General features: G+C 40.1%; 48 protein-coding genes (2 of these 48 only partly in view). 14 read left to right on the top strand and 34 right to left on the bottom strand.

All coding sequences use genetic code 11. The features are described 5' to 3' along the window. Together IEE83_RS11270 and IEE83_RS11265 are read left to right on the top strand one after the other, a co-directional pair. On the top strand, nt 1-266 hold the 3' portion of the coding sequence (locus IEE83_RS11270) for a cysteine desulfurase family protein (protein ID WP_228101771.1). 892 nt of this gene lie to the left of the window's left edge; the window shows 266 of its 1,158 coding nt (coding positions 893-1,158); its start codon lies beyond the left edge, outside the window; the stop codon is at nt 264-266. A 14-nt stretch (nt 267-280) separates the two neighbouring features. Further along, the gene (locus tag IEE83_RS11265) at nt 281-1,510 is read left to right on the top strand and encodes an XdhC family protein (protein WP_194120676.1); all 1,230 of its coding nucleotides are present in this window, start codon (nt 281-283) and stop codon (nt 1,508-1,510) included. 22 nt (nt 1,511-1,532) lie between these two features. Here the strand turns inward: IEE83_RS11265 and IEE83_RS11260 are convergent, their stop codons facing one another. The 11 genes from IEE83_RS11260 to IEE83_RS11210 all read right to left on the bottom strand — a co-directional run bounded on the left by IEE83_RS11260 (nt 1,533) and on the right by IEE83_RS11210 (nt 13,831). Next, the gene (locus IEE83_RS11260; protein ID WP_194120675.1) at nt 1,533-2,135 is read right to left on the bottom strand and encodes a nucleotidyltransferase family protein; all 603 of its coding nucleotides are present in this window, start codon (nt 2,133-2,135) and stop codon (nt 1,533-1,535) included. Nucleotides 2,136-2,309: 174 nt separating this feature from the next. Continuing rightward, nucleotides 2,310-4,454, bottom strand: a complete 2,145-nt coding sequence (locus tag IEE83_RS11255) for a xanthine dehydrogenase family protein molybdopterin-binding subunit (protein ID WP_194120674.1) — start codon at nt 4,452-4,454, stop codon at nt 2,310-2,312. A gap of 2 nt (nt 4,455-4,456) precedes the next feature. After that, the gene (locus tag IEE83_RS11250; protein WP_194120673.1) at nt 4,457-4,918 is read right to left on the bottom strand and encodes a (2Fe-2S)-binding protein; all 462 of its coding nucleotides are present in this window, start codon (nt 4,916-4,918) and stop codon (nt 4,457-4,459) included. A gap of 162 nt (nt 4,919-5,080) precedes the next feature. Further along, nucleotides 5,081-6,241: a DUF3095 family protein gene (locus tag IEE83_RS11245; RefSeq protein ID WP_194120672.1), complete on the bottom strand. Its 1,161-nt coding sequence runs from the start codon at nt 6,239-6,241 to the stop codon at nt 5,081-5,083. Nucleotides 6,242-6,339: 98 nt separating this feature from the next. Further along, nucleotides 6,340-7,347, bottom strand: coding sequence for an aldo/keto reductase (locus IEE83_RS11240; protein ID WP_194120671.1), 1,008 nt, complete (start codon nt 7,345-7,347; stop codon nt 6,340-6,342). A gap of 90 nt (nt 7,348-7,437) precedes the next feature. Continuing rightward, entirely contained in the window at nt 7,438-8,316 is an 879-nt protein-coding gene (locus tag IEE83_RS11235; protein ID WP_194120670.1) for a helix-turn-helix domain-containing protein, read from the bottom strand. Nucleotides 8,317-8,427: 111 nt separating this feature from the next. Next, nucleotides 8,428-9,162, bottom strand: a complete 735-nt coding sequence (locus IEE83_RS11230; RefSeq protein ID WP_194120669.1) for a TlpA family protein disulfide reductase — start codon at nt 9,160-9,162, stop codon at nt 8,428-8,430. A 210-nt stretch (nt 9,163-9,372) separates the two neighbouring features. Beyond that, on the bottom strand, nt 9,373-10,125 hold the full coding sequence (locus IEE83_RS11225; protein WP_228101770.1) for an SDR family oxidoreductase: 753 nt from the start codon (nt 10,123-10,125) through the stop codon (nt 9,373-9,375). Nucleotides 10,126-10,192: 67 nt separating this feature from the next. Further along, nucleotides 10,193-10,759 (bottom strand): TetR/AcrR family transcriptional regulator, encoded by a 567-nt coding sequence (locus tag IEE83_RS11220; protein WP_194120668.1) that lies wholly within the window; start codon nt 10,757-10,759, stop codon nt 10,193-10,195. A 208-nt stretch (nt 10,760-10,967) separates the two neighbouring features. Next, nucleotides 10,968-11,999 carry an aldo/keto reductase gene (locus tag IEE83_RS11215; RefSeq protein ID WP_194120667.1) on the bottom strand — a complete coding sequence of 344 codons (1,032 nt, stop codon included), beginning with the start codon at nt 11,997-11,999 and terminating at the stop codon, nt 10,968-10,970. A gap of 284 nt (nt 12,000-12,283) precedes the next feature. Beyond that, entirely contained in the window at nt 12,284-13,831 is a 1,548-nt protein-coding gene (locus tag IEE83_RS11210; protein ID WP_194120666.1) for a SulP family inorganic anion transporter, read from the bottom strand. 220 nt (nt 13,832-14,051) lie between these two features. Here IEE83_RS11210 and IEE83_RS11205 point away from each other — a divergent pair, with 220 nt between their 5' ends. Then, nucleotides 14,052-16,469, top strand: a complete 2,418-nt coding sequence (locus IEE83_RS11205; RefSeq protein ID WP_194120665.1) for an ABC transporter permease — start codon at nt 14,052-14,054, stop codon at nt 16,467-16,469. Nucleotides 16,470-16,530: 61 nt separating this feature from the next. Here the strand turns inward: IEE83_RS11205 and IEE83_RS11200 are convergent, their stop codons facing one another. Both IEE83_RS11200 and IEE83_RS11195 read right to left on the bottom strand, forming a co-directional pair. Beyond that, on the bottom strand, nt 16,531-16,860 hold the full coding sequence (locus tag IEE83_RS11200) for a GNAT family N-acetyltransferase (RefSeq protein WP_194120664.1): 330 nt from the start codon (nt 16,858-16,860) through the stop codon (nt 16,531-16,533). Nucleotides 16,861-16,923: 63 nt separating this feature from the next. Beyond that, nucleotides 16,924-17,199 (bottom strand): hypothetical protein, encoded by a 276-nt coding sequence (locus tag IEE83_RS11195; protein ID WP_194120663.1) that lies wholly within the window; start codon nt 17,197-17,199, stop codon nt 16,924-16,926. Nucleotides 17,200-17,269: 70 nt separating this feature from the next. Here IEE83_RS11195 and IEE83_RS11190 point away from each other — a divergent pair, with 70 nt between their 5' ends. After that, nucleotides 17,270-19,627, top strand: coding sequence for a mechanosensitive ion channel family protein (locus tag IEE83_RS11190; RefSeq protein ID WP_194120662.1), 2,358 nt, complete (start codon nt 17,270-17,272; stop codon nt 19,625-19,627). Nucleotides 19,628-19,647: 20 nt separating this feature from the next. On the opposite strand, the gene IEE83_RS11185 is transcribed toward IEE83_RS11190, so the two are convergent. Both IEE83_RS11185 and ytxJ read right to left on the bottom strand, forming a co-directional pair. Next, a complete protein-coding gene (locus IEE83_RS11185; RefSeq protein WP_194120661.1) occupies nt 19,648-20,211 on the bottom strand; it encodes a DUF4468 domain-containing protein in 564 nt (187 codons plus the stop codon). A 38-nt stretch (nt 20,212-20,249) separates the two neighbouring features. Continuing rightward, nucleotides 20,250-20,600 carry a bacillithiol system redox-active protein YtxJ gene (gene ytxJ, locus IEE83_RS11180; protein WP_194120660.1) on the bottom strand — a complete coding sequence of 117 codons (351 nt, stop codon included), beginning with the start codon at nt 20,598-20,600 and terminating at the stop codon, nt 20,250-20,252. Between the two features lie 284 nt (nt 20,601-20,884). Between ytxJ and IEE83_RS11175 the strand changes: the two genes are divergently transcribed. Further along, entirely contained in the window at nt 20,885-21,490 is a 606-nt protein-coding gene (locus tag IEE83_RS11175) for a gluconate 2-dehydrogenase subunit 3 family protein (RefSeq protein WP_310588493.1), read from the top strand. 14 nt (nt 21,491-21,504) lie between these two features. Further along, entirely contained in the window at nt 21,505-23,220 is a 1,716-nt protein-coding gene (locus tag IEE83_RS11170) for a GMC oxidoreductase (RefSeq protein WP_194120659.1), read from the top strand. 82 nt (nt 23,221-23,302) lie between these two features. On the opposite strand, the gene IEE83_RS11165 is transcribed toward IEE83_RS11170, so the two are convergent. From IEE83_RS11165 to IEE83_RS11155, 3 genes are read right to left on the bottom strand one after another with little or no spacing between them, the layout of a single operon-like run. Further along, nucleotides 23,303-24,202, bottom strand: coding sequence for a winged helix-turn-helix domain-containing protein (locus IEE83_RS11165; protein ID WP_228101769.1), 900 nt, complete (start codon nt 24,200-24,202; stop codon nt 23,303-23,305). Between the two features lie 40 nt (nt 24,203-24,242). Beyond that, nucleotides 24,243-24,701 carry a hypothetical protein gene (locus tag IEE83_RS11160; protein WP_194120658.1) on the bottom strand — a complete coding sequence of 153 codons (459 nt, stop codon included), beginning with the start codon at nt 24,699-24,701 and terminating at the stop codon, nt 24,243-24,245. Between the two features lie 17 nt (nt 24,702-24,718). Then, a complete protein-coding gene (locus IEE83_RS11155) occupies nt 24,719-25,126 on the bottom strand; it encodes a hypothetical protein (protein WP_194120657.1) in 408 nt (135 codons plus the stop codon). A gap of 209 nt (nt 25,127-25,335) precedes the next feature. Here IEE83_RS11155 and IEE83_RS11150 point away from each other — a divergent pair, with 209 nt between their 5' ends. After that, nucleotides 25,336-25,821 carry a TlpA family protein disulfide reductase gene (locus IEE83_RS11150; protein ID WP_194120656.1) on the top strand — a complete coding sequence of 162 codons (486 nt, stop codon included), beginning with the start codon at nt 25,336-25,338 and terminating at the stop codon, nt 25,819-25,821. Nucleotides 25,822-25,967: 146 nt separating this feature from the next. On the opposite strand, the gene IEE83_RS11145 is transcribed toward IEE83_RS11150, so the two are convergent. The 12 genes from IEE83_RS11145 to IEE83_RS11090 form a co-directional block, all read right to left on the bottom strand. Further along, nucleotides 25,968-26,351 carry a DUF3037 domain-containing protein gene (locus IEE83_RS11145; protein WP_137343283.1) on the bottom strand — a complete coding sequence of 128 codons (384 nt, stop codon included), beginning with the start codon at nt 26,349-26,351 and terminating at the stop codon, nt 25,968-25,970. Next, nucleotides 26,329-27,126 carry a HipA family kinase gene (locus IEE83_RS11140; protein ID WP_194120655.1) on the bottom strand — a complete coding sequence of 266 codons (798 nt, stop codon included), beginning with the start codon at nt 27,124-27,126 and terminating at the stop codon, nt 26,329-26,331. The genes IEE83_RS11145 and IEE83_RS11140 overlap by 23 nt, the downstream gene beginning before the upstream one ends. Nucleotides 27,127-28,197: 1,071 nt before the next feature. After that, entirely contained in the window at nt 28,198-29,871 is a 1,674-nt protein-coding gene (locus IEE83_RS11135; protein ID WP_194120654.1) for a hypothetical protein, read from the bottom strand. A gap of 29 nt (nt 29,872-29,900) precedes the next feature. Further along, complete coding sequence (locus IEE83_RS11130; RefSeq protein WP_194120653.1) at nt 29,901-32,117, bottom strand: DUF4175 family protein; 2,217 nt, start codon at nt 32,115-32,117, stop codon at nt 29,901-29,903. Further along, the gene (locus tag IEE83_RS11125) at nt 32,110-33,330 is read right to left on the bottom strand and encodes a BatA domain-containing protein (protein ID WP_194120652.1); all 1,221 of its coding nucleotides are present in this window, start codon (nt 33,328-33,330) and stop codon (nt 32,110-32,112) included. Before IEE83_RS11125 ends, IEE83_RS11130 begins: the two co-directional genes overlap by 8 nt. Further along, on the bottom strand, nt 33,330-34,238 hold the full coding sequence (locus IEE83_RS11120) for a DUF58 domain-containing protein (protein ID WP_228101768.1): 909 nt from the start codon (nt 34,236-34,238) through the stop codon (nt 33,330-33,332). The genes IEE83_RS11125 and IEE83_RS11120 overlap by 1 nt, the downstream gene beginning before the upstream one ends. Before the next feature lie 101 nt (nt 34,239-34,339). Then, a complete protein-coding gene (locus tag IEE83_RS11115; protein ID WP_194120651.1) occupies nt 34,340-35,323 on the bottom strand; it encodes an AAA family ATPase in 984 nt (327 codons plus the stop codon). A 3-nt stretch (nt 35,324-35,326) separates the two neighbouring features. Then, complete coding sequence (locus IEE83_RS11110) at nt 35,327-35,944, bottom strand: DUF4159 domain-containing protein (RefSeq protein ID WP_159473209.1); 618 nt, start codon at nt 35,942-35,944, stop codon at nt 35,327-35,329. A 52-nt stretch (nt 35,945-35,996) separates the two neighbouring features. Continuing rightward, entirely contained in the window at nt 35,997-37,334 is a 1,338-nt protein-coding gene (locus IEE83_RS11105; protein WP_194120650.1) for a TldD/PmbA family protein, read from the bottom strand. Nucleotides 37,335-37,343: 9 nt separating this feature from the next. Continuing rightward, the gene (locus tag IEE83_RS11100; RefSeq protein WP_194120649.1) at nt 37,344-38,984 is read right to left on the bottom strand and encodes a TldD/PmbA family protein; all 1,641 of its coding nucleotides are present in this window, start codon (nt 38,982-38,984) and stop codon (nt 37,344-37,346) included. Between the two features lie 65 nt (nt 38,985-39,049). Beyond that, nucleotides 39,050-40,402, bottom strand: coding sequence for a TldD/PmbA family protein (locus tag IEE83_RS11095; RefSeq protein ID WP_194120648.1), 1,353 nt, complete (start codon nt 40,400-40,402; stop codon nt 39,050-39,052). 142 nt (nt 40,403-40,544) lie between these two features. Next, nucleotides 40,545-42,188 carry a TldD/PmbA family protein gene (locus IEE83_RS11090; protein WP_194120647.1) on the bottom strand — a complete coding sequence of 548 codons (1,644 nt, stop codon included), beginning with the start codon at nt 42,186-42,188 and terminating at the stop codon, nt 40,545-40,547. Between the two features lie 414 nt (nt 42,189-42,602). On the opposite strand from IEE83_RS11090, the gene IEE83_RS11085 reads away from it, so the two are divergent. From IEE83_RS11085 to IEE83_RS11075, 3 genes are all read left to right on the top strand, one after another. After that, complete coding sequence (locus IEE83_RS11085; protein ID WP_194120646.1) at nt 42,603-43,445, top strand: ATP-grasp domain-containing protein; 843 nt, start codon at nt 42,603-42,605, stop codon at nt 43,443-43,445. Between the two features lie 180 nt (nt 43,446-43,625). After that, nucleotides 43,626-44,300 carry a phosphatase PAP2-related protein gene (locus IEE83_RS11080; protein WP_194120645.1) on the top strand — a complete coding sequence of 225 codons (675 nt, stop codon included), beginning with the start codon at nt 43,626-43,628 and terminating at the stop codon, nt 44,298-44,300. Nucleotides 44,301-44,596: 296 nt separating this feature from the next. Further along, nucleotides 44,597-45,337, top strand: coding sequence for an Ig-like domain-containing protein (locus IEE83_RS11075; RefSeq protein WP_194120644.1), 741 nt, complete (start codon nt 44,597-44,599; stop codon nt 45,335-45,337). 38 nt (nt 45,338-45,375) lie between these two features. On the opposite strand, the gene IEE83_RS11070 is transcribed toward IEE83_RS11075, so the two are convergent. The 4 genes from IEE83_RS11070 to IEE83_RS11055 all read right to left on the bottom strand — a co-directional run bounded on the left by IEE83_RS11070 (nt 45,376) and on the right by IEE83_RS11055 (nt 52,187). Then, nucleotides 45,376-46,494, bottom strand: a complete 1,119-nt coding sequence (locus IEE83_RS11070) for an MBL fold metallo-hydrolase (protein WP_194120643.1) — start codon at nt 46,492-46,494, stop codon at nt 45,376-45,378. 271 nt (nt 46,495-46,765) lie between these two features. Beyond that, on the bottom strand, nt 46,766-49,036 hold the full coding sequence (locus IEE83_RS11065) for an aconitate hydratase (RefSeq protein ID WP_194120642.1): 2,271 nt from the start codon (nt 49,034-49,036) through the stop codon (nt 46,766-46,768). A 68-nt stretch (nt 49,037-49,104) separates the two neighbouring features. Beyond that, nucleotides 49,105-51,876 carry a bifunctional aconitate hydratase 2/2-methylisocitrate dehydratase gene (locus IEE83_RS11060; protein WP_194120641.1) on the bottom strand — a complete coding sequence of 924 codons (2,772 nt, stop codon included), beginning with the start codon at nt 51,874-51,876 and terminating at the stop codon, nt 49,105-49,107. A gap of 104 nt (nt 51,877-51,980) precedes the next feature. Further along, complete coding sequence (locus tag IEE83_RS11055) at nt 51,981-52,187, bottom strand: hypothetical protein (protein WP_194120640.1); 207 nt, start codon at nt 52,185-52,187, stop codon at nt 51,981-51,983. Nucleotides 52,188-52,507: 320 nt separating this feature from the next. Between IEE83_RS11055 and topA the strand changes: the two genes are divergently transcribed. From topA to IEE83_RS11035, 4 genes are all read left to right on the top strand, one after another. Further along, entirely contained in the window at nt 52,508-54,928 is a 2,421-nt protein-coding gene (gene topA / locus IEE83_RS11050; RefSeq protein ID WP_194120639.1) for a type I DNA topoisomerase, read from the top strand. A 67-nt stretch (nt 54,929-54,995) separates the two neighbouring features. Then, entirely contained in the window at nt 54,996-55,685 is a 690-nt protein-coding gene (locus IEE83_RS11045) for an SIR2 family NAD-dependent protein deacylase (RefSeq protein WP_194120638.1), read from the top strand. A 79-nt stretch (nt 55,686-55,764) separates the two neighbouring features. After that, nucleotides 55,765-56,646, top strand: coding sequence for a bifunctional 5,10-methylenetetrahydrofolate dehydrogenase/5,10-methenyltetrahydrofolate cyclohydrolase (locus IEE83_RS11040; protein WP_194120637.1), 882 nt, complete (start codon nt 55,765-55,767; stop codon nt 56,644-56,646). 497 nt (nt 56,647-57,143) lie between these two features. Further along, nucleotides 57,144-57,671: the 5' portion of a helix-turn-helix transcriptional regulator gene (locus IEE83_RS11035; protein WP_194120636.1), read on the top strand. Its footprint extends 528 nt past the window's final position; the window shows 528 of its 1,056 coding nt (coding positions 1-528); its start codon is at nt 57,144-57,146; the stop codon falls past the right edge of the window.

The raw sequence follows: 57,671 nt of genomic DNA, 5'->3' as shown, positions 1-57,671 counted from the left end.
ACATCAGTAATATTTCTTTTGCAAATGTAAACGGTGAAGCGTTGCTGTTGGATATATGTCGTGAAATTGCAATTTCCAGAGGTTCAGCATGTTCATCGGTCACTTCAAAACCCAGTCATGTTTTGAAAGCACTTGGATTAAGTGATGAAATTGCTTTAAGTTCTTTCCGGATAAGTCTTGGAAGATTTACGGCACTTTCTCAAATTGAATTTGCAATCCATAACATAACCAGGATTGTAGAGGATCATCGCAGTATCGTTGGTTGATATTTTTATAACAAATGAAAGAGATTACAGACATTATAGAAGCTTATCATCGGACATTGACAGCAGGCAAGCGCATGGCGCTGGCGACAGTGGTGCATGTGGAAGGTTCTTCTTACAGAAGACCCGGAGCAAGAATGCTGGTTACCGAAGATGGACAACTCACAGGTGCTATCAGCGGAGGGTGTCTGGAAGGAGACGCCCTACGAAAAGCGCTTCTGGCAATTTCACAGCAAACCAATAAACTGGTAACTTATGATACCATGGACGATGACGACGATGCAAAATTCGGCGTTCAGCTTGGTTGCAATGGCATTGTAAATATATTGTTTGAACCGATCAATGTTGAAAATGAAAATCATCCGATTGCGTTGCTTGAACAGGCTACGAAACAAAGAATAAACGCTGTACTTGTTACAATTTTTTCGATGAACAACCGGGCAAATCAGCCGGGAACAGGTTTGCTTTTAGTTGACAACGAAGCACATTTAATAGTAGAAAACCGGTTTGGAAAGTATGTAGATACCGTAATTCAGGACAGTCTTACTGCGCTACGTTCCGAACAATCTTTATTCAATACTTACTCTTTTGAAGGAAACAAGCTGACGGCTTTTATTGAATTTGTAAAACCTCCCGTTTCACTTGTGATCGTAGGTGCAGGAAATGATGCGATTCCGCTGGTTGGTATGGCTTCACTTTTAGGCTGGACCATTACGGTTGTAGATGGACGGGCAAATCAGGCAACTGCTCAAAGATTTCCGTTAGCCCAAAAAGTGCTGGTTGCAAAATCGAGTGAGGTAATCTCCCAAATTAATTGTGATGCACAGACCGTTTTTGTGCTCATGACACACAATTACAATTACGATCTTGGTGTGCTTCGTGAATATTTAAATAGTAAAAGTTCTGTTTACATAGGAAGCCTGGGACCCAAAAAGAAATTGGAAAGAATGCTGACCGATTTGAAAAATGACGGTTTTGAAATTACCAAAGAACAGATTTCAAGTATCTACGGTCCCGTAGGGCTGGATATTGGCGCTGAAACTTCTGAGGAAATAGCACTATCGGTTTTGGCTGAAATAAAGGCAGTTTTGAATAAAACACCAGGCACTTTTTTACGGGATAAAAAAGATGTAATTCATAGTCGTTCCATGCAGCACGAACCTGTTTTGGAAAAACGAATAGTGGAAAAGGTTCTTACCATATCAGAAGAAGATTTTTCAGGTTCCTGCGGTATAGGCCCTATGTGATTTAGTTATCGTTTATTTAACTTTAAAGCAAATCCTTCTGCATTAACAACTTTTTGTAATCATCTGCGGTATCCATATCTACATTACCAAGAGGAAAATCAACGGTTGACATACGATCTTTATTTTTAATAATGATCTTTCTCGCACCAACGTCACCGGTTAATTCCATTAACTCCGGAAAAATGCTTTTATCAAAAAGTACGGGTGTTCCGGCTACTTCTGAATAACTGCTTGCCACAATACTTTTGGTCGAAAGTTCTTTTTCTTTTATCAATTTCATAAGAAGGTCGTTTGTCACAAATGGCTGATCACAAACCATAAAAATAACTTCATTAACATCTGGCATTTGTTCCGTAACATAAGCTAATCCATGACGGATAGAAGATGCCATTCCTTCTTCCCATTCGGGATTGTAAACAATTGCAGCAACCTTATCTCTTATTTCGGATTCGACACGTTTCCTTTCCGCTCCCGTAACCACAACTACATTTTCTACTACTTTTTTTGCAGTCTCAATAGAATAACCCAACAGACTTTTTCCTTTAAAAGGAAGCAGTTGTTTCGGCTGACCCAACCGGGCAGATTTTCCGGCAGCCAGAATGACGATAGCGATAGTAGTTTTCATGGGAAATGGTTTAAATTTTCCCGCCAAATTTGCATGCAGACGGTTATCAGATAACTACAAATATTACGCCAGTCTGTTTTTGAACAAGGTTTTAATCAAATAAATATTAAGTAAAAAAGCAGTTCAGTCAAACACAAAATTGTATCTGACTGAACTGCTGAATCTTCTGATTTTTTAGGAAATATTCTTAAATGCTTCCTCTTCCATGAACGGTTGATTGCGCAGTCGTTTTTTGGTTGCCTTGTAAAAAGCATTGGCTGCTGCGGCACCTGCTGGCGGTAATGCCGGTTCACCTAATCCTGTTGGTGAAATGCCATTATCAACAAAATGAACCTCCACTTCCGGAATTTCATTCATACGGATCAGCCGGAAAGCGTTGAAATTATTTTGATCCGGCGCGCCATCTTTAAAAGTAAGATTTCCATACATGGCGTGTCCAATCCCATCTACGATTCCACCTCTAACCTGTTGAAGAGAACCGCTTTTATTGATCACAATACCGCAATCCACGGCTGCAACCATGTTTTTCAAAACCGGTTTTCCTTTCTCAACAACAACTTCCCCGACTTGCGCTACATAAGAACGGTGTGAAAAATATACACTAAAACCCTGATGAACACCTTTTTTCTTACCCCAGCTACTTTTTTCTGCGGCCAGTTTTATTACAGCAATCATCCGGTCGATATCATATTTTATTTCTCCGGCAGGTGCTTTCTTAGCCTTTTCCAGTAATTCCAATCGGAACTGAATCGGATCTTTTCCGGCGGCCTCAGCCACTTCATCCAGAAACGATTGTTCTGCATAAGCAAGGAAGTTAGTAATAGGTGCGCGCCACGGACCGGTTGTGATCGGTGATTTATGATCTACCGAATCGATTAATAGATTATCCACCGCTCCGGAAGGAAAATTATCTTCACGTGTCGGATTACCCGCGTTCATACCTACACCCCGCAATTTGTAACCAATTAATTGCCCGGTTTTGTCCAAAGCCGCTTCAAAACGATAACGAACTGCCGGACGGTAAGTTCCGCCCGTCATATCATCCTCTCTGGTCCAAACCACTTTAACCGGCGCTTTCATTAATTTTGAAACATGAGTCGCTTCAATGGCATAATCTGCCGAAAGCCTTCTGCCAAAACCACCACCTTGTCTGGTAATTTCTACCGTCACTTTTTCTGGTGGAAACCCAGTGATTTTTGCCGCTTCTGTACGTGCACGATCTGGCGTTTGCGTTGGCCCTACCAGCTCTACCCCATCTTCCCGGACATGCGCAAAAAAGTTCATAGGTTCCAGAGGACTATGCGGCAAAAAAGGACATTGATATTCTGCCGTTACTATTTTAGCAGCATTTTTAAAGGCAGTATCAACGTCACCGTTTTTCCTTCTTACTGTCGCTTCTCCGCCATCCAGTAATTGTTTAAAAATACGGTTATGATCTGCCGAACTTTCCAAATCGAATTCTTTTTCATACTCGATTTTCAACAGTTCACGTGCCTTTTTAACCTGCCAGGTAGATTTTCCGACAACGGCTACGCTGTTTTCAAAAGTAACTACATCGACAATCCCCGGCATTTTTTTAGCCTCCGCGGAATCAACAGATTTCAATTTTAGTCCAAAAGCTTTCGGACGCTGAATCAAGGCAAACAACATGCCTTCCCGATAAAAATCGAGCCCAAAAAGAGGCTTGCCTGTTATAATATTCTGATTGTCAACATTACGGACACTTTGCCCGATCAGTGTGAACGACTTTTCATCTTTTAGTTTAATCTCTTTAGGAATTGTCATTTTTGAAGCATCCTCAGCCAGCTCGCCATACGTTGCTGATTTTCCGGATGCCTTATGAAAAACTTTTCCTTTTTCGGTAGTAATTTCAGAGGAAGACACATTCCATCGTTTCGCCGCCGCCTCGACCAAAAGATATCTTGCCGTTGCACCTGCTTTCCGTAAACGCTCCCATGAATGAGGCACCGCTCCACTCCCGCCCGTGACCTGTCGTTCATATTTGCTGGTATCCAGATTCGCCTGAACTGTCTTCACCTGTTTCCAGTCAGCGTCCAGTTCTTCTGCCACAATCATCGGAAAAGCCGTTTTTATGCCTTGCCCAATTTCCGGATTTGGAGAAAAAATCGTAATAATATTATCAGTTCCAATGGTCAGAAAGCTATTAAAATTTATAGCCCCTGCCGCCGCAGAATCAGGGTTTACGACCTTGGGTAAAGCCGATGCACCCGACCAGCTAAAACCTAGAAATAATCCGCCACCAGCCGTTGCCGCAATTTTCAGGAAATTACGTCTTGAAGTTTGTTCTAATGTCTGCATGACTATTTTGTTTTGGATGCTGCCGATTTTACTGCTTCACGAATCCGGTGGTATGTTCCGCAGCGACAAATGTTGCCGCTCATTGTCTCCACAATCTGTGCATCCGTTGGTTTCGGATTTTTCTTCAAAAACGCAGCCGCCGTCATAATCTGGCCTGCCTGGCAATACCCGCATTGAGGTACGTCAATTTCTTCCCAGGCTTTTTGAACCGGGTGATCTCCTTTTTCTGACAAACCTTCAATCGTTGTCACCTTTCCCTTCCCTACCGCCGATACCGGTAAAACGCAGGAACGGACTGCCTCTCCATCCAAATGAACTGTGCAGGCTCCACATTGGGCAATTCCACAGCCAAACTTGGTTCCTACCAGTCCCAGGTTGTCGCGGAGAACCCATAATAACGGAGTGTCCTCAGCCGCATCTGTTTCGTAGCTGCGGTTGTTGATTTGTAATTTTATTAACGCCATGGTGAAATTGTATTTGTTATAACAATTCAAATGTCATCATCAAAAAATAACGGCAACTCAGAAATTAAACCCGTTTGATTTCTACTAATTTTTGACATTACAAGTTAAACATTATTTTTCTAAAAAACAGCGATTCAAGCAAATCAGAAGGGATATAGCCCGTTAACTATAACGAATTTTTTGCTTTAAAATACCAGCTGCCTTTGTGTATCCGCCCTCTGCTCCATCGACAAAATGGATGTGCGCATTTTCTTCATTCGGTACGTAACATGACATAACTGACTCCTTGCTTACAAAAAGTCCATACCTGATTTTGCCTTCGTTTTCAAGTTTATTGAGCGCTTCTTCCAACAATAAACGTTGTTTCGTATTGCCTGAAATAACTGTGTTGATCCTTCCGTCAATTACCAAAGTATCTGCCAGTTCAACAATGGTGCTCAGGTAAGATTTTCCTTCTTTTGTGTTAAAATAATAAGGTCCGAACAGTAAAATGAATCGATTATAAATCATATACAGAAAGCGAAAGCGACCGAATTTGACCTTCATTTCCAGATTTATTTTGGCAAGTGTTGATTTCAGTTTCAGTTTCGAAACGGAAATTGGCTGACGGTTTTGGGATGTACCATATATTTCGTCCAAAAAATCTACAACTTCTTTAAATACCATTCCTTGCTGTTTCTCATCCCGCGCAATGACCAGCAAACTGATTACTTCATCAAGATTTTCAGGTGGTGCAATTCTATCCCACCGGCACTGCATTCCTTCAAGATCCAGCTGCTGATTGTCGGATTCCAGCATATCCCGTTTAAGATCCTCGCCTTTAATTAATTTTTCAGCATAACTCAATCCATCACCCAGAACAACGGGAATTGAAAACAGACTTGAACTCTTAAATTTGCTGATATTCAGGCCAAAACCATCCTGATAAATTTTATGCACCGAAACGCTGCCGATACGCAGATCAATATCAAAATTTGCACGTGTGTTATCCTTATGAATTTGCAAAGAACGCATGACTTCTGCCAGAATTAATGGTGGAATAATGCAAGTCGCGCCATCGCCACCGAAGAAAAAAGGGACACTTAGATTATTTTTTCGGGCAATATTTAAAACGGCTACTATACAACCTGTTGCTATCAGGTTAACTGCTTCATGCAATCCGTTTTGAACAGCCAGTGTCGAGTTTTTGACGTCGGTAACTACAACATGCCAGTCGTCAGGTAATTCGTGAAATAGTTGGTTTTCTGTAAGCAGATCACTCAGAGAAATTTTGTTGACCGGCAGTGCAGTGTAGAATAAATCATTTATTGACAACGTCGGCATTATTTTAAGGGCTGGTTTCTTTCAAATTTATATCTTTTGACACAAAAAAACGCAATGTTTTCCACACTGCGTTTCCATCCCTATATAATATGAAATTTCTATCTCTTACTTCTTTCCAGCATCCAACCGGGATATTCCACTGGCAGTTTGCTGATTTCATCGAGTTGTTTTAACTCTTCTGTTGTAAAAACAATGTTCACGGATTGGAGGTTATCTTCTAATTGTTCAATTTTATTGGCGCCGACAATTACGCTGGTTACAACGTACTGATGTAAAAGCCACGCCAATGACAACTGCGCAACGGAAGCACCTTTGGATTCTGCCATGGGCTGTAACACATCAATAATATTAAAAGCCCGTTCTCTGTCAACCGGAAAAGAAGCGAAATTTGTCAGCCTGCCACCCGTTTCAGATTCTCCATTCCGGTTGTACTTTCCGCTTAATAATCCGGCTGCCAATGGACTCCAAACCATCAATCCAATTTTCTGGTCATCCAGCAGCGGTACCAATTCGCGTTCTATATCCCTGCCGGCCAGCGAATAATAGGATTGCATGGAAACAAATTTTGCTTTGTCGTTATATTTTGAATAACCAACGGCTTTCATAAGTTGCCAGGCAGATAAATTGCTCCCACCGATGTATCGTACTTTTCCACTTCGAACCAGGTCGTCCAGCGTATTCAGCGTTTCTTCAAATGGCGTAATTGGATCGAAACTATGAATCTGATACAGATCAATATAATCTGTATTTAATCTTTTCAAACTCGCTTCGACCTGCTGCATGATATGTTTGCGGGTAAGCCCCTGGTCATTAGGCCCTTGTCCCATTGCTCCGCGAACTTTGGTGGCAATAATCAGATCATCACGGTTTAATCCTAAATTACGAATCGCCTGGCCAGTGAGTTCTTCCGACATTCCTTCTGAATAAACATTAGCGGTATCAATAAAATTGATTCCTGAGTCTACTGCCTTTTTTACCAATTGGTCCACTGAATCCTGGCCCAGACTTCCCATCACTTTGAAAAAACCTTTACCTCCAAAAGTCATCGTACCCAGGCACAATTCAGAAACTTTTAAGCCGGTGTTTCCTAATACTTTGTATTTCATTTTGCTGCTATTTAATAATACAGCAAAAGTATTGCGGAAGCGGCAGACAAAATTCCTGCTTTCAAAGTAAAAATTATAAAAATCAAAGTATTATTTCCGAAGTGATAAAGGCGTAACGCCCACATTCTTTTTGAAGAAATTATTGAAATAACTCGCATATTCAAAACCCAGGCAAGAGCCGATGTCTGCTATACTCCAATTCGTATGCCTTAAAAGTGCTTTTGCTTCATTACAAATCCGGTCTGTTATATGAGCCGTAGTAGTTTTTCCTGTAATGTCCCGGACAGCGTTGTTCAAATGATTGACGTGAATAGACAAGCTTTCTGCAAAGTCATTGGCCTTTCTTAATTTCAAAACAAAATGTGGCGAATCAATAGGAAATTGCCTTTCCAGTAATTCAAGAAACAAGCTGGTTATCCTGGAAGCCGCATTATTGTGATGCACATCCGACAAAGCCGGCTGCATTTTCATCCCTTCATGAATCATGAGATTTACGTAATTTCTGATTACATCATACTTGTAAATATAGGACGATTCCATTTCGGCGACCATTTTCTCATAAAGTGTATAAAGAAAGGACAGCTGCACTGGATCGGGAAAAAATATCTGATCGCTACCGATTTTAAACAACGGCGACTCCTGAATACTATCCAGACGCTCTTTTGTTTTTAGAAAATCTTCCGTAAATACACACATCCTTCCGGAACGGTCATCCGAAAAAACTTCAAGAGAATACGGTACAAGGGGATTTGAAAAAATTAAAGCGGGTTTATTTATCTCAACCGATTTATCCGCATAATGAATTTTAGCTGGTCCGTTGATACTCCATATCTTGTAATAGTCTCTCCGGTTGTAAGGAACCAGCGGCGTTTTTCCACTCCCTTCAAAAATCTGGGCTTTGAATGGAATAACGTCAAGTTGATAATGTGCAGGTGGTGGAACAAGTTCAGCAGTTCTCGTATTTGTCATGCTGCAAAGTTAATAAAATCAAAGGATACTTAGATTTTATGTTGGCAATTATGACAAATCCGGTTAAACTAATTAATCGGAATAATTTATAGACTTAATCATTATCCAATTCTAACGAAGAGACAATTCCTTAATATTATCAAATTCCGTGTGAGCCGCCATAGCCCTCACAATTCCTCTTTTATCAATCAATATAAAAAAAGGCGTTTCTGTCACTTTGTAACGATGATTGAACCCGTAAGAATTCGGGACCGGAATGAAGCCGCAATTTCTTTTCGGGATTGCACTCCGGCATTCTTCATCGGTATTGATTGTGGTTCCTAACGAAACAATTTCAATTCCTTTTTCACGGTTTTCTTCTACAAAGTCAGAAATAATTTTCGTGCTTTCGAATGTGTATAATGGTTTTTCAAACTTCACCCAAAATCCAAGGAGTACATATTTTCCTTTCAATTTTTCAGAATCATATGTTTTTCCATCCAATCCGTTCATGACAAACGGCGGGATTGGTTTACCAATTTCCGGCATGCCATCTTCATCCAATGTAAGTGTAATACCCGTTTCCACCTCCGATTTCGTTTTGGGAATTAAGGCAAAAGAGGAGGCTTTTCCATATTTATCAAAAACTGGCTGAGTACGGTATCGACCCGGATTTTTCTTTAATAATTCATCGTAAGCATGATAGCTGATCCGCTGTCCGGTTGCCTGATTTACAATTACAGTTTCATCATTCATTACAAACTGCTGATTCATTTTCCCCTTACTCCGAAGCACCTGAGCCGAAGAAATCCTGCTATTTTCTACACAAAAAATGATCAGGAGAAACCCGATAAATCTGAAACTCATAAAAGCTTTTTTGATTTTGTTAAAGATAAAAAGAAGTGTATTTCGTTTTTCTAAATTCCATTATATAACTGTTTTGGATATCTTAATATTTTAACGAAGACTGCATTTCATAAGAATTTTGAAAATTGCATATCTCTTTTATATAAAAAAGGGCCTAGATCGCATAAGACGACTAAGCCCTTTTAACACTAATACCGCAATTATTAAATTTTACCAGCCGATCGTTTCATCCAAATGGAAATAACCACCAGTTGGTCCGTCAGCCGGAAGTGTTGCCAGGAGCACACTTGTACTGGCCCCGTCTTCTGGCGTCATTGGTGCCGCCGATCCGCCAAGCTCTGTATGAATCCAGCCCGGGTGGATCGAATTTACTTTGATAGCAGTATTTTTTAACTCATTCGCCAAGTGAACTGTGAATGAATTTAATGCAGTTTTAGAGGTGCTGTAACCAAACATTTTGATTCCATAAACTGACGAAGAAGGATCAGAAAGCATATTCAGTGAACCAAGAGTACTCGAAACGTTAACAATGCGTCCCGCATCTGATTTCCTGATCAAAGGCAAGAGCACCTGAGTGCTGAATACCACTGCGAAGAAATTCGCTTCCATCGTATCACGCAAAGCTTCCTCTGAAATTCCACTTACAGGAACTTCATTTCCGAAGGACGATACAGGATCGCCTTCATAGCTCACGCCAGCATTATTGATCAGAATGTCAAGTTTTCCGAATTTTTTGTCAAAATATTCATAGGCACTGGTATAATCTTTTTTATCTGACACATCAAATTTTATAAAATCTGATTCAATTCCTTCTGCTTTCAGTTTTTCTACGGCAGCTTTTCCTGATTCCTCATTTCTTGATCCTATCACCGGGAAAATTCCCAGCTTGCCTAGCTTCTTAGCAGTTTCAAATCCAATTCCACGATTTGCGCCGGTAATAAATGCAATTTTTTGTTCTGACATGATTTCTATTATTATAGATTGTTTGTTTAATTACTTACTGATAAGTAAGTTTAAAAGGTAAATTTTTTTATTCTTTTAATTCAAGTTTTATCTGTGTGATGATAGCGTCATAGTGCTCATTTCCAACCAGTCTCGAATGCTGCAATCCACCAGCCATTGCCGATGTAATCAATGAAGCCTTATTAACAGCTTCACCTTTGAAATAGAAAGCCTTTTCTTTTCTACCTGATTCAAGTAACGCAACAAACCATTCTTTTACAGTAGTGAAATACGCACTGGCTGATATTTGTACCTGTTCCGGAATTTCCTTATAATCTGATGCAGTTGATCCGATCATGCAGATTCTGTTTTCGTTTTCCAGGTATTTGCGATAATTGGACATAAAAGCTTCTAATTTCTCCCAATGTCCAAGACCGGAAACTGCCACGATAAAGTCATCAAATTTTTCACTATCCCTCCGGACAACCTCAACGCCCAAATCTTCCTTATTTGGATAATGATAGTGAATCGCAGCATTTTTTATACCAAGTTTTGACGAAATCTGCTGATAACTAAGTGACGGGTAACCGCCTGCCAGGATTAAATCTCTTGCCAGCTCAACTATCTTTTCCTTGGTATCAGTTCTTGTTTTCATATTATTAATTGACTTCACAAAGATACTTACTTATTAGTAAGTAAAACAAATAAACATGAAAAAATTTTTAAATTTTATTATTCAGGATTAGAATGACGTCTGGAATTGCTGGGAACGGTTCTTAATTTCTGCTTCCTTTAATAAATGTGGATGGACTTAATTTAAAAAGAAAGCGCCGTGGAGTGCGGCGCTTTCTTTTTAAATCAGCTTAATAAAATTTCGGATTTGGATTAAGTTTCTGGTTTCCTCTCTGATGCCAGTATGGATAAATTGGCGGTACTTCGCTGGCTGCATCAAGTTTTTTCACTTGTTCATTTGTCAGATTCCAGCCAGTTGCTGCAAGATTTTGTCTTAACTGTTCTTCATTTCTGGCACCAACAACAATGTTTACAACACTTGGACGCTGCAATAACCAGTTCAATGCAACCTGGGCAACAGATTTTTCGGTTTCCTCAGCTACTTCTTCCAACACATCAACAATATTATAAAGCAGTTCAAAATTGGTTTCCGGCCCTTGTGAACCACCCTGACTTAATCTGCTATTCTCAGGTTTTGGCTGATTTCTTTTGAATTTACCACTTAACAAACCGGCGGATAAAGGACTCCAAATCAGTGATCCAACATTTTGGTCAATCGCCAGAGGCATTAATTCCCATTCAAATTCTCTGTTCAAAAGCGAATAGTAAACCTGATGTCCAACATATCTCGACCAGCCATGTTTTTCAGAAACCGACAGTGATTTCATCAAATGCCAGCCAGAAAAGTTGGAGCAAGCAATGTAACGAACTTTTCCGCTTGATATCAGATCATCCAAAGCACGCAAAGTTTCTTCCACAGGCGTGTTGCCATCAAAACCGTGCATGTGGTAAATATCGATATGATCGGTATTCAATCTTCTCAAACTATCCTCACAAGCCTGGATTAAATGCGTACGCGATGACCCGTATTCATTTGCCCCGTCACCCATCGGAAACGTGGCTTTCGTTGAAATCAATACCTGGTTTCTTAAACCGCCCAAAGCCTTTCCAAGAATTTCCTCAGACAATCCGCGGGAATAAACGTTGGCAGTATCAAACAGATTAACGCCTTCTTCCAGGCAGATATTTACCAATGTTTTAGCCTCTTCAACCCCGGTTTCACCCCAGGCCTTGAAAAATTCATTTCCGCCACCGAAGGTAGCCGTACCAAAACTTAACACCGGAACTTTAATCCCGGAAGCACCTAATTGCCTGTATTCCATAAATTTGAAATTACGTTTGTTAATAATTGAATTTCAATATATTATCCACTTCAAGCTAAACTACTTTAACAAAAGCGAAAGTTTAAATTTTCATGTCAAATTTTGAACAAAAATGGCGACAAGATAATTTCGGCTTTTTGTTTTGACTATGATATAAGCGCATTTGAAGCGATAATGTTTTCTGCATTATCTTTCCGTTCATTTTGATTAACTACCAGTGTTAGAAAAAATCACACTAATAAAATATGCCCTAAATAGCTCAAAATCATATTTTAAAAACATGTTTAAATTTTATTGTCAACATCAACAGGAAGTTTATATATCGGATCTTCAACAACGTTTACTTCAATCACCGCATCAGCATTTTTCAGAAGGAGGCGGCAGTCCTCGCTAAGATGACGGAGAAGCAAGGTTTTGTCTTCTTTTTTATAACGTTCTGTCAGTTTATGAAGCGCATCAATTCCACTCATATCAGCAATCCGGCTTTCTTTGAAATCAACAACCACTTCTTTTGGATCATTCGCAACATCAAATTTTTCAGTAAAAGCCATAACAGATCCAAAAAACAACGGACCGAATATTTCGTAATGTTTAACTCCTTTTTCATCAACAAATTTCCTTGCCCGTATACGTTTGGCGCTTTCCCAGGCAAAAACCAATGCGGAAATAATAACGCCGATCAAAACCGCCAGTGCCAGATTATGCAGCCAGATGGTAATCACCGCAACAAGTATCCCGACAAAAATATCTTGCTTCGGCATCTTGTTAATGATCCTGAAACTTCCCCATTCAAAGGTTCCGATGGCAACCATAATCATAACGCCTGTCAGCGCGGCCATTGGAATTCTTTCAATTACAGGAGCACCAAACAAGATCACGACCAGAATTGTACAGGCAGCGATTATACCCGATAATCTCGCCCTTGCTCCGGCAGAAATGTTTACAAAAGTTTGTGCAATCATCGCGCAGCCACCCATTCCGAAGAAAAAACCATTCAGGATATTGGCACTGCCCTGCGCCACACATTCCTTGTTACCATTCCCGCGATTACCAATTATTTCGTCAACTAGATTTAGTGTCAGCAAACTTTCTGTCAAACCGACGCCAGCCATGATCAAGGCATACGGAAAAATGACCTGTAACATTTCCATATTTAAAGGAACGGATGGAATATGAAAGGGCGGAAATCCGCCGGAAACTGAGGCAATATCTTTTACAGTTTTGGTATCAATCCCGAATCCAAGAACCAGCGTAAACACGACAATAATGGCAACCAGTGATGCCGGAATTGCTTTTGTTAATCTGGGTAAAATAAGGACAATAGCAATTGTCAAAGCCACAAGGCCTGTCATAATCCAAAATGTATTTCCCGTAATCCAGACTTTTTCACCGTTTACAATCGTCCTGAATTGTTCAAACTGTGAAGTGAAAATAATAACGGCAAGACCATTAACAAACCCATACATCACGGGTTGCGGAACGAGCCGGATAAATTTTCCGAGCCTGAAAATGCCAACTAAAATTTGAAAAACGCCAGCCAGAATTACGGCAGCAAAAACATACTGTAAACCATGTAATTGCATCAATGCGATCAATACGATAACAGTCGCTCCTGCCCCGCCGGAAACCATACCAGGTCTTCCTCCGAAAATTGCCGTTACCAAACCCATAATAAAAGCAGCGTACAATCCTGCCAATGGAGGAAATCCGGCCAGAATAGCAAAAGAAAGCGATTCGGGCATCATCGTCATCGCGACGGTCAGTCCGGCTAATATTTCGTTTTTGTAATTTACTTTTTGTTTAAAGTCAAATAAATTCAGATATCCGGTCATTTTGTAAAGTAAAAATGGAGCGCAAAAATAGGGTTTAAAGCCGGTTAAATGGCTATTTAAGTATGTTCCGCAGATTTCAACGTGTCCGATAACGAACAGTTCAAGTTACGCTTGCGAACGAATTTGGATCGATAAAAATCCTATCTTACTGATTATCAATACCGTACTTTTAATGGCATAAAAATAGAGTAATCACTGTCAGGCTTACTATCTTTATACCATGCTGCAAAACTATTTTAAAATCGCCTGGCGGAGTCTTTCCCGGAATCGTGCTTTTTCTGCCATTAACATTATTGGACTGGCAATTGGCCTTGCGTCCTGCATGCTGATTAGTCTGTATGTGCTTGACGAACTGAGCTTTGACCGCTATAACGAAAAGGCCAGTCAGATCGTCCGGGTGGTATTTAAAGGAACCATGCAGGGTGGAAAAATAAATGAGGCGCATGTGATGCCGCCTGCGGCTCAGGCACTTAAAGCGGATTATCCGGAGGTGCTTGCGGCAACGCGTTTACGCCAGGGCGGTTATCCAAAAGTGGTACTTGGAGACAAGGAATATTCCGGTGATAAGCTGGTTCTTGCGGATTCGAATTTTTTCCAGGTTTTCACGCTTCCGCTTTTGAAAGGTGATGCCAAAACAGCTTTGTTAGAACCAAATTCGCTGGTTATTACGCAAAAACTGGCTGATAAATATTTTGGAAAAGCAGATGCGATTGGCCAGATCGTAAACTTCAAGGGCGATAGTACAAATTACAAGGTTACAGGTGTCATTGAAAAAGTACCTCAAAATTCGCATTTCAATTTTGATATTTTCGCGTCCATGGCAAGTTATGCGGATTCGAAATCTAATTCCTGGATGGTTTCAGAATTCTTTACCTACCTGGTTTTGCCAAAAGGATACGATTACAAAAAACTTGAAGCCAAACTGCCTCAAACAGTTGATAAATATATGGCTCCCCAGCTGAAACAGGCTATGGGAGTAACTATGGAAGAATTTCGCAAGAGCGGTAATAATCTTGGACTTTACCTTCAGCCGTTAACAGATATACATTTGCATTCCGATTTTGGCTACGATTTGGGCAATAATGGAGATATCAAGTATGTCTACATTTTCGGTGCCGTAGCCATCATTATGCTTGTCATAGCCTGTATCAATTTCATGAATCTTTCCACTGCCGGCGCATCAAAACGCGCCAGAGAAGTGGGCGTTAGAAAAGTTATGGGTTCAGATAAAAAGGAATTGGTATATCAATTTTTACTGGAATCGATCCTTTTGACATCTATTGCCATGGTATTGGCAATAATCTTTGGATATCTTGCCTTGCCCCTATTTAATACTTTGTCGGGAAAAGATTTGTCTCTGCAATTTTCCGCGATTCCTTCCCTCCTTCCCAGCCTTATTCTTTTTGGCCTTGTGGTGGGAATTCTGGCAGGAAGTTACCCGGCATTTTTCCTTTCCTCTTTTAAACCGATTTTGGTACTGAAAGGTAGACTGACAACGGATAGAAAAAGTATCAGTTTACGAAGTGGATTAGTGGTTGTTCAGTTCTTCATTTCTATTACACTGATTATCGGAACTACGGTTGTTTACCGGCAGTTACGTTTTATTCAAAATAAAAAATTGGGATACAGTAAAGATCAGGTTTTGGTCATTGATACCTGGGCGCTGGGACAGAATAAGGAAACTTTCAAACAAGAAATCCTTCGTGATCCGCGTGTGGTTAATGCAAGTTCGTCAAGCTATATTCCGGCTGGCCCGTCTTACAACAACAATTACATGGTTTACCCGGATGACAAAAATATGCAGCTGGTTAAAACCCTGAGATATGACGTGGACGCCAGTTACATCCCGACATTAGGAATGGAAATGGCGGCGGGACGTAACTTTTCAAAAGAATTTGGAAATGATTCATCCGGAGTGATCATCAACGAAACTGCGGCATCCATGCTCGGATTTAAAAAAGATGCACTGGACCGTACCATTACGAATACAAATAACGAAGGCGGCAAAGGAACATATCGGGTGATCGGTGTGGTGAAGGATTTCAATTTCAGATCTTTACACGAAAAAATCACGCCGCTGGTTATGATTCTGAGTAAGGATGCCGGCAATTTGATTGTAAAAATAAAAACGAAAGAAGTTAAGGGCCTGCTGGCTGACATGGAAAATAAATACAAGGAATTCAAACCGGAACAGCCTTTTGCTTTTTCTTTCCTTGATGAAAGATTCAATAATACTTATCAGGCAGAACAAAAAACTGGTTCAATTCTTGGAATATTTGCAGGTCTGACGATTTTCGTAGCCTCACTTGGGCTATTCGGCTTGGCGACTTTTACAGCCCAGCAACGGACAAAAGAAATTGGTGTCCGTAAAGTTTTGGGTGCGTCTATCGGCAGTATTGTAGCATTGCTTTCAGGTGAATTTCTCAAACTTGTACTGATAGCGCTCGTTCTCGCCTCTCCCGTTGCCTGGTATATTATGACCGCCTGGTTGCAGGATTTTGAATATAAAATTTCGATTGAATGGTGGATTTTCGCGATTTCCGGTTTGCTGGCAATAGCCATTGCACTTCTTACAGTAAGTTACCAAAGTATAAAAGCAGCGATGATCAATCCGGTTACTTCAATTAAGATGGAGTAATTTTGATAAGAAAAAATAAAGTCAGCATTTCGTAATCCGATCTTACGTATTGCTGACTTTTTCATTTAAATTCCTTTCTGAACATGAAAAGATTATAACCCAGATCAAGTTCGTGATACAGTTCAAAACCTGATTTTAAATACCAGGAAACATTTTTTTCCGAGGAAGTTTCCAGATAAACAGGTCTGTTTATTTTCCGGGAGTCTTCAATTACCTCTTCCAACAAAATTTTACCAATTCCTTTATTTTGACTTTGCGGATGAACGCCGATAAACCATAAATAAGACATTAGCAAATCCGGATAATTACTTTTAATTGCCCTTTCCCGCGCCATCACCTTTGAGATATTGATCAATCCCGTACAATGTATAATCAGCTTTAAATCGAGCAAGAAGGTTTTGAAACTGTTCTTTTTCTGATCAGGAAAATAAATGAGAGCACAGGCCTTCCGGTTTTACGACAGGTATATCTTTCCAAAAAGATTACAGACATCAAAAGAATACTCCACCAGAGCCCTGATTCTTCTTTCTCTGCTTCCATTTGCGGAAATGATATAATTCACACTTTTGTTGTCAGCAAAAGCTTTCGTGAGGATATCTGTTACCAGTTTTCTATCTTTCGTTGAAGCGATCTGCATCAATTCTTTTTGTTTTATCATTATATTAAAACGTATGACAGGACATTTCAACATTTCCAGACTTTGGAGTTTATATTGAAAAGATGACTTCATTTGCTCTCAAATTTCATAGCAGGCATGTTATTTGCTGTCCCGTTTTCAATCAATCATTAAAAAAACTGAAATGAGAAAATTCATTGCAGCAGGTTCAAATAACATTAATTCCCGTTTTCTCTTTTCATTTTTGTTGACAATGCTGATTTCAATAACATCAGTATTTGCCCAAAATAAAAATTTCCCGCAAGATTCTAGTGCGGTAATCCCGGATACCCTATTATTTCGCCTGGAAAAATATCAGGCGGCGATCACAGATATGAACGCTGCTAACAAGAAAGGTTATGACGGCGATAAAATCAAACTTTCTCTTCAAAATATAAAGGCAAATGTATCGCAGATTGACTCAGCGATGCAGGTTGATAAAACCATTCCGGATTCAAAAAATCTTTTGAACTACCGCCTGATGCTTACCGATGCGCAATTAAAAACCGGAGCCTGGCGAAAATCTTTATCCAAATACAATTCCGAATTGCAACGTATGTCCGAGCAGGTTATTCAGTTCGGTCGCGATTCTTTGTTAATTGTTGATAATAAGGACACTACCCAGCGTCAATATTATTCCCAGCAGATTTCTGATTTGCGGGTTCGCTTACAGGAAACCGGAAAAATTACAGTGGCGAATCTGGATACGGTAAGTCGTTTGCTTGCAGAAGTTTCAACGGTTTATTTTAAAACAACAGATCTGCAATCGGTTGTGGACGATTATCTGAGGGAATCCGGCAGAAATGTTTTGAGCAAGGAATATAGCTATTTATGGAATGCGTCGAAACTTGACAGTACCGATAAAATCGGTAAGCTGATTAAAGTTTCCTATTTCGGTCAGGACAAAATTCTGCGCTATTTTTTCAATTCAACCTGGGACAACCGGATATTTTTGCTTCTGGTTTGCTCCGCTTTTTTCTGGTGGGTTTACATTAATTTCAGACTTGCCGGAAAACCTGATCTCTCAAAAACGATTGGCGAATTAACGTTTAATTACATTGGCAGAATTCCGATCCTGTCGACACTAATCGTTCTTTTCAATATCACTCCCCTATTTGAGCCCGATTCGCCTGCGATTTACATTGAGCTAAACCAGTTTTTTCTACTGATCACACTCACCATCTTTTTGTATCGGCGACTTCCCAAAAACCAGCTTCGGGTTTGGTTTGAGATCGTTGGCTTGTATGTGCTGGTTATTTTCAGCAATGCATTTGTCAACGAAAGTTTTGTTCTCCGTGCGCTTATTATAGGTCTGAACGGCGTTTCCATATATTTCGGAATATGGCTTTACAGGAAAATGAAGGAAGCCAATTTTGAGAAGAAATTCATCAAACCGGTGGTTGTCATTTATGTGATTTTGAACATTTTATCTGTACTGTTAAATATTTTTGGCAGGATAAGTTTGTCTAAATCTTTCAATCTTACAGCCATAAATGGATTGATCCAGGTAATAAGTCTGGCCGTTTTTATTCAGGTAGTTTTGGAAGCAATGGAACTTCAAATCAAGGTAAGCTCGTGTGCTGGCGGATTGTTTTCCAGACTTAATATTACAAAAGTCAGGGTAACTTTCAACAGAATGCTGGCGTTTTTATCCGTATTACTCTGGCTCCTCGCTTTTGCTATTAACCTGAATATCATTGATACTTTTGTCAATATTTCTCAACAGCTTTTAATAAAGCCCAGAACTTTCGGGAACATCACTTTTACATTTGGAAATATCCTGTTTTTCATCGTCATCATATTTGTTTCCAATCAGTTGCAAAAACATATTGGAATTCTTTTTGGAGAAACCGATACGAGTTTTGGAAGCAGCGCAGTTGAAAAAAATTCAAAACTGGCCTTGATAAGGCTGATTATTATTGTTATCGGTTTTCTGTTCGCCATTACGGTTTCCGGCGTTCCACTTGACAAAATAACGGTTTTAATCGGAGCACTGGGTGTTGGAATCGGGCTTGGGCTACAAAACGTAATAAACAATTTCGTATCCGGAATTATATTGATTTTTGAGAAACCATTCAACATCGGAGACTATATCGAGCTGGCTGATAAAAAAGGGAAAGTGCTGGATATTGGTATTCGTTCAAGCAAAATGCTGACGCCGCAGGGATCGCGGGTAATTATTCCAAATGGCGATTTGTTGTCGGGGCGACTGGTCAATTACACACAGAAAAATTCAAGTCTGAAAAGTGAATTAACCTTCAAAGTCAATATCGAAACCGATCTTGAACTTGTAAAAAAACTGATTAACGAAGTTGTTGATCAGGCAAACGACATTATAAAAAATGCCCCAAGACAAATTTTATTCAACGCCATCACGGTTGACAGCGTTGAACTCAAATTATTGGTTTGGGTAAGCAGCGTTTATGTTGAAGCGACTTTCAAAAGTTTTGTTTTTGAACAGCTTCTCAAAAAATTCAAGGAAAATAATATTAAGGTTATGTAAGAACCAAAAAGCTGAGTTCATTACATATCGCCGTCGGAAGTCATAGACAATTTCAATGAAGCCAACAAGCTGTACATGGCCTGATTTATCTGGTCATTATCAACTTTTGCCTGATTTAGAGCTTCTTCTGCGATAAACTTTTTCTTTTTGCCCGATTCAGTTTTCGAAAGTATTTCCTTTTCCTGAATTTCATCATTCTGCTTTTTTCCCAAAGGCGTTACAGTCTGACTTTTTGAAATACCCTCAACTTCATTAATTGTAACATTGTATTTATTTGGCTGACAGTCAATGGTCAGGGTATAACGCAGGTATTCAAATGAAGGTGAAGAAATCGGAGAATAACTTTTCAACACCAATTTCCCGGATTCTCGATCTTCCGAAGCCACTGCATTTTCATAGTTCCCAAAAGTTTTCACCACCCACTTTTGCGCATTTTGAAACAAAACATCCTTTGATTTTTCCAAAGTTGCCACATCGGTGTAAACGATTTTCTTTTGGTTGTCAAGTGGTAAAAAACCATCCTGGCCGAAGCTGCAAAAGTTTACAAGGATTAATAATAAAAAGGATAATTGTATTTTTCTCACAGAGTGGATTTTAAATTCAAAAATTCGGAAAGAACAAATTAGTTGCTTAGCTCTTTTTGAAGGCTGTTGATTTTGCTAACTATATTTTTCAAAACAATCGACTCGTGGGAAGTATCAAAAATGCATTTGCCATCTTTCACAATTAAAACCTGTGGCGATTCATGTCTGATGTTAAATTTTTCAGCTATCAAACGTGAAATATCGCGGTTTTGAATCACATCAACCATGTAAAATGGAATTGAATAATCTGATTCTGACCCGGATTTCATGTTTCTGAAAGCCATCAGGCTGGTCATGCAACGTGGACTATGTTTGTAAATTAAAGCCAATTCTCTCAAATTAGTAAGAGCCTCAACTTCCTTTTCTGATGTTAATGTTATCCAATTCATTTTTATAAAATCAAGTAATCAAAGATCTGATTTGTAATAAACAAAGAACTTCGCTTTGCAGTTTATAATTTTTGAAAATAAATATTTTTGTGGTGGGTTTCACGCAAAGCAAATAAGTTAAAACGCAGAGAGCGCAAAGTTTAAACTTAGTGGCCTCTGCGTTTATTCTTTGCGCATTTGCGTGAACCCTTTCTCATACAAAGTATTTTTATAACCTAATTATCTTTTATTGAAATACACCGAAAATTTTAGATTTTAAGTGTAAAATCAATATAAATATCAGAATGATGGACAGGAGAAATGCTATTAGAAATGTTGCTCTGCTGGTCGGTGGAGCATTTTCAGCGCCAACTTTGATGGCGATGAATCATTGGGAAGATAATTTAAAAGCATCTCCCGCTGCTTTCGCCCTTTCAGATAATCAGAAGTTAATTGTAGCAGAAGTTGCAGAAATCATCATTCCAAAAACAAATACGCCGGGTGCAAAAGATGTCGGCGTTCCTGATTTTGTTGTAATGATGATTCAGGATTGTTACCGAAAACCGGAGCATATCAGCTTTGCTGAAGGTTTGGCGGATCTTGAAAATAAAAAATTCCTTTCTCTCAGTTCTTCGCAGAAATCGGAAATATTAAAACAGGTTGAGTCAAATTCGGTTGAACAGATGAAAGTTTACCAGGTTCAGCAAACGAAGATGGGAGACAATGATGACCGGGAACAAATGAAGGAACAGGCAAAAGGTTTGCCATTCTGGCGACTAATTAAAGAATTGACTTTGCTTGGTTACTACACTTCCGAGCAAGGGCTGAAATCTTCTTTTGACTACGTCCCAATTCCCGGAAAACTGGAAATGACCAAGCTGAAACCGAATCAAAAATCTTTCGCTTACTGATTCACCATATCACCATGAACTTAAATTTAAAAGTAGATAAAACCCACCGTTATGATGCCATTGTGGTTGGCTCTGGAATGACCGGCGGGATGGCTGCAAAGGAACTTACTGAAAAAGGTTTGCAGGTATTGATGATCGAACGCGGCCGGGAAGTGAAACATATTGAAGATTATGACACGGCAATGAAAGGTCCCTGGGAATTTCAGCATCGTGGAAAAATTTCTATTCATTCTGCCGAAGAATACTGGGCAAACAGTCGCTTTGGTAATCTGGCCAATGAAGAAACCGGTGAATTTTTTACTGACGACAAGAAAAATCCATACATAGAAAAACGTCCGTTTGACTGGATACGCGCTTATCATACGGGTGGGAAATCCATGCATTGGGGCCGGCAATCCTATCGTTTCAATAAAAATGATTTCGAAGCAAATGCCAAAGAAGGCATCGCAATCGATTGGCCGATCCGTTATGAAGATCTCGAACCCTGGTATACCCACGTAGAAAAATTTGTAGGTATCAGCGGGCAAAAAGAAAATCTGGAAGTTTTGCCAGACGGACATTTTCTGCCAGCTATGCCGATGAGCGCGCCCGAGCTTTATTTCAAGGAACAGATGATGAAAAAGCTTAACCGGCCTATCACCATAGGTCGTGTGGCGAATCTTACCAAACCGCAACCCTGGCATACGGAATTGGGAAGAGCTTCCTGTCAGTACCGCAGCAAATGCAGCAGAGGATGTCCTTATGGTGCATATTACAGCTCACTTTCCGGTTCAATTCCGGCAGCCCGAAAAACGAATAAACTTACGGTTTTGCATGATACCATTGCCAGTGAAATTATTTTTGATGAAAAAACACAAAAGGCTACCGGCGTTCGTGTTGTGAATCAGAAAACGTTAGCTGTCGAAGAATATTTTGCCAAAATCATTTTCCTGAATGCCGGTTCGATGAACTCGGCAGCACTTCTTTTAAACTCAAAATCAAACCGCTTTCCAACAGGATTTGGTAACGACAGCGATCAGGTTGGCCGAAATATCATGGATCATCATCTCGGTGTTGGTGCCAATGCAACGGTTGAAGGTTTTGAAGATGATTACATTTTCGGACAAAGACCGAATGCGCTTTACATACCAAAATTCAGAAATTGGGGAACGGATAAACGGGATTATTTGCGCGGTTTTGGCTACCAGGGCGGAGCAAGCAGAAGTGACTGGAAACGAGGAATTACTACCGATGGTTTCGGCGCGACTTTTAAAGAAGACATGACCAAACCGGGAAGCTGGGTTATGGGTTTTGGTGGTTTTGGTGAAGTTCTACCAAATCCTGAAAACCGAATGTATCTGGATAAAGACAAAAAGGATCCGTACGGAATTCCGATGATTGTGTTTGATGCAGCTTTTGGTGAAAATGAAATTGCGATGCGGAAAGATATGATGAATGCCGCCGTGGAAATGCTGGAAGTTGCCGGCTTCAAAAACGTTGCCGGATTTAATCGTCAGGATACACATTTGGGATTAGGCATACATGACATGGGAACGGCGCGTATGGGAAAGGATCCAAAGACCTCGGTTTTGAATAAATTCAACCAGGTTCACGCGGCAAAAAATGTTTTTGTAACGGATGGAGCTGCTATGGTTTCTTCCTCTTGTGTGAATCCCTCAATTACTTATATGGCGATGACGGCCAGAGCTGCAAACCATGCTGTGGAAGAACTGAAAAAACAGAATTTGTAGTTAAAGAGAAAAACAGATCGACTTTTAAAGACATGGCAGCTTTTAAAAGTCGATCTGTTTTAACCTGACTATTGATCTTTTATCATGAAACTTCCAGTCGGTATCCAACACCATGCACGGCGCTGATTTTCACATTTAAATCTTCCGAGAGCATTTTTCTCAATCTGGAAACAAAAACGTCTACGCTCCTTCCGACAATAATTCCCTCATCTTCCCAAACAGATTTTAGAATAAAATCACGTTCCATGATCTGGTTTATGTTATTGACAAATAGAAGAAGTAGTTTTCCTTCTCGGTAAGTAAGATTATGACTTTTACTTCCCGAAATGAGCAGCAACTTTGTCATATCCAATGAAGAGTTACCAAAAACAATTTTAGTATTTGCTTCAAATTTTACTGGCTCCTGTTCAGTCAACTCAGGTAAGTTTTTTGTTTTCTTCCAAACTATATAACCAAGTCCCGCAAGCAGACTCCCGACCGGAAAAATCCACCAATTACCACTTGCCGTTGCTGTCTTAGTTTCCGGATAAAAACTTACTTTCAAAGAATAACAACCAGCTTCCAATTTTCGACCGCTGCATGGTACTCCATGTTTTTGATTTAAATCCTGAAAATTATAACCCAAAACAATTGTGCTGTTTTCGCAATGAAGTACCGAAACATCATAACCACGGTCAATTCTGTGAATTTTCAATGATTTCTGCAACAAATCCGGGAGCTTGTCATAATCAAAAAGTTTATCAATCCTTACCAGAAATGTATTTGCGTCCTGCTGTTGAACCGGCGTAATTCCGGATGTAGAATCTCCATTTTCAACAAGTAAAAGATGTGCAGTACGGCGCAAGGCAAGATTTACTTTTTCCGAAAATCTGACAGAATCGTTATTCCCCTTCACTTTTTCGAGCGTCGAAAAAATCAGAAAAGTCATCACCAACAAAGTGACTGTGGCAGTTGTTTTCAATCTGACATCTCTGAAATTCATCTTTTCGAAATTTATTATAAACTTACTAAAATGACCTGAATTAACATCCTTCCTTGTTTTTATTCAAAAATGGAAACCAGTTAAATACCGGGAACAACATGGAATAGGTGACATTTATTATTTTCCTGCCCGAAATATCAGTTTTGTTGGCAGGTTCAATGATGATATTATCCCCTACTTGCGCTGATTTAAGAACCTCCCGCAACTCAATACTGCGAACTGAAAAATTATGTGCATAGGCATCAGCATCAACAATTTTTCCATTCCGTCTAAGATAAGCGAAAAATGGCAATCCGGTTTTAGACTCGGATTTCGAAGTGAGGTTGATTAAAGTCAAATGCCCATTTGTTACGTGAACAAAATTTTCCGGCTCTGCCAATTTTCCATTGAGAAGTAATGCATAGCTGCTAACAGCACTGTTTTTGGGTAATGCCTCGGAGGTCGAAAATGTAAAAGCATAAAACAGAATCACTAAGATTCTTGCCAATTGATTTTTCATGGTATCAGATCGGTTGGTTATAAAACAAGAATTTCATTGTGTGGTAATGCGTACTGATCGTCTGTTGTCATTAAGACAATCGAATCACCTTTTTTACATTTTTTAAGGATATTCTGAATGTTGATTTGCTTGAACGTTTCATCAGAATACATCACCAGTGTTTTGGATTCCTTGCCGCGGATGGCAACTTTGAACACAATTTTCTCGACCGCTTTACATTTCTCCGGACCAATTTCTGCGGTGCAAACAGTCAACTCTCCGGTCGACTTTCCTGAAACGGTGCTTTTCCCTTTGTTACTATACTCGGTAACAATCATCCTGTTATTAAGAAAAGCAGCTGAACAATTTGTGAATTTGTTTTGGGCAAATAATGGATTGATGATGGCTAATAAAAATAAGCAAGGGAGACAAAACTGATTTTTCATGATCCTCTTATTTAAGTGAAACAAAACCCGAAACCGGGCATGGATCAAATGTATAAGCAGAAAATTGGCTGACCTTGAATCCCCCGTAAAAGATTGTAAATGAAATGTAAAAGATTTATTTCCAAATTTTTCGATATTGAGCACCACTTGAAAATTCGTCCCTATTAAAAAGAATCATATCTTGCAGTCTTGTTAAAACTAAATTTCCGATGTCTAAAAAAATAATTCCCCTACTCCTGTTTGTCCTAATCGCCGGCACTGCTTTTTCTCAGTCTGTCATTGGATTAAAAAAAATAGCTCCGTTTCAGATCACACTTGCAAATGGAAAACCTTTTAACTCTTCCCAGCTTGGTCCGGGGCCTGTTGTGTTGATGTACTTTTCCCCCGACTGTGATCACTGCCAGAATTTCACGAAAGCGTTGCTTAAAAATTATACGGTGATGACCAACAAGCAATTGGTTATGATCACGTTCCAATCGATGGAAATGATCAAGAAGTTCGAGAAGGATTACAATCTGGCCGCTTATCCAAATATCAAAATTGGTACAGAAGGGACAAGTTACCTGGTTCAGAAATATTATCAGATCCGGTCATTTCCTTATCTGGCTATGTATGATAAAACAGGAAAGCTGGTTAAGATCTATGAAGGAGAACAACCTTACGCAGAGATTTTTAAAACTTTGAAATCGTTTTAAAATTGATTTGAAAGTATCATAAAAAATGCTTCGTTCGATGTATCGGACGAAGCATTTTTTATTTAAACTATGTCACCCTTTCAGGGTTTAATAAATTTTGTTTGATATCAAACTCTACAATAATATCATCCTTTCAGGATTTCTGTCTACAAAACCATTTCGTTAAAAAGTTTATCCAAAGTCAAACCCGCATCTTTACAAAAACCCGGATGCACTTTTGAAGTTTGGACAACCGTACTTCTCGTTGCTGTTAACCACCGAAACCGGGATGCAATGGGTAATTTTCCAATAGGTCCGGCTGTTTTTCCGCCAATACAAATCCGGCTTAAAGCTGCCAGATAATCTTCCATTTCTGAAATATCCAGTTTCCCTGAAAAAGCACTTAGCCGTTCAATATCCAGATTAATTTTACTCTGTAAAAACCCTTGTTTCGGGCAGTAGAGAATTACCCCTACATTTAAAAACTCTTCGCGCTCGACTCTGGGTACAACGCGAATGACGGCGTACTCAAATAAGTGATGTTCTTGCATTCTGCGCTTCTTTTACAAATACTTCTGATACTGAGATTCTTGAAATTAAAAATTTGGCATAAGCCTGACGGTGCTCATCTGCCGTTTCAAACGGAGCATCACGGAGCAGCCAGTCGTCAGGGATTATTGATACAATGGAATTTATCAAATCTTCTGTCAGAATTGAACGAAAGTATTCGTCAACAGCATTGAGTTCTAATGCCTGCGGTAATAAAACGTGATCTTTTATCTGAACAAACGGACGCTTTGCCTGTTCTTCCCAGTTTGTCCAGGAATGATGAAAATATAAAGATGCACCGTGATCAATGAGCCATAATTCTTTATGCCAAATCAGCATATTTGTATTTCTGGCTGTACGGTCAACGTTTGTCAAAAGACAATCCAGCCAGACGATTTGGGAAGCCAGTTTAGAATCAACTGTCGTTACCTGAGGATCAAATGTGATGGCTCCGGAAAGATAATGCATGGCTAAATTTAATCCGGCGCTCGCTTTTAGAAGGTCCTGTATTTCTTCATCCGGTTCTGTCATACCAAACATTTCATCCAGATTGGCAAAAACAATTTCCGGCATTCTGAAACCTAATGCACGGGCAATCTCGCCACCGATTAACTCTGCGATAAGTGCTTTAACGCCCTGGCCGGCACCTCTGAATTTTAGTACATATAAAAAGTCATCATCCGCTTCGGCAATCGCTGGCAGTGATCCGCCTTCACGTAAGGGGGTCACGTAACGTATCACATTAACGGTTCTGAGTTGAAGTCCGTTTTTATTCATAAAGATTAAATCAATATATTATTATGATTTTGCGATCAGGCAAAATGGTTAAGAAAGCAATGTTTCCTGGGGCGTAAAAGTAGTTTATTTAGGGTAAAGTTGGGGGATAATAAAAATACGATTTTATTATTTTCCCTGATTTCGGACTGAGCAGATAAGAATATTTCGGTGCTCCGCACCTACGGATATGGGAGCAAATTTACGATCCTACAAATATTTAGGTGCTCCGCACCATTGCCAAGTGTAACAATAGGCGTACAGAGTTAACAGTTAGCAGACATTTAAAATCCAAAAAAGCGAAGAGCACCATAATATTTGTTGCTATCGCATATTCCAATCAAGGCAACAGGTGCCGCACTGTAATACTTGTAGCAGGCCGCATCATTGAATTATTGAAAGGTGCAACGCACCATAATATTTGTAGCTATTCGGATATTCCAATCAAGGCAAGAGGTGCAGAGCACCGTAATATTTGCACCAGGCCGGATTGTTGATTATAGAAAGGTGCAACGCACCATAATATTTGTAGTAGGACAGATATTCCAATCAAAGCAACAGGTGCCGCGCACCGTAATATTTGTAGCAGGCCGGATCGTTATATTATAGAAAAGGTGCAACGCACCATAATATTTGTAGCTATTCGAATATTCCAATCAAGTCAACAGGTGCGGCGCACCGAAATATTTGTGGTAGGCCGGATCGTTGAATTATAGAAAAGGTGCAACGCACCATAATATTTGTAGATATTCGAATATTTCAATCCAGACAATACGTGCCGTGCACCGTAATATTTTTAGCAGGACGGATCGTTGAATTATTGAAAAGGTGCAGCGCACCGAAATATTTGTAGCTATTCGGATATTCCAATCAAGGCAACAGGTGCCGCACCGTAATACTTGTAGCAGGCCGCATCGTTGAATTATGGAAAAGGTGCAACTCACCGTAATATTTGTAGCTATTCCGATATACCAATCCAGACAATAGGTGCGGCGCACCGTAATATTTGTAGCAGGACGGATGGTTAAATTATAGAAAAGGCGCAACGCACCGAAATAATTAAATGATAATCATCTAATTAAACTTCGGCTCCAACCAAAGTGCGGAAAAACATAAAACAAATATCAAAAACCATATCCAATCCGCTATTCTGCTTTCATTCAAATGTTGTGCATTATTATCAGAAAGCTTGACAACATCATTTAACTCTGATTGTAAATTCAGTCTGGATTTTACAAAATGATCTACAACCTCATTTTTGTAATAATCGTTAAAATCCAGGCTATCCGTAACATTTAGCTCAGAATCATCCGATAATGTCGACCAGGACGAGGCAGACGGGATATAAGTCGCACTGGCACTTTGTTTGTTGATTGCAGAATATTTCAATTGGAGTGTATCGGTACCAACCCGCATAGAAGACGGGTTGTTAACCAGATTATTGAATTGTAATTCAGCTTTGAAACCTTTGTAAAGTGGAGAAATCACCTCTAAGTTCGACTGGTAAGCTGGATGGATAGCTGCGATAACAGAAGTCCATATATTACCGTAAGAAATACTATCGCCGTTAAGTAAGGTCGGAAATGTTTCATTCAAAAGACTTACTGCCACTTTTCCAGTTGTTTTCTCAACTGCTACCGGGTATTTCGAAACTGTTGCGTAAGCGTTCGATTTTCCAAAATCAAACGGCAATTTCGTAAGCTCGCCTATTACCGGCAACGCTTCTTCATTGGATAGTTTCTTAACCTGAAATCTTGTGCCTAACGCACCATTAATTGTCGCTATATCCGACGAACCGTTGGTAAGATTTATAAATAAAATGCTTTTGCCGGTCGATAAAGCTTTTTTAACCTGTGCGTTTGACGCATTTTTAGGATCGGTGATAATGATATCCGGAGTACCTGTTTTATTAAGCGTCAGCTTGCTTCGGATGTCCTTTGATAAGTTGGTAGAAATCTCAACGGAATTGCCGCGATTCGCCAACCATGTTGCCAGATTTCGGCTTTCAAAATCGGGATTATCCAGTATAACCTGAAAGGTTAATGGCGGTAAAGGACGGGCAAAAAACTGAATAATTTCATGGTGATCATCACCTACATACAAATCTACTTTCGTCCTCCTTTCAGTGAAAACAGGAAAAGATAAAGCAAAGTTTTGACTGCCCTTTTGAAGTTTGGCGCTATCCAGTGTCTGGTTGCCAAATTTAAGTTTTACCCATTGAGTATCTGCGGAATTTACAGATCCGGTAATACGCTGAATCTGTCCTTTTCGGATGATACCGTTCCAGGAAATTGACTGGATTTGATTTTCTGAAAAGTACGGAATTCGGTTAATGACAACCGAATTGGTAATTTTCTGACTGAGATTTGAAAAAAAAGACGGACTAAAATCCTGGCCAACAAGTGTTAAAGTATCAAAAGATTTTCCTTTTAAGTTACTTTCCGAATACACCTCCCGGATATGAAGGCTGTCCTGAATTCTTTTTATTTCCGAGGAAGGAACGTCCTTTCCAGCGACCATCACCTTACCTGATAAAACGGTACTGCGAAAGACTGGCTGAAGCACAAATCCAGCGACGATCAGCCATAACAAAAGGTTTAAAACAATTTTGATTCCCAATTTCTGCTTCGAAATATCCTCACCGGAACTTCGCAGCAAAAGCCATATTTGCGCAGCACCAAGAAGGATAAGAAATAAAATCAGTACCAGGTTTAGTGGTTCCGACCAATTGAAATCAAATGCAATCATACACTAGATCCGGATACTTTCTTCCGGTTTCATTTTAGTTTTTTCCAAAAAATATTTTCCAGTTTTTTCTCACTGACGTACGAACGGCCGCTTTGTACATTTGCTCCTGCGCGTTTGTATAGTTCGGTTTTCAACTGCTCTTTTTCAGTGCCGGAAATCTGTTTTCCACTTATCAATTTTTGCAACGCACCAAGTACCGACCAATTTTGTAGTCCGCCGTTAAAAGGTCCGCTGTTCATAAGGCGGTCCGATAATTGTGTTCCGGCGACCTGGAATTTAGCACGTTGGGAAGTACTCAGTTTGTCATATTCAAGATAACCCAAAACCTCAGCGGCCAACTGTTCAGTCCGCGTTTGGTTAATCATTTTTTCCTGGTTGAAATTTTTACTAACGTCAGTCAATTCTCCTGTAAGTCGTTTTTCCTTTTCTTTGATCGGTGGTGGATCATAACTGCTTTTCTTGACAAATGCACGGGCTTTATGCTGTGCTTGTTTAAGATATTCCAATGCTTTGGTTTCGAAAGGAATTGCTTTTTCCGGTTCATACATCCGTAAATGCAATTCTGATTGCCACATTTGTTCCAAAGCCATTTTTAACAAACTCTTGGTTGACTGCTCATGAAAAGTGTTCACATCTGCGTCATCATGTGCATGACCATATTGCTCAATTAATTCTGCCATTGCATCTTTCGAGCCACTTTCCTGATTGCCACCGCCATGATCATGATGCGATTCTTCCGGCTGTGATTTCCGGTTTTCAGCAGCTTCTCCTTCTGAATCCGATTTGTGGGTAAAGGCATCAAGAATATTTCCGCTGCCACTTTCTTCATGCGGCGCACCACCTCCACCTCCAATGTTTTGTTCAAATTCTTCTCCCAAAAACTGCCCGTAACGCAAACGGAGCACTTTTTGATCAAAACCGATTTCGTTGGAAATACTATTAAATTCTTCCTTTTTTATCTTTTTACGTTTCGCTATCAACTTTTCAGTATCAATAATAATCTGACGCTGACTCCGGAAATATTCAGGAACGGTATTGACAGACATTGTCGATAGTTCAGATTCCTCGACTTTCGCCGTGTCTTTGTAAACGACGAAATAAGTATCTGATTTTGTGAAATTTGGTTCAGGTTCCTTATTGTCAATTGCTGCCCAGTAATAATAAAGTTCATCGCCCGGTGTAAAATTTAAAGCCTTCAAATCAATGGACTGACTTAATTTAGCTTCTCTAAAATTGCCAGGTGAAAGCGGAAATTTCATTTCTCTGAACTTGACATTCTCTCCGGAACCACGTGCCAGAGTAGCCACAATAAATGCGGTTTTCACTTTAAAATCATCCGACATTTTTGCTGAAACCTGAATCGTTTTTTTGTCTTTCAGATAATGGTACTGATATAGTTCTTTTGAATCAGGTTCAATTTTTGGAGCGAGATCCGGCTGTGCTTCCAGTTTATAAAAATCGGATTGATAAACCAGTGAATCTTTCCAATATGCTTTTATGGAATAAAGTCCTGAGCCGGTCAGCTTATCTTTATATTGAAAAATCCCGTTTGCTTTTTTGAACGAAAGTTCATCACCACGGTTATTAGCAAGTCGCACCGACAAATTATCCTGATGGGTAAAAGTAACGTCCCAGTTCAACGCAGAGCCGATGATAGCACTAACATTCAAGTCAGTAGATTTTTTTGTTGGGAGCGAAGTATAGGCAGGCGGATTTACCGTAACAGCTGCTGTTTCAAAACTAGGTGCGACAAGAATGTTGGCTTTTTCTACATTTTTAGTTGTATTCAAAACCGCCGCCGGATTTCCTGTCGCGAAGTTCATATGCGGGTATAAATTATAGAAAACCAGTGAAAACAAGAAAATCAGGCCGTACATCATCGTCCCGTCGTAAAGATTCCGGAAATGAAAATGTTCCGCTGAGACGTTTTGATTAAGCCTGTCCAATTGCAATTGTTCCGCAATATTCAGCTCATCCTTTTCAAGTAAATGTAAGCTGTATTCCGATTCACCAACCGTTTTGTGAATCAAACTAATTGCCTGCGGCTTTTTATTTTGATATAATTTTGTGATATAAGCGCCAATTGCCAGTCCGACAATAGCAGCCAACACAGGAGCTATCAACGAAGATTGCTTGAATACGGATGTCAATACAAAAGCAGAAACCGCCAGCAACAGACACCTGATAAATGCATTGGCGTAAAGCTGCGTGGTAACCGAATTGATTAATTTTTTTAGCTCATACATAACTTTTCTGTATCGTTTTCTTTAAAGCCATCCAGCGTTCAAGAATGAGTAATGCTATAAAAATAATAAGAAGCCAAGGTCTCAAACTGCCTTCCATATTGGCTTCCAAAGGTTTCGTTTGTACAAAAAGCGAATTCAACTGCTTCTGATTTACGATCTTTTGAGGTTCGTCCAGCTTATAATGTGTTATCAGTAAATCACCAATGAATTCCGGAAGTTGTCCGGAATTAACCATTTCGGAAGTCTGTATCCGAAGTGAATCCTGTAATTGAACAACGTTTGAAAGCACACTTTGGTTACCCGGATCCGATTTCCCGGATAAAACATAAAGCACTTCCGGATTAATTTTGGCGATTTTTTGATCCGTCAATACAAGATCATATTTCTTTTCACTAACATTCTTATTATCAATTTCCATCGGTAAAGAATAGACAATCGACAAAGAGCCAAGAGCCGCCTCGACGGTTTGCTGTTCGGCTTTGTTCTTGTATTCAACCAGGACATTTAATTTCCCGCTATGAACCGGAGTCGATTCAAGCTTTGGCAAATCCTGTGACAGACCAGGACTGGAAACAGTTAACTGACCTTTGTTAACAAACAGTTTTTTCCCATCTGCTAACTCCAAATACTTATGTGCATAATTCTGGGAAGAATCTGTCAGGAGATGTAATTGGTATGATTCAGGAATGTAAATTTTAGGCAGATCCAGCAATTTCTGGTCGCTAACCAGATAAAGATCAAGCTTCGCTCCTTTTTTGCTTACTTTGTTAATGACTTCCTGAAGATATAAAACGCCTTTGTTTTTTTGGTTTGAAATGGATGACAGATCTTTTATTTCTTCACTTTCAGGATTTATCCAAAAAACTTTATCGCCGTTTTTTATAGCAGTTTCAATTTCAAAACGATAATTGTTGACCAGATTCGCAGACGGCTCAACCAAATGAATTCGCTCGGCATGTTCAATTTGCTTGAACCATTTTATAACCGGCTGACTTAACAAAAAAGTTAAAATCAAAATAAGCAAACAACGAACAACCAACATCGGCAGATCATCCAACCGAAATCCCCGACTTTGCTGCTGACTTTTATCAATTAACCATTGCATAGCAGCCCAATCCAGTTCTTTCCCTTTTTTCTGATGCCAGAAATGGATGAAAATTGGTATGGCAATTGCCAGCGCTCCCCAAAACATGAAAGGTTGTAAAAAATTCATTAGCCTTTCCTTCTTGTTAAAAATTCTTTTAAAACCATCCCCAAAGGATCACTCAATCTGGCCTGAACCAGATTTACGTAAGGAATCCGCAATTCTTCTTCCAGCATATCAAAATAAGCTTTTGAAGATTCCTTGAATTTATCTCTTACCGCCTCTGCCTGTAATTCAATTTCTTTTCCGGTTTCCAAATCCTTGAAACGGTAAAAACCGGTGAGATTAAAATCCACTTCATTATCACCCAGAATCTGGAAAATAACGATTTCTCTGCGAGGACTGGCAATGGATTTTATCAACGTCAGCCACTCCTGCCCTACCTGAAGAAAGTCTGTCACAAAAATTAATTGCTCCTGACTTTTGGTAGCAAATTCAGGAAACTGCAACTTTCCGTTGGCTGCAAAATCTGCCGTCCATTCTCCCGAAGCTGTCGTTTTTTGTAATCCAAACAATATCTTGTTGAAAGCCTGCTTTCCCGAACTCGACGCACCACTCACAATGCTGTTAACTTTTCCGTTCTGCAAAGCATACAGACTCATCTGGTCGTTTTGAATATAACCGAGATATGACAAAGATGCGATCAGCAATTTTGCATATTCCAAACGGCTCATGCCATTTTCAGCATAATTCATAGAACCGGACAAATCCAGTAAAAAACGAATCTGTCTGTTACTTTCGGCAGATGATTCTTTTACAAGATGTTTGTCCGTTCTGGCGTACAATTTCCAGTCAATCCGCTTAGGGTCATCGCCGGGTTCATAATGACGGTATTGCTCAAACTCGGTGCCCATACCCGAACGTTTGCTGGCGTGCACACCCAGCATTAGTTCTTCACTTATCAGTTTTCCAACCAATTGAAGGTTTCCAAGTTTGATCAAATCCGAAGCAAGCAGCCCGGTACGTTTTTGGGACATAAATTTTTGGCTTTCGGCGGTCGGCCGTCGGCATTCAGATTATGGTTTTAACAAGATTTCAGCTCATCACAAGCCGAAAGCCGACTGCTTAACGCCGACGGCTATTTCAATGTTTTAATAAGATCTGCAATGACATTGTCCGATGTAATATTTTCCGCTTCGGCTCTGAAATTCATTGAAATCCGGTGACGGAGAATTGGAAAAGCCAGCGTGTGTACATCTTCCGGAATTACTGCAAAACGTTCGTTCAGCACCGCTCTCGCCTTTGCACACAGCACAAGCGCCTGTCCGGCACGTGGTCCTGCTCCCCAGTCACACCATTGTTTTACAAATTCAGAAGGACTGCCATCAGGCCTTGTCGCACGAACCAATCGGTTAATAAATGCAATCTGATCTTCGCTGATGTGAACTTGTCTTGTCAATTTTTGAAGTTCCACGATATCCATATCACTAAGCACGCGATCGATAACAACACCTTTCGAACCAGTTGTATTTTTCAATACATCAAGTTCTTCCTGCTCACTTGGATAGCTCAATTTGATATACAAAAGAAAACGGTCGAGCTGCGCTTCTGGCAATGGGTAGGTACCCGATTGCTCAATCGGATTTTGAGTGGCAATGATCAGAAAAGGATTTGGCAGTGCATAATTTGTCCCTGCATAAGTCACACTTTTTTCCTGCATCGCTTCCAGAAGTGCGGCCTGTGTTTTTGGCGGCGTTCTGTTAATCTCATCTGCAAGAACTACATTCGCGAAAATTGGTCCCTGACTGAATTTAAAAAACTTCTTTCCGGTTTCATGATCTTCTTCCAGAATTTCAGTTCCAACGATATCGCCCGGCATCAAATCCGGCGTGAATTGAACACGTTTGAAACTCATATGCAAAGCTTCGGACATGGTTTTCACCATCAAAGTTTTCGCCAGTCCGGGTACGCCTTCAAGCAAACAATGACCGCCGGCAAGCAATGAAATCAGAATTTCGTTTATGGCGTCTTCCTGCCCAACAATGACTTTACCAATTTCTTTTTTAAGAAGCGGCAGCTTAGCTACCAAGGTTTTATAATGGGTTAGATCCTGTGTTTCCAATCGTTAAGCAGTTAAAGCATACATGACAATATTGACCCCGAACCTGGTATTATCGACAGCCAAAAAACGTTTATTTCTAAAATCATAATCCCACTCACAGCCATAATCCTTATTGCTGTAAAGCACTCCGATGCGACCATTGATTGTTACCGCTTTCAGATAATCGTGCACCAGATCATCTCCCCAGCCATTTAATTCAAAGGCTGTGGTAGGCGGACCGTCTTCAAAGTGGAAGAAGCTATTGTAGAGCGGATGATTATTTGGAATTTTCTGTAAAGCCTTGGGACCGAATGTTCTGGACATTTCCTGCTCAAAGGATTTAGCAAATAATCCGTCTATATCGTGGTTACAATCGTCTACAAACACAAATCCTCCATTCTGAACATAGCGTTTAAAATGGTCTCTTTCCTGGGTTGAAAACTCAACAAGTTTGTGTCCACTCAAATAGCAAAACGGACTTTTGAAAATATCATTACTGCTCAGCAGCACCACCTTTTCCTTCTCATCAATGGGGATGGTGGTATACTCCACCAGCGAATGCAGCAAGTTTGAAGGCATGCGCTGATCGGTATCCCAGTTTCCTGAGGTATACTGAAGACGGGTGAAGAAAAAAGGTTTCATAGGTTAAGTAAAAGTATTTGCAGCGGAAAATAATCCGCTGCAAATAAAAAATTTATACTGCGTCAGATAATGACGAAAATGTAAATTCACGGATTTTCATCGGCGGCATCAAATAATTCTGGTTAGATTCTGTGCTCACAACCCGCTCAGGTTTCCCTAATGTTTCAAGGTTATTGAGCATGATCACAGGACTTTCGTTGAATCGGAAGTTTTTTACCGGATGTTTGATTTTGCCGTTTTCGATATAAAAAGTACCATCACGTGTGAGTCCCGTCAGCAATAAAGTCTGAGGATCTACTTCACGGATATACCATAATTTTGTCACTAGAATTCCCTGTTTTGTAGAAGCAATCATTTCTTCCAAAGTCGCAGTACCACCTGACACGATCATGTTATTTGGGAAAGGAACAGATTTAACACCTTTCTTTTGTGCCCAGTAACGCGAATAAGCCATGTTTTTGACAACACCTTTTTCAATCCAGTTTACTTTTTCCATCGGCTGACCGTCACCAGCCCATGGAGCTGATGGCAGTTCAGGATTGGCAGGATCTGAATAAATGTTGATTCTTTCATCCACGATCTTTTCGCCGAGTTTGGTTTTTCCACCTTGCTTGCTCAAAAACGATCGTCCTTCATCAGCACTACGCGCATCCATATTGAAAAAGATATTTTCCAATAAAACTGCCGCCGCCGTTGGTTCCAGAATGACGGTATATTTTCCGGGCTCCAAAGCTTTTGCCCCTACCGAACCAGTTGATTTTTGAATCGCAATTCTGGTTGCCGCTACTGTGTCAAGTTTTGAAACATCACTATAACCTCTGGCCACATAACCTGAACCAGTTCCATCCGGCGTTCTGACAGTTAGTGAAAAATTGACATCCGTACTTGGGTAATATGCAAAAAGCTGCTTTGAATTAAGCATCGCTGAATAACCATGCGTATCTTCCCAGAAACCAGCTGCTGCCAGATTTTGAGCTCTTGACAATTCCAGACTTTTTGCCACAGCATCCGCACGAAAATCCGGAGTAATATTTGCCGTAGAATCAAAGAAACCCGACGATTTTTTGTATTGCTGAGGTGTTAGAACGCCAACATATTCCGGATTTTCCGGGGCAAGTTTTGCCAGCTCTTCCGATTGACGAACCACTTTTTCAAATGCTTCATCACTGAATTCATTCGTTGTGGCAACACCAACTTTTTTCCCAAAAGAGGACTGAACAATCAGATTTTGTGTGATTTGCGCTCCACTGGTAGAAACTTCATTACGTGCGTAACGCAAATTTCCCCTCTTTTCTCCCGATATATTAATCTCGCATTCATCCGCTTTTGAGTATTTCAAAACCTTCTGTAACAATGCTTTTGCTTCTGCTTCCGTTAATATCACTGACATATTTCAGTATTAAATTTTTCTGGCTGTATTGATAACGTTAACACCGGCAAACCGTGCTGTCGAACTTCCGTGAGAAACCGCACTCGATTGTGATGGCTGACCTTTTCCATCGAAGAAAGATCCACCTAAACGGTAATCGCGTTCATCACAAACCTGAACACATGAGTTCCAGAATTCCTGTGTGTTGGATTGATAAGCAACATCTTTAAGCATACCAACGATTTTTCCGTCTTTGATCTCGTAGAATAATTGTCCGCCAAACTGGAAGTTATAACGCTGCTGATCAATGGAGAATGATCCGTCACCGATAATGTAAATTCCTTTTTTAACGTCCTTGATCATGTCTTCAACCGAAAGCGGCGTTTTACCGGAAGCCAGAGAAACGTTGGCCATACGCTGAAACTGAACTGAACTCCAGCTGTCCGCATAACAGCAGCCGTGTGATTCTTTTTCACCAATAATTTTAGCCTGATCGCGGATTGCCTGATAATTCACCAAAACGCCGTCCTTAACTAAATCCCATTTTTTGGTATTTACACCTTCATCATCCCAACCCACAGCACCTAAGGAACCAACCTGGGTTTTGTCTGCAATAAGTGTCACCTTATCACTTCCGTATTTAAAGTTTTTCGATTGCCATTTGTCCAAAGTTGCAAAAGAAGTACCGGCGAAATTAGCTTCGTAACCAAGTACACGATCCAGTTCAAGCGGGTGACCTACCGACTCGTGGATGGTTAGCCAAAGATGAGACGGATCCAGAATCAGGTCATATTTGCCAGCTTCCACAGATTTTGCTGATAATTTCATTTTTGCCTGCTGAGCCGCAGCGGTTATGTCTTCCAACATATCATAACCCATATTATAACGGGTAGTCACGCCAGTTACTTTATCTTTTGGATTAACTTGCAGATAATCATAACCCATTCCCATTGGAGCGCTTAATGCATTACGCGTCTGGAATTTCCCCGATGCAGGATCAATAGCAGTAACCGTAAAGTTTGGCCACATCCGGTGAATATCCTGATCAATATAAGAACCGTCTGTTGAGGCGAAATATTTCTGTTCATTCACCATGAAAAGAATTGAATTGACATAATTCGCTCCGTTTTTCATTGCTGCGTCATTCACTCCAAGCAACAATTCAACTTTCTCTTTTACCGGAACTTCAAATGCATTTTTCTTGATAGGTGCCTTCCAGCTTACTTCGCCGAATCCTTTTTGAGGGGCAAGTTCAACAGGCTGTTTCATCAATCTTGAATTCGCCTTCGCAATAGCAACCGCATCTTCTGCCGCTTTTGCTACCTGCGCTTCACTTTTCGCATCTGCAACCGCTGAAAAACCCCAGCAGCCATTGGCTATAACCCGGATACCAATACCGTAAGATTCGGTATTCACTATATTTTGTACTTTATCTTCCCTCGTAATTACAAACTGGTTCAGGTAGCGTCCGATACGCACGTCAGCGTAAGTTGCTCCTTTGGATTTTGCTGCGTTAAGCGCTGCATCAGCCAATCTTTTTTTCACTGCAACATCAAGTCCCGGCTCCATCAAAGCTTCCGGTGAAACAGTTCTTCCGTTTGCCGCAAAGGCTGGTAACATAAATGCACCGGTACTAAGTCCGGCTATCTGAATAAAATCGCGTCGGTTCAAGTTAAGTCCCTCCTTTTTAGGTCAATAAATGATTGTATAAATAAACTTAGATTCCCTCCGTTATTCTAAACGGCATCGGACAAGCTTGTGAAAGTAAAGTCACGGATTTTTAATGGCGGAACCAGATTCCCTCCCTGGCGCATCGGCTTCCCAGCGGCTTCAAGATTGTTCAGCATAATTACCGGACTTTCATTGAATCGGAAGTTTTTAACCGGATACTTGATCACACCATTTTCAATGTAAAAAGTACCGTCACGCGTTAGGCCAGTGTATAGAAGCGTTTGAGGATCCACTGCGCGGATATACCACAGACGAGTGACAAGAATTCCTTTTTCAGTTCCTTTGATCAAATCTGCAAGAGATTCATTACCGCCGGCGAAAATAAATCCGGTTGGCGGAGGAATCGCTTTTACACCTTTTTTCTCCGCCCAGTAACGGGAATAGTACATATTTTTTACGACACCATTTTCAACCCAAACCACTTTTTCCTGCGCACGTCCATCACTTCCGCCACCGCCAAAAGCGAAACGCCCACCGCCTCCGCCGAACGGAGAACCAGGAATTTCAAGATTTTGCGGATCAGAATAAATGTTGACACGTTCGTCAAAAAGTTTTTCTCCCAAACGGGTTCCGCCTCCTTTTTTTCCAAGAAAACTTCTTCCTTCATCTGCGTTACGGGCATCCATGCTTCCCATCATATTTTGAAGTAAATCCACCGCAGCGGTAGGTTCCAGAATAACAGTATATTTCCCGGGCTCCAAAGCTCTTGCTTTTGAAGATGCCTGTGCTTTCTGGATTGCAACTTCTGTGGCAAGTGCAACATCAAGTTTCGAAACATCATTTACATCACGCACCGCATAACCGGAACCCAAACCATCGTTAGTTCTAACAGTGATAGAAAAATCAACAGAGGTAGCTGCGTTATAGCCGAACAAACCTTTGGTATTCCCCATCGCAGCAAATCCTGTACTATCTTCCCAGTATCCGGCTGCTGTCAGATCCTTTTTTGCGCAGGGATCGATACTTTTAAAAGCAGCCTCCGCGCGAAAATCAGGATTAATAGCATCAGTACTTGGAGCGAAAGATTTTACATCCAGATAATTTTGTTGACCAAGCATCCCAACATATTCTGGATTATCAGGAGCGAGATGAGCGATTTCTTCGGCACGTCTCACCGTTTTTTCTAACGACTTATCGTCAAATTCATTAATTGTTGCTGTCCCGGATTTTTTGCCAAAAACCGACGTAACAGAAAGTGAAAGATTGGTTGTTTCACCGCTCGTCGATACCGAATTTCTGGCATAACGAATATTCCCGGTACGACTGCCGTTCAAATTGGCACTCGTTTCGTCAGCTTTCGAAAAAGCCAACACTTTGTCAATTATCTGCTTTGCTTCTTCTTTTGATAAGACAGCCATGTTAGAAAAAATTTAATTTATAAACAGTCAGTTAGGCAGGAATTTCTTTAAATACTTCGGCCATCGGCTTTCGGCAATTGGCTATCAACTTAATCAATCTGACAGCTGACGGCCGATAGCCGACCGCCGAAAGCTGTTTTATTTATATTTTTCTCCCCGTATTAATCACATTCACGCCATCAAACCGGGTGGTCGCACTTCCATGAGCAACGGCGCTGATTTGAGAAGGTTGTCCTTTTCCGTCGAAAAAAGATCCGAAAGTCCGATAGTCATCTTTATCACAAATCTGCGTACAGGAATTCCAGAATTCCTGCGTGTTTGATTGATAAGCAACGTCATCCAGCATTCCCACGATTTCACCTTTTTTGATTTCATAGAAAACCTGTCCGCCAAACTGGAAGTTATAACGTTGTTGGTCAATGGAATAAGAACCGGCGCCGATGATATAAATTCCTTTTTCAACGCCTTTGATCATATCCAAAACACTACGCTTCTCCGTTCCAGGACGAAGAGAAATATTGGGCATTCTTTGAAATTGTACAGAATCCCAGTTGTCGGCATAACAGCAACCGTTTGATTCTTTACCTCCAATGATTTTAACCTGATCGCGAATAGCCTGATAATTGACCAGAATTCCATCCTTAATAATATCCCATTCTTTGGCTGGAACACCTTCGTCATCAAAACCAACGGCACCCAAAGTGTGCGGCTGAATTCTGTCGGCAACGATGTTGACAAGTTTGCTTCCGTAGTTGAATTTTTTCGATTCCCATTTATCCAAAGTAGCGAAACTTGTTCCGGCGTAATTGGCTTCATAACCTAATACACGATCAAGTTCAGTCGGATGGCCGACGGATTCATGAATCGTCAGGCCCAAATGATTTGGGTCAAGAACAAGATCATATTTTCCCGGCAAAACCGATTTAGTAGTAAGTTTCTCCTTCGCTTGTTTTGCGGCTAAAATCGCGTCTTCAACCATATCATAGGAACTACGATAACCGACCGTTCCGTTTGGACCCGCAATTTTTTCAGCAGCAAGACCGTCCAGATATTCGTAACCCATGCCCATCGGAGAACTTAGCGCACCCCGGGTTTTGAATTTCCCGGCAGCTTTATCGATTGCCGTTACTGTAAATGTAGGCCATATCCGATGAATATCCTGATCAATGTAGGAACCATCCGAAGAGGCAAAATATTTCTGTTCGTTAACTGAAAAAATATTGGAAGTAACAAAGCCTGCACCATTTTCCATGGCTTTGCCGTTAACATTCATCAACAAATCTATCTTTTGTGCAGTAGGTATTTCGAACGCATTTTTTTTGATCGGCGTTTTCCAGGAAACTTCCGCAACTCCCTTTTGCGGAGCCAAAACCACCGGATCCTTTTGGAATTTTGAGTTTGCTTTGGCAATAGCTACGGCAGTTTCCGCGCATTTTGCAATACCTTCGGGTGTTACATCACTGGTTGCAGAAAATCCCCATGTTCCATTGGCTATAACCCGGATTCCAACGCCAAAAGATTCGGCATTCACAATATTCTGAACCTGCCTTTCTCTTGTAAATACAAACTGTTGCAAATACCTTCCTATGCGCACATCTGTATAGGTGGCGCCCTTACTTTTTGTAGCATTCAGGGCAATGTCGGCGTATCTTTTTTTCAAAGCTACATCAATGCCTGGTTCCAGTAAATGTTCGCTTGAAACGTTGCTTCCAAATATGGGAACAGATGGCAACATTAATGCGCCCATTCCCATACCAGTCATCTGCATAAAATCTCTTCTTTTCATTCGCCTGGCAAAACTTTATAAATATATGATGAAGAAAAATGATATTTTTTAGCCAATTTAATAAAATGAGAATATTCTGCGCTCACAGCGTCAAGTTAGATAAAAACCTTAGAAAGGACAATTTTACCAAATAAATTTTTGCATAATATTAATTTGACAGCAACACAAAAAGATACAATTCGACATTCTCCATATAATCTATAATAAAAGAGACTTCTTCAAAATTTATGTCTCCGGTTTACCAGATGAGACTTCATCCAAGGGTTTCAACACGTTTAAATTTCATACACAAAATTTGACAATTTTGATTGGCGCTTTTACTGTTAGAATTGATCGTCGGCTAATTACTTTTAAAATCGGGGCTCTGACAATTCAAAACATTATATTGCAACCGAACTATTATTATCTCTTTTTATGACATTGAAAAAATATTCTATCCTATATCTTACTGATTTATATTTTGAAGCAAAAGGAAGAAAATATTACGAAGAGGATTTATACCTAACCTCCAGGCTGCGTGAAAGCTTTGATATTCTACTATGCCACCCCTGTGACTCTGCCAGGTTTGAGGAAATGGTTGACCTCATTGTATTCAGAAATACCGGACCGGTACTCCACTACAAAAATTATTATAATTCATTTATTACCCGGATTAATACAAAAAACATAGCCTGTTATAACACAATGACAGGGAAAGCTGATATGAAGGGAAAATCCTATTTGACTGAGCTTACAAAAGCAGGCTATCCGGTGATCCCTACAATTGAACAATTACAAGATTTATCATTTCTGCCGGAAAGTGATAAATATATGGTTAAACTGAAAGATGGAGCTGATTCCATTGGTATGCAGGTTATAGATAAAGAAGCATTGGCTACAATTGAACTGGACGGGAATATTGTTCAGCCTTTTGTTGATTTTATTTATGAAGTGTCGTTTTACTTTATTGATAAAGATTTTCAATATGCACTCTACGCGCCGGACAAAACCAAAAGATGGAATTTGGAAATTTATGAAGCAACAGCGGAAGATTTAACTTTTGCAACTCAATTTATAACTTGGAATACAGTAACTCACGGAATACAACGCGTTGATGCGTGTAGAACTTCGGATGGTGACTTATTGTTAGTTGAATTGGAAGACCTTAATCCGTATTTGTCACTGGACCTTTTAACGCATGAAACAAGAGATAAATTCGTGAAGAATTTTATTGAATCCATCAGCAAAACGATAAGTGAAAAACAGCCAGGATTATAATTTAATTAGATAATTCTCCATTGGATAAACGGGCATTTAGCTTTCCATTAATTTATATACTTTTACCCCGGATTACTATTACAAATCACAGTAGCACTAAACAATGAAAAATTGTATTTTTCATTGTCAGATTGAATACAGACACCAATTACTTTATAAATAAGATACCCGTTATTGAATATGATTTCCAATATCTGGAAAGAATCATGGCAGAAAAAATCGTATAAAACTACCGTGATTTCCGGCTTTTTGATACTTTGTGTTATTTCATTTTTTCTAAATCACTTTTTCCAGGCTATTGAAGTCCGGGAAGGCGTTGCTATTAATGATATTTTGCTTTCCATATTACCAGCGAAGGATTGCTCGGAAATAATATTCATTCTGATCTGGTCATGTGTAGGCCTGGCAACGGTTCGTTTTTTATACAATCCGATGATTTTTCTTGGATTTTTGTGGTCGTATGTTGCATTGTGCCTTACCAGAATTATTACTATTACGCTGGTTCCCCTGAACGCACCGGAAGGGTTGATACCGCTGAGAGATCCGTTAAGCAATTATTTCTACGGTCAGGTTTTCATCACGAAAGATCTTTTCTATTCCGGCCACACGGCAACTTTATTCCTGATCTATCTTTGTCTGGAAAAGAAAAATGATAAACTTTTTGTCTTGTTTTCAACTGCTATCGTCGGTCTCTTGCTACTTTTTCAACACGTTCATTATAGTATGGATGTTCTTGCAGCACCGTTTTTTGCTTATCTGAATTACTACTGCTCCAAGAAATTTCTGGGAACACTGCCACTTTATGAAACTACAAATAAAGTAGTAATGGATCGTGAGGTTGTGGAAGAAAGCTAATTACCTGTGCCTATTTGTGTTAAAATTTCCATTTCCGCTCCTGTCCAAAGTTATATTCCTGTAAAACCACCGGTTTAATCCGTTTTCCCGAAGTCCTGTTTTACCTGCGTCTGTTAAATCCCTCTACTTCAAATTTCAGGATTATTCGCCGGTATCTTCTTCAAAATAATAAGCCTGATTTACCTGCAATAACTGAGTTGCCTTTTTCTGGTTTGTATAATTATTTTATTTAAGATGTAAATTATATAAATTATAGCTTTAATCTATGATATAATCCTTCAACAACTATTTACACCATGAATAAAGGATTGCTACTTCTACTGATCTCTGCGAGTTGGTTTGTCTCCTGTTCAAAAGAAGCGGAACCGGAAAGTAAAATTGATTCCGATGTTGTAGAATTGAAATATAACCAGAGTCATCAGTTTGTAATAAAAAAAGGAAATGAAATCCTTCCTGGTTCTTCCTTTAACTGGAATTCCAGTGACGACAACGTTGGGACAATCAGCACAGATGGTAATTTCAAAGCCCGTAAAATAGGCTCTTCAACAATTACAGCAAGGTTAAAAGATCAAACTTTTAAATCAAGGATAATTGTATCTGAATACAGCTCCCTGGTGCGTGAACCGGATTTTCAATTTGGCCAGGATAAGGCAACTACTAAACTGATAACTAATAAATTTCTTACTCAGGAGTCAGAAAATGTTTTGATCTACAATGGTGGCCCAAGTTTAAACCGGATTATCTACATTTTCGAATATGACAATCTTGTTGGTGTCATTATGGATTTTGCTGATACAGAAGCCGTAGAGAAAGAAGTAACATTATTTTACAAAGAAAGATATCCCATAGTTGCATCGACAGAAAATTCTAATGATTCTATTTTCATTAACGACGAAAGAGATAAGGCAATCCGACTTACAAGAAATGAATCATTAGGATTTTATGCTGCTTATGGCAAGATTACCGCTGTAAATGGTCGATTATCGACTTATTCCAAATCCTTTGATAAGGTTTTAAAAATGCTTAATGACATTTAATCGATATTCAAAATTAGCATACAAAGTTGAACAATCTTCTATTTGACATTTTCCCACCAGGCAGGAAAAACTTTGTCCTCATTCAGATTTACTACCTCTCCTATCATTGGTGTAAGAAGCGGCAGATTTTTCACTTTGCTCGCTTTACTAACACGAATGATAGGTTCATCCCAATCATGCTGACCTAAAGCAAATTTTGCCCAGTGAACAGGCATTAATTTTTTTGCTTTCAAATCCACTGCTGCCTGAGCCGTTTCTTCCGGCATCATGTGAATGTATTTCCAGTTATAATTGTATTGTCCACACTCCAAAAGCGCCAGATCAAACGGCCCGAACTTGTCTCCTATTTTTTTGAAATGCGTATCGTATCCTGAATCCCCGCCCAGGAAAATCTTTTTTGTCGGCGTTTGAAGGACAAATGAAACCCACATTGCCCGGTTTCTTGCAAATCCTCTGCCTGAGAAATGTCTTCCCGGCGTAACATTGACAATAAAACCATCTCCCAGAATCACCTCTTCATTCCAATCCTTTTCTTCAATTTTGGAAAGATCATATCCCCACCTTTCGAAATGTTCTCCGGTTCCTAATCCGGTAATCACTCTTTTAACTTTTGATTTCAATTTCAAAACCGTTTCATAATCCAGGTGATCCCAGTGATCATGAGAGATAAAAAGGTAATCGATTGCCGGAAAATCATCTACTGAATAAACATCACTTCCTGGAAAACTTGGTGTTGTGAATTTAACCGGAGAAGCTGCGCCGCTAAAAACAGGATCGATAAGCATTGTTTTACCGTCAATCTGCATGAAATAAGATGAATGTCCAAACCATACTAATACATCTTCATTTGGATCAAGATGCAATAGATCCGATTTCACCGAAGGCAAAACTGACTCTGGTTTAAGCCTTTTGCTTTTATCAAAAATAAAGTCTTTCAACACCTTGTAGTAAGTTACACCTTCTGCAAGATCCGGTGTGACACTTAAATTTTGAAACTGACCGTCACGGTAGTTAGGTGATTTTTGAATTCTTTCCAATCTGGCTCCGGAGGGTGCTTTTCCAAATTGTTCCTGCTGTAAAAATATATATACTGCGGCGATCAGCACGACCGTCAATATTAAAATTCCTGCTAACATTTTTAAAATTATTTTTTTCATTGTGGGTTATCTCTTCTTTTTTTCAATCTGTGGTTATTCACAATTTATGTTAATTAAATAAACCGACTGATTGATCAATCAACAAAGCTAAATGATTATCCGATAATCAAAAAACAGATTATGTATAATAATGTTATTTTAATCTTCGAACTTTGTTGAAAAATAGATAGGCACTTAATAGTCAGCAATATTAATTCGATTATCAGAAAAATAATTCATAAAAAAAGCTCCTGTTTCCAGAAGCTTTTTGAAAAATCTATTAACCAAAAGCTTATGCAGCATTTACGGATTTACGAATAATGTTCAAAGCAGAACCCTCTTTAAACCATTCAATCTGTTGTTCGTTGTAAGTATGGTTTACCGGGAATTCCTCGGTTGTACCATCCGAATGATGTAAAACAATAGTCAGCTGAACCCCTGGAGCGAAAGTTTGCAAACCTGTAATATCAATTGTATCGTCTTCCTGAATTTTATCATAGTCAGCAGTATTGGCAAAAGTCAAAGCCAGCATGCCTTGTTTTTTCAAGTTCGTTTCGTGGATACGGGCAAAAGATTTTACAAGAATTGCTCTGGCACCTAAGAAACGCGGCTCCATGGCTGCGTGCTCACGTGAAGAACCTTCACCGTAGTTTTCATCACCCACAACGATTGTTCCGATACCATGCGCTTTGTAATCACGCTGTACCGCCGGAACTTCACCGTAAGTACCGGTTAATTGGTTTTTAACAGTGTTCGTTTTTTCGTTGTAAAAGTTAACCGCGCCGATTAACATATTGTTAGAAATATTGTCGAGGTGACCGCGGTATTTCAACCACGGACCAGCCATAGAAATATGGTCAGTCGTACATTTTCCTTTTGCTTTGATCAGCAATTTCAATCCTTTAAGATCTGTACCTTCCCAGGCTTTGAACGGTTCAAGCAATTGCAGACGATCAGAAGTTGGACTAACCAAAACCTGAACTTTCGATCCATCTTCGGCTGGTGCCTGATAGCCTGCATCTTCAACAGCAAATCCTTTTGAAGGAAGTTCCCATCCGGATGGTTCGTCAAGCATTACTTCAACGCCTTCTGAATTTGTTATTGTATCTGTACGGGGGTCAAAAGTTAACCGTCCCGCAATGGCCAAAGCCGTTACAATTTCAGGAGAAGCGACGAACGAGTGCGTGTTTGGATTACCATCCGCACGTTTCGAGAAGTTACGGTTGAAAGAAGTGATAATTGAGTTTTTCTCACCTTTTTCCGCACCATGACGCGCCCACTGACCAATACAAGGCCCGCAAGCATTAGCCAAAACTACTCCACCAATTTGAGCGAAAGTATCAAGGAAACCATCACGGTCTACTGTGAAACGAACTTGCTCAGAACCTGGCGTAATTGTATATTCAGAGGTTACAACCAGTTTTTTATCAACAGCCTGTTGTGCCAGAGAAGCGGCACGGCTGATATCTTCGTAAGAAGAGTTAGTGCAAGAACCAATTAAACCAACTGAAAGAACTTCCGGCCATCCGTTTTCCTTAACCGCCGTAGCAAATTTAGAAAGTGGCCAGGCCAAGTCCGGAGTAAACGGACCGTTCACATGCGGTTCAAGCGTTGAAAGATCGAGTTCTATTAACTGATCATAATAGGCAGCTGGATTTGCATAAACCTCATCATCCGCGCGTAAATAACCGGCAACAGCATTTGCAGCATCCGCTACATCAGCACGTGCAGTGGAGCGAAGGTAAGCATCCATTTTCTGGTCATAGGCGAAAATAGAAGTGGTAGCTCCAATTTCGGCACCCATGTTACAGATGGTTCCTTTTCCTGTACAAGAAAGACTTTCAGCACCTTCTCCAAAATATTCAACAATACAGCCAGTACCACCTTTTACAGTCAGCTGACCCGCAACCCAAAGAATAACATCTTTCGCAGCTGCCCATCCGCTCAGTTTTCCTGTAAGCTTAACACCGATCAGCTTAGGCATTTTAAGCTCCCAGGCCAATCCTGACATGACATCACTCGCATCTGCACCACCCACACCAATCGCTACCATACCCAAACCACCTGCATTAGGTGTGTGGGAATCTGTACCAATCATCATACCGCCTGGAAATGCATAGTTTTCCAAAACAACCTGGTGAATAATACCCGCACCTGGTTTCCAGAATCCGATACCATATTTGTTGGATACCGAAGCAAGGAAATCATATACTTCTTTATTTTTATCTTTTGCTGTCTGCAAATCAGCAACGGCACCTACTTCTGCCTGAATAAGGTGATCGCAATGCACGGTAGACGGAACTGCAACCTGTGGCCTTCCAGCCTGCATAAATTGTAAAAGAGCCATTTGCGCAGTTGCATCCTGCATCGCAACGCGGTCAGGAGCAAAATCTACATAAGACTTACCTCGCTCATAAACCTGAGAAGGTGTTCCCTCCCACAAATGAGAGTACAATATTTTTTCTGCCAAGGTCAAGGCCCGCCCTTCGATTTTACGGGCAGCTTCAACTCTTTCTTGCAAGCGGGCGTAAACGCCCTTAATCATATCTAAGTCAAACGCCATAATAATTAAATTAATGTCTACACATTTACTTATCAAAAACCGAACCACCGAGGACAGTTAAACAGAATTTATCTGCTCAACTGCTTAACAGGAGGTGCAAACTTGGTAAGATCAATGCCGACCACCGCAGCTTTATATTCTTCTATATTTGGAATTCGGCCTAGGATTGCGGACAAAACAACAACTGGTGTGGACGCAAGCAAAGACTCTCCTTTTTTACCTTCCGAATCTTCAACAACTCTTCCCTGGAAAAGACGGGTCGACGTTGCTAAAACAGTATCTCCTTTTGCCGCTTTTTCCTGGTTACCCATGCAAAGGTTACAGCCCGGACGTTCCAGATACATCATGTTTTCATATTCAGTACGTGCCGCAACTTTCGGTGCATTATCGTTGAATTCGAAACCGGAATATTTCTGTAATACATCCCAGTCACCTTCATTTTTAAGTTCTTCTACGATATTGTATGTAGGCGCTGCCACGACAAGCGGGGCATGGAACTCAACTTTACCTTGCTGTTCTTCCAGATTTTTAAGCATCTGTGAAACAATTTTCAAATCGCCTTTATGCACCATGCATGAACCGACGAAACCAAGATCTACTTTTTTATCATCGCCATAGAAAGATATCGGACGAATTGTATCGTGGGTATATCTTTTGGAAACATCTTTATTATTCACATCAGGATCTGCAATCATTGGCTCGACGATAATGTCAAGATCAATAACAACTTCTGCGTAATATTTCGCATTAGCATCCGGAACCAAAGCTGGTTTTTCTCCCGACTTAATTTCTGCAATTCTTTTATCAGCCTTATTGATCAATCCCTGAAGAACCTGTTTGTGGTTTTCCATTCCCTTATCGATCATAATCTGGATTCTGCCTTTCGCAATTTCCAGTGATTCAATAAGCGTATCATCTTCCGAAATACAGATGGAAGCTTTCGCCTTCATTTCAGCAGTCCAGTCAGTGAAAGTAAATGCCTGGTCAGCAGGAAGCGTTCCAAGATGTACTTCAATAATTCTGCCCTGGAAAACATTTTCTCCACCAAACTTCTGAAGCATCTGAGCCTGGGTAGCATGAACAACATCACGGAAATCCATATGATCCTTCATGTCACCTTTGAAAGTTACTTTTACCGATTCCGGAATTGGCATAGACGCCTCACCCGTAGCCAATGCAAGCGCAACTGTTCCTGAATCAGCACCGAAAGCAACACCTTTTGACATTCTGGTATGGGAGTCGCCACCGATGATAATCGCCCACTCATCAACAGTGATATCGTTAAGAACCTTATGAATAACGTCTGTCATCGAGTGATATTCACCTTTCGGGTCACGGGCAGTGATAAGGCCGAAATCGTTCATGAACTTCATCAGTTTTGGAATATTCGCCTGCGCTTTTTTATCCCATACCGAAGCCGTATGACAACCCGACTGATATGCTCCATCAACAATTGGTGAAATGACTGTTGCGGCCATTGATTCCAACTCCTGAGCAGTCATAAGACCTGTTGTATCCTGCGAACCTACGATATTAACTTCAACACGGACATCGGATCCGGCGTGTAAAACTTTACCCGGTGTAGTACCAACGGCGTTTCTGTTAAATATTTTTTCAACTGCTGTAAGGCCTTGTCCCTCATTAGAAATCTCTTTTGCAGGAGCAAATACAGTAGTTGGTTCGATGCCTAAAATCTTCGCTGCGATTGTCTGGATCTTTTTACCAAATACAATTGCATACGATCCTCCGGCTCTTATAAATTCTTTTTTCTGTGGCGTAAGTGCCTTGGAAATATCGATCAGTTCCTGATCGCCATTATAAAGCTTTTTTGTCTGCGTATTGATGGTAAGAACAGTGCCCGTAGCAACAGAGTAAACCTCTTCAAGAATAGGATCACCATTTTCATTGCGGACGATTGCACCGTTTTCGTCAACCTTTTTAACCCAGTTTTTTAGGTCAATACCAATGCCACCAGTCACATCAACCGTAGTAAGGAAAATCGGAGAAATACCGTTTGTACCTCCAACAATCGGAGCGATATTAACAAACGGAATATATGGACTTGCACGCTTACCTGTCCAAAGTGCTACGTTATTTACACCCGACATCCGCGATGATCCCACCCCCATTGTACCTTTCTCAGCAATCAGCATTACGCTTTTATCAGGATGCTGAGCCTGTAACGCCTTGATTTCCTGCTGTGCCTTAGGAGTGATCATACACAAACCATGAAGTTCACGGTCAGATCTTGAATGAGCCTGGTTACCAGGAGAAAGTAAATCTGTTGAAATGTCACCTTCACCGGCAATGAAAGTAACGATCTTGATTTCTTCAGGTATGTCTGGCAGTTTAGTAAAGAACTCACCTTTGGCATAACTTTCAAGAAGCTCAATGGCAACTTCGTTTCCATTTTTGAACGCTTCCTTCAAACGGTCAGTGTCGGCTTCATAAAGGTAAACCTGCGTTTTAAGAACATCTCCCGCCTCTTTTGCAATTGTGATATTATCACCAAGCGCAAGATCCAGTAAAACCTCGATTGAAGGTCCGCCTTTCATGTGCGACAACAACTCTAATGCAAAGGCAGGCGATATTTCTTCTACAACTGCTTCACCAAGAATGATTTCTTTTAAAAATCTTGCTTTCGCACTGGCAGCACTTGTAGTTCCTGGTAATGTATTGTAAATGAAAAATTTAAGAGAATCTTCCCGATACTCGTTATTCAAATCCTTAATTTGGGCAATTATCTGACCAATTAATTCTGCGCCATCTATTGGCTTAGGATGAAGTCCTTGGGCTTTTCTTTCTTCAATTTCTTGGATGTAATCCTTATAAATATTCATGATAATGGAAATCTTTTCAATGTGATAGGCAGCTTTAAAACAGTCTGGGTACTGCCCCTTTTACTTTACCAGTTGTGAAAATTACAATAATACTATATGACCTCTCAATCCTGACGAAGAACACAGATTGGAGCAAAATCAACTTGTGATTTCCTTCTTTTGTACACCTGTACAGTTGCAACTTCCCACGATTGAGGATATAGGATTTTTTCTGCTAAAGTCAACTGCCGCTCTCCTGTTTTCCGAGCAGCTTTTACTCTTTCTTGCATGCGGGCATAAATACCCTTTATCATGTCTAAGTCAAAAGCCATAGTAATTCAACGATTCAAATTATCTGTTATCAATAAAACGCATAAAAGTACAAAATTCCTTATAACGTAGCCGGCGATGGTTCGTATTTTACATTTATTTACAATGATTATGAACTAAGCCGGTATATGTACAACCTGCAAACGATAAATTTTGTTCTTTCTACTGCTAATTCTCAGAGCGAAATGATGAAATTATCATGTTTTTAAAATTGCGAAAAAGAAGTTTCTCACATACCTTTTAGCAAGTACTTTGATTTTTTGCTGCTTTCTGCCCTATATTTGAGCTCCAAAGAGCCACCTAGTATCTTAATTCAAAAATTATGTCAAAAAATCTGGTGATCGTAGAGTCACCGGCGAAGGCCAAAACCATAGAAAATTATTTAGGGACAGACTTTATCGTTAAATCCAGTTTTGGGCATGTACGTGACCTTCCCGAACATGATATGGGTGTCGATGTGGACAATGGTTTTCAGCCGTCTTACGAAGTCTCAGGTGACAAGGTGAAAGTCATTAATGAGTTAAAAAAATTAGCGAAAGGCGCCGAAGTGTGGCTTGCAACTGACTCCGACCGTGAAGGGGAAGCCATATCGTGGCACCTCAAAGAGGCTCTGGGGCTGCCTGATGACACAAAACGCATTGTATTTCGTGAAATTACCAAATCAGCTTTACAAAATGCCATTGCCACGCCGCGTGTTATAGATGTAGATCTTGTGAACGCTCAGCAGGCACGTCGTATTCTGGATCGTCTGGTGGGTTATGAACTTTCTCCTATATTATGGAAGAAGATACGGATCGGGAAAACGAACCTTTCTGCAGGACGTGTACAGTCCGTTGCAGTACGTATAATTGTGGAGCGCGAAAGGGAAATTGATTCCTTTAAACCAAAAGGGAGTTTTAAGATCACTGCTCATTTTAATTTGGGAAATGGTAAGGTTTTAAATGCTGAATTACCTAAAAACTTTGCTGAGGAAACGGATGCAATGACATTTTTAGAAAAATGTATCAAAGCGACTTTTTCAATCAAAAATCTTGAAGTAAAACCTGCAAAAAAAACACCTGCTCCGCCATTTACAACTTCTACTTTACAACAGGAAGCTTCGCGCAAGCTTAGCTTTTCCGTACTTCAAACGATGACCGTAGCACAACGGTTATACGAAGCTGGTAAGATATCCTATATGCGTACCGATTCGACGAATTTGTCAGAAGAGGCTTTGGAAAAAGCACGCGTACAAATTACAAATGAATACGGCCCTGAGTTTTACAACAAAAGGGTTTTTAAAACCAAAAATGAATCCGCTCAGGAAGCGCACGAAGCCATTCGCCCAACGGACTTTTCTACTTTACAGGGAAGCGGCGACCGTAATGAGCAGCGTTTGTATGAACTGATCTGGAAACGTGCAATTGCCTCTCAAATGGCTGATGCCCAGCTTGAAAGAACAACTGCGACTATTGGTATTTCTACAACAAACGAAGAACTGGTAGCTCAAGGTGAAGTTATCAAGTTTGAAGGATTTTTAAAGGTATATCTGGAATCAAATGATGACGAAGATGAGGAACAAAAAGGAATGCTTCCTCCTTTAAATATCAACCAGATTCTTAACCTTGCAGATATGAAAGCGACGGAGCGTTTCACACGTAACCCGCCACGCTATACGGAGGCAAGTTTGGTTAAGAAACTGGAAGAAATGGGAATCGGTCGTCCGTCAACTTATGCACCGACGATTTCTACGATTATCAGAAGGGAATACGTTATCAAGGAAGACCGTGAAGGAACGGAGCGTGAGTTTAAAGAATTGACGCTTTCCAATGATGTAATCAAAAGTGTAGTAAACAAGGAAATTTACGGAACGGAAAAGTCAAAATTATTCCCGACAAGTACTGGAATGGTTGTGAATGATTTCCTTGTCAATCACTTTAAAGATATTATTGATTACTCTTTTACAGCCAGTGTTGAAAAAGATTTTGACCATATCGCCGAGGGACAACTTCCATGGCAAAAAATGATCACTGACTTTTACACGCCTTTCCATAAGAAGGTGGATGAGGCAAAAGAAGAAGCAATTGACCGAAGTCTTACTTCCAGAGAACTTGGAGAAGATCCTGCGACAGGTAAAAAAATAACAGTACGTATCGGGAAATATGGCCCTTATGTTCAGATTGGTGATGCCGAAGATGAAGATAAGCCAAAATTTGCAAGCTTGAAAAAAGGTCAGCTGATGGAAAACATTACGCTGGAAGAAGCTTTTGAACTTTTTAAACTTCCTCGTACGGTTGGTCTTTTTGAAGATTCAGAAATGGTTGTGAGTGTTGGAAAATTTGGTCCGTATGTAAAACACGGCGGCAAATATTACTCACTTGCCAAAACGGACGATCCCATGGCTGTTACGGAAGATCGTTTGATTGAAATCATTGAAGTAAAACGTATTTCAGATAGCAACAAAACAATCAAGGAATTTGCAGAAAATCCTGATGTTAAAGTACTTAACGGACGTTACGGCCCTTATGTAGCTTTTGAAAAACGCAATCTGAAAATTCCAAAAGGGACTGAACCAGCAGATTTGACTTACGAAGCGATTTTGCAGATAGCAGCCGATACCCCTGACAAACCAACTGGAAGAGGCGGTTTCAAAAAAGCAGCACCAAAAGCGGCGGCAGCAGAAAAAGCGCCGGTAGCTAAAAAGCCAGCTGCAAAGAAACCTGCCGCAAAAAAACCAGCTGCAAAAAAAACGACTAAAAGTTAAGCTGATCTGACCCAGATTTTTTACAATTAACTAGCCGAAAGCTGAACGCCGACGGCCGAAAGCCAATATGAAAAAGCTAGTAGTTCTTTCAGGTGCCGGAATTAGTGCTGAAAGCGGAATAAATACATTTCGTGACAGTGGTGGTTTGTGGGAAAATCACCGGATTGAAGACGTGGCTACACCGGAAGCCTGGCGCAGAAACCAGGAATTGGTGTTAAATTTTTATAACGAAAGAAGAAAACAGGCACTTTCTGTCAAACCAAATGCGGCGCATTATGCTTTGGTTGAACTTGAAAAAGAATATGACGTGCAGATTATCACCCAAAACGTTGATAATCTGCATGAAATAGCCGGCTCTAAAAATGTCATTCATTTGCATGGCGAACTTTTTAAGTCGGAAAGCACTAAAAATCCGGAGCTTGTTTACACCATGGATTCCTGGGAATTGAAAACTGGCGATTTATGTGAATTGGGCAGCCAGCTCAGACCACATATTGTCTGGTTTGGAGAGGCAGTTCCGAAAATGGAAGTGGCTATTGACATTACAGAACAGGCTGATATTTTTGTAGTTGTAGGGACTTCTATGGCTGTTTATCCAGCCGCTGGTCTTGTTCACTATGTTGGATATAACATTCCGATATACATCATTGACCCAGCCAAACCTGATATTAGTTTTAAAAAAAACATGACTTTTATTCAGGAAAAAGCTTCTGTCGGAATGGAAAAATTGAAAGAGCTTTTAGCTTTTAGCTTTTAGCTTTTAGAGTAATAACAATCTTTGGTTATTTTACTCGCATTATTGATTTAAAATTGATCATTATACTTTACAAATAGAAATGCAACTACTTGACGGAAAGGCTATTTCAGCCCAAATTAAGTCAGAGATAAAAATTGAGGTTGAAAACTGGATCGCTGGCGGTGGAAAAAAACCACATTTGGCAGCAATTCTTGTTGGACAGGACGGTGCCAGCGAAACTTACGTGGCTTCTAAAATCCGTAGCTGCGAGGAAATTGGCTTCACTTCAACCCTGTTACGTTTTGGACCGGAAACGACCGAGGCTGAACTTTTGGAAGCGGTAGAATCATTGAACAAAAATCCTGATGTGGATGGATTTATCGTTCAGCTACCCTTACCAAAACACATTTCAGAAAATACCATTATGGAAGCCGTAGACCCATCAAAAGATGTGGATGGTTTTCACCCGATTAATGTGGGAAGAATGTGTAAAGGACTTCCTGCTTACATTTCTGCAACGCCTTTCGGTATTCTGGAAATGCTTATTCGTGCCGGAATTGAAACATCAGGAAAACATTGCGTAGTGATCGGCCGCAGCCAGATTGTTGGTTTGCCAATGAGCATTTTGATGCAACGCAATGAATATCCAGGAAACTGTACAGTAACAATTACACATAGCAAGACACAAAATCTGAAAGAAATCTGTCAGACTGCCGATATCCTTATCGTAGCGCTGGGTCGTCCGGAATTCGTGACAGCAGATTATATCAAAGAAGGCGCTGTGGTTGTTGACGTAGGAATTACTCGTGTCGAAGATGCAACCAAGAAAAGCGGATTTGCGATTAAAGGTGATGTAAATTTTGCAGATGTCGCGCCTAAAAGCAGTTTCATCACACCGGTTCCAGGTGGCGTTGGGTTGATGACTATTTGCGGGTTGTTGACTAATACTTTGAAAGCGGCGAGGAAAGAGATTTATAAGTAATTTTCGATTGATTCAGAAAATTAGAATTACATAAGCAGGAATTGAGATATTTTTCATTTCCTGCTTTTTGTTTTAGACAAATACTTGTTTGCCATATTATGTCACCCTTTCAGGGTTTGATGCACAGCCTATAACATCATTTCTATAATAATTTCATCCCTTCGCGATTTGGATAAGTGCTAGATATTTGAATCTAGCTAATAGGTTATTACATTTAATAATACAAAAAAATCTCACTTGATTTGTGATAATTAAAAGCATCAAGTACATATTAATAAATTAATATTTTGCCTCTTCTATTATCGAATAGCACAATCCCAAAGGGATGAAATTATTGTAGTAAGGTATATATCCTAGCCGGGAACAACCCTGAAAGGATGACATAAAATGTCAATATTCGTTGCTCTCAACAAAAAAAAAACCATTTCAACTTGCTCAAATCAAATTTTGCTAAAAATTTTGTCATTTCTTTGTAACTTTCTCGCAAAGGACATTCCATGAGCATCGTCAGCAATAATATAAAATATCTCCGTAGGCTAAATGGCCTTACACAAGAGCAATTTGCACGAAAAATTGCTATCAAAAGATCTCTTTTGGGAGCTTATGAGGAAGCACGTGCAAATCCAAATCTGACCAATTTGAAAAATATGGCAGCAGCTTTTGGTATTACGGTAGACAATTTGCTAAAAAACGATTTAAGACGAATTCGGGAAACGCCTGATTTATCATTGCCCCTAAATGGGACGAGACCGATGACCGTTTCTCATTCCGGTTCATCCGTTACGCCGCCGCGCATGCCTACTTATGCAGAGCCGCAGCCGCTATCTAAAATCATGGATAATTACCAGCAGCCGGAGCCATCTATCCGGACTGTGGCCAGACAAGTAACACTTAAACCTGTCAATGGAAATGCGTATCAGCCGCCGGTATCCCAGCAATCCTATACGCCAGCACCCACGCCACAGCCAAATTTGATTGATCCTAGAATGCCGGTTTTTAACAACCAGTACGCTATAAATTCAGAG

The organism is Dyadobacter subterraneus (assembly GCF_015221875.1).
GTDB lineage: Bacteria > Bacteroidota > Bacteroidia > Cytophagales > Spirosomataceae > Dyadobacter > Dyadobacter subterraneus.
Note: the sequence above shows the minus strand (reverse complement) of the source record. Positions and strands in the feature narration are given on the sequence as shown.

Excerpts from the sequence above, each read along its gene's own strand:
- IEE83_RS11205 (WP_194120665.1), top strand. The coding sequence starts at position 14,052 with ATGCTGCAAAACTATTTTAAAATCGCCTGGCGGAGTCTTTCCCGGAAT.
- IEE83_RS11245 (WP_194120672.1), bottom strand. The coding sequence starts at position 6,241 with ATGCCGACGTTGTCAATAAATGATTTATTCTACACTGCACTGCCGGTC.
- IEE83_RS11125 (WP_194120652.1), bottom strand. The coding sequence starts at position 33,330 with ATGAATTTTTTACAACCTTTCATGTTTTGGGGAGCGCTGGCAATTGCC.
- IEE83_RS11220 (WP_194120668.1), bottom strand. The coding sequence starts at position 10,759 with ATGAAAACAAGAACTGATACCAAGGAAAAGATAGTTGAGCTGGCAAGA.
- IEE83_RS11240 (WP_194120671.1), bottom strand. The coding sequence starts at position 7,347 with ATGAAATACAAAGTATTAGGAAACACCGGCTTAAAAGTTTCTGAATTG.
- topA (WP_194120639.1), top strand. The coding sequence starts at position 52,508 with ATGTCAAAAAATCTGGTGATCGTAGAGTCACCGGCGAAGGCCAAAACC.
- IEE83_RS11150 (WP_194120656.1), top strand. The coding sequence starts at position 25,336 with ATGTCTAAAAAAATAATTCCCCTACTCCTGTTTGTCCTAATCGCCGGC.
- IEE83_RS11230 (WP_194120669.1), bottom strand. The coding sequence starts at position 9,162 with ATGAGTTTCAGATTTATCGGGTTTCTCCTGATCATTTTTTGTGTAGAA.
- IEE83_RS11155 (WP_194120657.1), bottom strand. The coding sequence starts at position 25,126 with ATGAAAAATCAGTTTTGTCTCCCTTGCTTATTTTTATTAGCCATCATC.
- IEE83_RS11090 (WP_194120647.1), bottom strand. The coding sequence starts at position 42,188 with ATGAAAAGAAGAGATTTTATGCAGATGACTGGTATGGGAATGGGCGCA.
- IEE83_RS11265 (WP_194120676.1), top strand. The coding sequence starts at position 281 with ATGAAAGAGATTACAGACATTATAGAAGCTTATCATCGGACATTGACA.
- IEE83_RS11065 (WP_194120642.1), bottom strand. The coding sequence starts at position 49,036 with ATGGCGTTTGACTTAGATATGATTAAGGGCGTTTACGCCCGCTTGCAA.
- IEE83_RS11250 (WP_194120673.1), bottom strand. The coding sequence starts at position 4,918 with ATGGCGTTAATAAAATTACAAATCAACAACCGCAGCTACGAAACAGAT.
- IEE83_RS11225 (WP_228101770.1), bottom strand. The coding sequence starts at position 10,125 with ATGTCAGAACAAAAAATTGCATTTATTACCGGCGCAAATCGTGGAATT.
- IEE83_RS11145 (WP_137343283.1), bottom strand. The coding sequence starts at position 26,351 with ATGCAAGAACATCACTTATTTGAGTACGCCGTCATTCGCGTTGTACCC.
- IEE83_RS11045 (WP_194120638.1), top strand. The coding sequence starts at position 54,996 with ATGAAAAAGCTAGTAGTTCTTTCAGGTGCCGGAATTAGTGCTGAAAGC.
- IEE83_RS11175 (WP_310588493.1), top strand. The coding sequence starts at position 20,885 with ATGATGGACAGGAGAAATGCTATTAGAAATGTTGCTCTGCTGGTCGGT.
- IEE83_RS11165 (WP_228101769.1), bottom strand. The coding sequence starts at position 24,202 with ATGAATTTCAGAGATGTCAGATTGAAAACAACTGCCACAGTCACTTTG.
- IEE83_RS11130 (WP_194120653.1), bottom strand. The coding sequence starts at position 32,117 with ATGTATGAGCTAAAAAAATTAATCAATTCGGTTACCACGCAGCTTTAC.
- IEE83_RS11255 (WP_194120674.1), bottom strand. The coding sequence starts at position 4,454 with ATGCAGACATTAGAACAAACTTCAAGACGTAATTTCCTGAAAATTGCG.
- IEE83_RS11110 (WP_159473209.1), bottom strand. The coding sequence starts at position 35,944 with ATGAAACCTTTTTTCTTCACCCGTCTTCAGTATACCTCAGGAAACTGG.
- IEE83_RS11080 (WP_194120645.1), top strand. The coding sequence starts at position 43,626 with ATGATTTCCAATATCTGGAAAGAATCATGGCAGAAAAAATCGTATAAA.
- IEE83_RS11095 (WP_194120648.1), bottom strand. The coding sequence starts at position 40,402 with ATGGCTGTCTTATCAAAAGAAGAAGCAAAGCAGATAATTGACAAAGTG.
- IEE83_RS11140 (WP_194120655.1), bottom strand. The coding sequence starts at position 27,126 with ATGAATAAAAACGGACTTCAACTCAGAACCGTTAATGTGATACGTTAC.
- IEE83_RS11190 (WP_194120662.1), top strand. The coding sequence starts at position 17,270 with ATGAGAAAATTCATTGCAGCAGGTTCAAATAACATTAATTCCCGTTTT.
- IEE83_RS11070 (WP_194120643.1), bottom strand. The coding sequence starts at position 46,494 with ATGAAAAAAATAATTTTAAAAATGTTAGCAGGAATTTTAATATTGACG.
- IEE83_RS11055 (WP_194120640.1), bottom strand. The coding sequence starts at position 52,187 with ATGGCTTTTGACTTAGACATGATAAAGGGTATTTATGCCCGCATGCAA.
- IEE83_RS11170 (WP_194120659.1), top strand. The coding sequence starts at position 21,505 with ATGAACTTAAATTTAAAAGTAGATAAAACCCACCGTTATGATGCCATT.
- IEE83_RS11135 (WP_194120654.1), bottom strand. The coding sequence starts at position 29,871 with ATGATTGCATTTGATTTCAATTGGTCGGAACCACTAAACCTGGTACTG.
- IEE83_RS11210 (WP_194120666.1), bottom strand. The coding sequence starts at position 13,831 with ATGACCGGATATCTGAATTTATTTGACTTTAAACAAAAAGTAAATTAC.
- IEE83_RS11160 (WP_194120658.1), bottom strand. The coding sequence starts at position 24,701 with ATGAAAAATCAATTGGCAAGAATCTTAGTGATTCTGTTTTATGCTTTT.
- IEE83_RS11195 (WP_194120663.1), bottom strand. The coding sequence starts at position 17,199 with ATGAAGTCATCTTTTCAATATAAACTCCAAAGTCTGGAAATGTTGAAA.
- IEE83_RS11085 (WP_194120646.1), top strand. The coding sequence starts at position 42,603 with ATGACATTGAAAAAATATTCTATCCTATATCTTACTGATTTATATTTT.
- IEE83_RS11075 (WP_194120644.1), top strand. The coding sequence starts at position 44,597 with ATGAATAAAGGATTGCTACTTCTACTGATCTCTGCGAGTTGGTTTGTC.
- ytxJ (WP_194120660.1), bottom strand. The coding sequence starts at position 20,600 with ATGAATTGGATAACATTAACATCAGAAAAGGAAGTTGAGGCTCTTACT.
- IEE83_RS11040 (WP_194120637.1), top strand. The coding sequence starts at position 55,765 with ATGCAACTACTTGACGGAAAGGCTATTTCAGCCCAAATTAAGTCAGAG.
- IEE83_RS11260 (WP_194120675.1), bottom strand. The coding sequence starts at position 2,135 with ATGAAAACTACTATCGCTATCGTCATTCTGGCTGCCGGAAAATCTGCC.
- IEE83_RS11235 (WP_194120670.1), bottom strand. The coding sequence starts at position 8,316 with ATGACAAATACGAGAACTGCTGAACTTGTTCCACCACCTGCACATTAT.
- IEE83_RS11105 (WP_194120650.1), bottom strand. The coding sequence starts at position 37,334 with ATGTCAGTGATATTAACGGAAGCAGAAGCAAAAGCATTGTTACAGAAG.
- IEE83_RS11060 (WP_194120641.1), bottom strand. The coding sequence starts at position 51,876 with ATGAATATTTATAAGGATTACATCCAAGAAATTGAAGAAAGAAAAGCC.
- IEE83_RS11215 (WP_194120667.1), bottom strand. The coding sequence starts at position 11,999 with ATGGAATACAGGCAATTAGGTGCTTCCGGGATTAAAGTTCCGGTGTTA.
- IEE83_RS11120 (WP_228101768.1), bottom strand. The coding sequence starts at position 34,238 with ATGTCCCAAAAACGTACCGGGCTGCTTGCTTCGGATTTGATCAAACTT.